The sequence below is a fragment of the Bradyrhizobium sp. CCGUVB14 genome, from assembly GCF_024199935.1.
Lineage (GTDB): Bacteria > Pseudomonadota > Alphaproteobacteria > Rhizobiales > Xanthobacteraceae > Bradyrhizobium.
Map to the genome: position 1 here is coordinate 6,563,371 of NZ_JANADS010000001.1, position 55,083 is coordinate 6,618,453.

56 protein-coding genes, 1 pseudogene and 1 riboswitch (2 of these 58 cut by a window edge) are annotated in these 55,083 nt (G+C 64.5%); of the genes and pseudogenes, 32 read left to right on the plus strand and 25 right to left on the minus strand.

Features of this window, described 5'->3' with window-relative positions:
* Nucleotides 1-424, plus strand: partial view of an adenylosuccinate lyase gene (purB, locus tag NLM32_RS30885; protein WP_254132513.1) — the final stretch only. 1,019 nt of this gene lie to the left of the window's left edge; 424 of the gene's 1,443 nt are visible here — the last part of the coding sequence; its start codon lies beyond the left edge, outside the window; it ends in the stop codon at nucleotides 422-424.
* Nucleotides 425-471: 47 nt separating this feature from the next.
* On the opposite strand, the gene cynS is transcribed toward purB, so the two are convergent.
* Complete coding sequence (cynS, locus tag NLM32_RS30890) at nucleotides 472-960, minus strand: cyanase (protein WP_254132514.1); 489 nt, start codon at nucleotides 958-960, stop codon at nucleotides 472-474.
* 75 nt (nucleotides 961-1,035) lie between these two features.
* Nucleotides 1,036-2,580 (minus strand): alpha/beta fold hydrolase, encoded by a 1,545-nt coding sequence (locus NLM32_RS30895; RefSeq protein ID WP_254132515.1) that lies wholly within the window; start codon nucleotides 2,578-2,580, stop codon nucleotides 1,036-1,038.
* Between the two features lie 144 nt (nucleotides 2,581-2,724).
* Between NLM32_RS30895 and mddA the strand changes: the two genes are divergently transcribed.
* The 4 genes from mddA (at nucleotide 2,725) to NLM32_RS30915 (ending at nucleotide 6,031) form a co-directional block, all read left to right on the plus strand.
* Nucleotides 2,725-3,480, plus strand: a complete 756-nt coding sequence (mddA, locus tag NLM32_RS30900) for a methanethiol S-methyltransferase (protein ID WP_254132516.1) — start codon at nucleotides 2,725-2,727, stop codon at nucleotides 3,478-3,480.
* A complete protein-coding gene (locus NLM32_RS30905; RefSeq protein ID WP_254132517.1) occupies nucleotides 3,477-4,454 on the plus strand; it encodes an NADPH:quinone oxidoreductase family protein in 978 nt (325 codons plus the stop codon). Before mddA ends, NLM32_RS30905 begins: the two co-directional genes overlap by 4 nt.
* Before the next feature lie 54 nt (nucleotides 4,455-4,508).
* Entirely contained in the window at nucleotides 4,509-5,261 is a 753-nt protein-coding gene (locus NLM32_RS30910; protein WP_254132518.1) for a hypothetical protein, read from the plus strand.
* Nucleotides 5,262-5,509: 248 nt separating this feature from the next.
* Nucleotides 5,510-6,031: a hypothetical protein gene (locus tag NLM32_RS30915; RefSeq protein ID WP_254132519.1), complete on the plus strand. Its 522-nt coding sequence runs from the start codon at nucleotides 5,510-5,512 to the stop codon at nucleotides 6,029-6,031.
* A 160-nt stretch (nucleotides 6,032-6,191) separates the two neighbouring features.
* Here the strand turns inward: NLM32_RS30915 and NLM32_RS30920 are convergent, their stop codons facing one another.
* On the minus strand, nucleotides 6,192-7,391 hold the full coding sequence (locus NLM32_RS30920; protein ID WP_254132520.1) for a TrmJ/YjtD family RNA methyltransferase: 1,200 nt from the start codon (nucleotides 7,389-7,391) through the stop codon (nucleotides 6,192-6,194).
* 289 nt (nucleotides 7,392-7,680) lie between these two features.
* Here NLM32_RS30920 and NLM32_RS30925 point away from each other — a divergent pair, with 289 nt between their 5' ends.
* The 3 genes from NLM32_RS30925 to NLM32_RS30935 all read left to right on the plus strand — a co-directional run bounded on the left by NLM32_RS30925 (nucleotide 7,681) and on the right by NLM32_RS30935 (nucleotide 11,431).
* Entirely contained in the window at nucleotides 7,681-9,408 is a 1,728-nt protein-coding gene (locus NLM32_RS30925) for a S9 family peptidase (protein ID WP_254132521.1), read from the plus strand.
* Between the two features lie 200 nt (nucleotides 9,409-9,608).
* Nucleotides 9,609-10,823 carry an NADP-dependent isocitrate dehydrogenase gene (locus NLM32_RS30930; protein WP_254132522.1) on the plus strand — a complete coding sequence of 405 codons (1,215 nt, stop codon included), beginning with the start codon at nucleotides 9,609-9,611 and terminating at the stop codon, nucleotides 10,821-10,823.
* A gap of 104 nt (nucleotides 10,824-10,927) precedes the next feature.
* Nucleotides 10,928-11,431 carry a DUF3455 domain-containing protein gene (locus NLM32_RS30935; protein ID WP_254132523.1) on the plus strand — a complete coding sequence of 168 codons (504 nt, stop codon included), beginning with the start codon at nucleotides 10,928-10,930 and terminating at the stop codon, nucleotides 11,429-11,431.
* A gap of 4 nt (nucleotides 11,432-11,435) precedes the next feature.
* Here the strand turns inward: NLM32_RS30935 and NLM32_RS30940 are convergent, their stop codons facing one another.
* Both NLM32_RS30940 and alaS read right to left on the minus strand, forming a co-directional pair.
* Nucleotides 11,436-12,662 (minus strand): cyclic nucleotide-gated ion channel, encoded by a 1,227-nt coding sequence (locus NLM32_RS30940; RefSeq protein WP_254132524.1) that lies wholly within the window; start codon nucleotides 12,660-12,662, stop codon nucleotides 11,436-11,438.
* A gap of 6 nt (nucleotides 12,663-12,668) precedes the next feature.
* Nucleotides 12,669-15,362, minus strand: coding sequence for an alanine--tRNA ligase (alaS, locus tag NLM32_RS30945; protein WP_254132525.1), 2,694 nt, complete (start codon nucleotides 15,360-15,362; stop codon nucleotides 12,669-12,671).
* Between the two features lie 224 nt (nucleotides 15,363-15,586).
* Nucleotides 15,587-15,675, plus strand: a riboswitch (glycine riboswitch).
* 146 nt (nucleotides 15,676-15,821) lie between these two features.
* Between alaS and gcvT the strand changes: the two genes are divergently transcribed.
* The 3 genes from gcvT to gcvP are packed head-to-tail and all read left to right on the plus strand — an operon-like array spanning nucleotide 15,822 to nucleotide 20,234.
* A complete protein-coding gene (gene gcvT / locus NLM32_RS30950) occupies nucleotides 15,822-16,970 on the plus strand; it encodes a glycine cleavage system aminomethyltransferase GcvT (protein WP_254132526.1) in 1,149 nt (382 codons plus the stop codon).
* Nucleotides 16,971-16,980: 10 nt separating this feature from the next.
* Entirely contained in the window at nucleotides 16,981-17,349 is a 369-nt protein-coding gene (gene gcvH / locus NLM32_RS30955; protein WP_254132527.1) for a glycine cleavage system protein GcvH, read from the plus strand.
* A gap of 17 nt (nucleotides 17,350-17,366) precedes the next feature.
* Nucleotides 17,367-20,234, plus strand: coding sequence for an aminomethyl-transferring glycine dehydrogenase (gene gcvP, locus NLM32_RS30960; RefSeq protein ID WP_254132528.1), 2,868 nt, complete (start codon nucleotides 17,367-17,369; stop codon nucleotides 20,232-20,234).
* Nucleotides 20,235-20,390: 156 nt separating this feature from the next.
* Here gcvP and NLM32_RS30965 read toward each other — a convergent pair whose 3' ends face one another.
* From NLM32_RS30965 to recA, 4 genes are all read right to left on the minus strand, one after another.
* Nucleotides 20,391-21,365 (minus strand): hypothetical protein, encoded by a 975-nt coding sequence (locus tag NLM32_RS30965; RefSeq protein ID WP_254132529.1) that lies wholly within the window; start codon nucleotides 21,363-21,365, stop codon nucleotides 20,391-20,393.
* Nucleotides 21,366-21,407: 42 nt separating this feature from the next.
* Nucleotides 21,408-21,878 (minus strand): hypothetical protein, encoded by a 471-nt coding sequence (locus NLM32_RS30970; RefSeq protein ID WP_254132530.1) that lies wholly within the window; start codon nucleotides 21,876-21,878, stop codon nucleotides 21,408-21,410.
* Between the two features lie 534 nt (nucleotides 21,879-22,412).
* Complete coding sequence (locus NLM32_RS30975; protein ID WP_254132531.1) at nucleotides 22,413-23,393, minus strand: hypothetical protein; 981 nt, start codon at nucleotides 23,391-23,393, stop codon at nucleotides 22,413-22,415.
* A 102-nt stretch (nucleotides 23,394-23,495) separates the two neighbouring features.
* Complete coding sequence (gene recA / locus NLM32_RS30980) at nucleotides 23,496-24,584, minus strand: recombinase RecA (RefSeq protein WP_057747344.1); 1,089 nt, start codon at nucleotides 24,582-24,584, stop codon at nucleotides 23,496-23,498.
* Between the two features lie 262 nt (nucleotides 24,585-24,846).
* Here recA and NLM32_RS30985 point away from each other — a divergent pair, with 262 nt between their 5' ends.
* The 4 genes and pseudogenes from NLM32_RS30985 (at nucleotide 24,847) to NLM32_RS31000 (ending at nucleotide 27,789) form a co-directional block, all read left to right on the plus strand.
* On the plus strand, nucleotides 24,847-25,044 hold the full coding sequence (locus tag NLM32_RS30985; RefSeq protein WP_254132532.1) for a hypothetical protein: 198 nt from the start codon (nucleotides 24,847-24,849) through the stop codon (nucleotides 25,042-25,044).
* 190 nt (nucleotides 25,045-25,234) lie between these two features.
* Nucleotides 25,235-25,411: a hypothetical protein gene (locus NLM32_RS30990; protein WP_254132533.1), complete on the plus strand. Its 177-nt coding sequence runs from the start codon at nucleotides 25,235-25,237 to the stop codon at nucleotides 25,409-25,411.
* A 1,129-nt stretch (nucleotides 25,412-26,540) separates the two neighbouring features.
* The gene (locus tag NLM32_RS30995) at nucleotides 26,541-26,708 is read left to right on the plus strand and encodes a hypothetical protein (RefSeq protein WP_254132534.1); all 168 of its coding nucleotides are present in this window, start codon (nucleotides 26,541-26,543) and stop codon (nucleotides 26,706-26,708) included.
* Between the two features lie 891 nt (nucleotides 26,709-27,599).
* A pseudogene (locus tag NLM32_RS31000) lies at nucleotides 27,600-27,789 on the plus strand (hypothetical protein).
* A 28-nt stretch (nucleotides 27,790-27,817) separates the two neighbouring features.
* Here the strand turns inward: NLM32_RS31000 and NLM32_RS31005 are convergent.
* Together NLM32_RS31005 and NLM32_RS31010 are read right to left on the minus strand one after the other, a co-directional pair.
* On the minus strand, nucleotides 27,818-28,072 hold the full coding sequence (locus NLM32_RS31005) for a hypothetical protein (protein WP_254132536.1): 255 nt from the start codon (nucleotides 28,070-28,072) through the stop codon (nucleotides 27,818-27,820).
* Nucleotides 28,073-28,174: 102 nt separating this feature from the next.
* Complete coding sequence (locus tag NLM32_RS31010; protein ID WP_254135460.1) at nucleotides 28,175-28,471, minus strand: hypothetical protein; 297 nt, start codon at nucleotides 28,469-28,471, stop codon at nucleotides 28,175-28,177.
* 349 nt (nucleotides 28,472-28,820) lie between these two features.
* Between NLM32_RS31010 and NLM32_RS31015 the strand changes: the two genes are divergently transcribed.
* The gene (locus NLM32_RS31015; protein WP_254132537.1) at nucleotides 28,821-29,285 is read left to right on the plus strand and encodes a PaaI family thioesterase; all 465 of its coding nucleotides are present in this window, start codon (nucleotides 28,821-28,823) and stop codon (nucleotides 29,283-29,285) included.
* 109 nt (nucleotides 29,286-29,394) lie between these two features.
* Here the strand turns inward: NLM32_RS31015 and NLM32_RS31020 are convergent, their stop codons facing one another.
* A complete protein-coding gene (locus NLM32_RS31020; protein WP_165425184.1) occupies nucleotides 29,395-29,688 on the minus strand; it encodes an HdeA family protein in 294 nt (97 codons plus the stop codon).
* A 189-nt stretch (nucleotides 29,689-29,877) separates the two neighbouring features.
* On the opposite strand from NLM32_RS31020, the gene NLM32_RS31025 reads away from it, so the two are divergent.
* Nucleotides 29,878-30,120: a PilZ domain-containing protein gene (locus NLM32_RS31025; protein ID WP_254132538.1), complete on the plus strand. Its 243-nt coding sequence runs from the start codon at nucleotides 29,878-29,880 to the stop codon at nucleotides 30,118-30,120.
* 42 nt (nucleotides 30,121-30,162) lie between these two features.
* Here NLM32_RS31025 and NLM32_RS31030 read toward each other — a convergent pair whose 3' ends face one another.
* Both NLM32_RS31030 and NLM32_RS31035 read right to left on the minus strand, forming a co-directional pair.
* Entirely contained in the window at nucleotides 30,163-32,196 is a 2,034-nt protein-coding gene (locus NLM32_RS31030; protein WP_254132539.1) for a pyrroloquinoline quinone-dependent dehydrogenase, read from the minus strand.
* 14 nt (nucleotides 32,197-32,210) lie between these two features.
* The gene (locus NLM32_RS31035; protein WP_254132540.1) at nucleotides 32,211-32,444 is read right to left on the minus strand and encodes a hypothetical protein; all 234 of its coding nucleotides are present in this window, start codon (nucleotides 32,442-32,444) and stop codon (nucleotides 32,211-32,213) included.
* A gap of 152 nt (nucleotides 32,445-32,596) precedes the next feature.
* On the opposite strand from NLM32_RS31035, the gene NLM32_RS31040 reads away from it, so the two are divergent.
* Nucleotides 32,597-33,001 carry a hypothetical protein gene (locus tag NLM32_RS31040; protein ID WP_254132541.1) on the plus strand — a complete coding sequence of 135 codons (405 nt, stop codon included), beginning with the start codon at nucleotides 32,597-32,599 and terminating at the stop codon, nucleotides 32,999-33,001.
* Between the two features lie 112 nt (nucleotides 33,002-33,113).
* Complete coding sequence (locus NLM32_RS31045) at nucleotides 33,114-33,446, plus strand: hypothetical protein (RefSeq protein WP_254132542.1); 333 nt, start codon at nucleotides 33,114-33,116, stop codon at nucleotides 33,444-33,446.
* A 57-nt stretch (nucleotides 33,447-33,503) separates the two neighbouring features.
* Here the strand turns inward: NLM32_RS31045 and NLM32_RS31050 are convergent, their stop codons facing one another.
* Together NLM32_RS31050 and NLM32_RS31055 are read right to left on the minus strand one after the other, a co-directional pair.
* Nucleotides 33,504-33,971, minus strand: coding sequence for a YeeE/YedE family protein (locus NLM32_RS31050; protein ID WP_254132543.1), 468 nt, complete (start codon nucleotides 33,969-33,971; stop codon nucleotides 33,504-33,506).
* A 5-nt stretch (nucleotides 33,972-33,976) separates the two neighbouring features.
* Nucleotides 33,977-34,405 (minus strand): YeeE/YedE family protein, encoded by a 429-nt coding sequence (locus tag NLM32_RS31055; RefSeq protein ID WP_254132544.1) that lies wholly within the window; start codon nucleotides 34,403-34,405, stop codon nucleotides 33,977-33,979.
* Nucleotides 34,406-34,573: 168 nt separating this feature from the next.
* Between NLM32_RS31055 and NLM32_RS31060 the strand changes: the two genes are divergently transcribed.
* Complete coding sequence (locus NLM32_RS31060) at nucleotides 34,574-35,737, plus strand: GNAT family N-acetyltransferase (RefSeq protein WP_254132545.1); 1,164 nt, start codon at nucleotides 34,574-34,576, stop codon at nucleotides 35,735-35,737.
* Nucleotides 35,738-35,744: 7 nt separating this feature from the next.
* Here NLM32_RS31060 and NLM32_RS31065 read toward each other — a convergent pair whose 3' ends face one another.
* Nucleotides 35,745-36,410 carry a DsbA family oxidoreductase gene (locus tag NLM32_RS31065; protein WP_254132546.1) on the minus strand — a complete coding sequence of 222 codons (666 nt, stop codon included), beginning with the start codon at nucleotides 36,408-36,410 and terminating at the stop codon, nucleotides 35,745-35,747.
* Nucleotides 36,411-36,504: 94 nt separating this feature from the next.
* The gene (locus tag NLM32_RS31070) at nucleotides 36,505-37,326 is read right to left on the minus strand and encodes a helix-turn-helix domain-containing protein (RefSeq protein WP_254132547.1); all 822 of its coding nucleotides are present in this window, start codon (nucleotides 37,324-37,326) and stop codon (nucleotides 36,505-36,507) included.
* 100 nt (nucleotides 37,327-37,426) lie between these two features.
* Here NLM32_RS31070 and NLM32_RS31075 point away from each other — a divergent pair, with 100 nt between their 5' ends.
* Together NLM32_RS31075 and NLM32_RS31080 are read left to right on the plus strand one after the other, a co-directional pair.
* Nucleotides 37,427-37,657 carry a hypothetical protein gene (locus NLM32_RS31075; protein WP_254135461.1) on the plus strand — a complete coding sequence of 77 codons (231 nt, stop codon included), beginning with the start codon at nucleotides 37,427-37,429 and terminating at the stop codon, nucleotides 37,655-37,657.
* Nucleotides 37,658-37,705: 48 nt separating this feature from the next.
* Complete coding sequence (locus NLM32_RS31080) at nucleotides 37,706-38,104, plus strand: hypothetical protein (RefSeq protein WP_254132548.1); 399 nt, start codon at nucleotides 37,706-37,708, stop codon at nucleotides 38,102-38,104.
* A 107-nt stretch (nucleotides 38,105-38,211) separates the two neighbouring features.
* On the opposite strand, the gene NLM32_RS31085 is transcribed toward NLM32_RS31080, so the two are convergent.
* Both NLM32_RS31085 and NLM32_RS31090 read right to left on the minus strand, forming a co-directional pair.
* Nucleotides 38,212-38,778 (minus strand): SET domain-containing protein, encoded by a 567-nt coding sequence (locus NLM32_RS31085; protein ID WP_254132549.1) that lies wholly within the window; start codon nucleotides 38,776-38,778, stop codon nucleotides 38,212-38,214.
* 191 nt (nucleotides 38,779-38,969) lie between these two features.
* Complete coding sequence (locus NLM32_RS31090) at nucleotides 38,970-39,695, minus strand: TetR/AcrR family transcriptional regulator (protein ID WP_254132550.1); 726 nt, start codon at nucleotides 39,693-39,695, stop codon at nucleotides 38,970-38,972.
* Nucleotides 39,696-39,801: 106 nt separating this feature from the next.
* Between NLM32_RS31090 and NLM32_RS31095 the strand changes: the two genes are divergently transcribed.
* The 6 genes from NLM32_RS31095 (at nucleotide 39,802) to NLM32_RS31120 (ending at nucleotide 44,301) form a co-directional block, all read left to right on the plus strand.
* Nucleotides 39,802-41,202 (plus strand): carotenoid oxygenase family protein, encoded by a 1,401-nt coding sequence (locus NLM32_RS31095; RefSeq protein WP_254132551.1) that lies wholly within the window; start codon nucleotides 39,802-39,804, stop codon nucleotides 41,200-41,202.
* A gap of 44 nt (nucleotides 41,203-41,246) precedes the next feature.
* Nucleotides 41,247-41,729, plus strand: coding sequence for an MAPEG family protein (locus NLM32_RS31100; protein ID WP_254132552.1), 483 nt, complete (start codon nucleotides 41,247-41,249; stop codon nucleotides 41,727-41,729).
* Between the two features lie 75 nt (nucleotides 41,730-41,804).
* Entirely contained in the window at nucleotides 41,805-42,380 is a 576-nt protein-coding gene (locus NLM32_RS31105) for a hypothetical protein (protein WP_254132553.1), read from the plus strand.
* Between the two features lie 13 nt (nucleotides 42,381-42,393).
* Nucleotides 42,394-42,948: an inner membrane-spanning protein YciB gene (locus NLM32_RS31110; protein ID WP_254132554.1), complete on the plus strand. Its 555-nt coding sequence runs from the start codon at nucleotides 42,394-42,396 to the stop codon at nucleotides 42,946-42,948.
* Between the two features lie 120 nt (nucleotides 42,949-43,068).
* On the plus strand, nucleotides 43,069-43,365 hold the full coding sequence (locus NLM32_RS31115) for a hypothetical protein (protein WP_254132555.1): 297 nt from the start codon (nucleotides 43,069-43,071) through the stop codon (nucleotides 43,363-43,365).
* A 15-nt stretch (nucleotides 43,366-43,380) separates the two neighbouring features.
* The gene (locus NLM32_RS31120; protein WP_254132556.1) at nucleotides 43,381-44,301 is read left to right on the plus strand and encodes an SH3 domain-containing protein; all 921 of its coding nucleotides are present in this window, start codon (nucleotides 43,381-43,383) and stop codon (nucleotides 44,299-44,301) included.
* A 42-nt stretch (nucleotides 44,302-44,343) separates the two neighbouring features.
* Here the strand turns inward: NLM32_RS31120 and NLM32_RS31125 are convergent, their stop codons facing one another.
* Entirely contained in the window at nucleotides 44,344-45,999 is a 1,656-nt protein-coding gene (locus NLM32_RS31125) for a fumarate hydratase (protein ID WP_254132557.1), read from the minus strand.
* A 248-nt stretch (nucleotides 46,000-46,247) separates the two neighbouring features.
* On the opposite strand from NLM32_RS31125, the gene NLM32_RS31130 reads away from it, so the two are divergent.
* From NLM32_RS31130 to NLM32_RS31145, 4 genes are all read left to right on the plus strand, one after another.
* On the plus strand, nucleotides 46,248-46,727 hold the full coding sequence (locus NLM32_RS31130) for a hypothetical protein (RefSeq protein WP_254132558.1): 480 nt from the start codon (nucleotides 46,248-46,250) through the stop codon (nucleotides 46,725-46,727).
* Between the two features lie 205 nt (nucleotides 46,728-46,932).
* Entirely contained in the window at nucleotides 46,933-47,106 is a 174-nt protein-coding gene (locus NLM32_RS31135) for a hypothetical protein (RefSeq protein ID WP_237865641.1), read from the plus strand.
* 249 nt (nucleotides 47,107-47,355) lie between these two features.
* Nucleotides 47,356-48,465, plus strand: coding sequence for a helix-turn-helix transcriptional regulator (locus tag NLM32_RS31140; RefSeq protein ID WP_254132559.1), 1,110 nt, complete (start codon nucleotides 47,356-47,358; stop codon nucleotides 48,463-48,465).
* Between the two features lie 80 nt (nucleotides 48,466-48,545).
* Nucleotides 48,546-49,220 (plus strand): isoprenylcysteine carboxylmethyltransferase family protein, encoded by a 675-nt coding sequence (locus NLM32_RS31145; protein ID WP_254132560.1) that lies wholly within the window; start codon nucleotides 48,546-48,548, stop codon nucleotides 49,218-49,220.
* 383 nt (nucleotides 49,221-49,603) lie between these two features.
* Here the strand turns inward: NLM32_RS31145 and NLM32_RS31150 are convergent, their stop codons facing one another.
* From NLM32_RS31150 to cckA, 4 genes are all read right to left on the minus strand, one after another.
* Nucleotides 49,604-50,311, minus strand: a complete 708-nt coding sequence (locus NLM32_RS31150) for a glutathione S-transferase (RefSeq protein ID WP_254132561.1) — start codon at nucleotides 50,309-50,311, stop codon at nucleotides 49,604-49,606.
* Between the two features lie 217 nt (nucleotides 50,312-50,528).
* Nucleotides 50,529-51,209: a lectin gene (locus tag NLM32_RS31155; protein WP_254132562.1), complete on the minus strand. Its 681-nt coding sequence runs from the start codon at nucleotides 51,207-51,209 to the stop codon at nucleotides 50,529-50,531.
* Nucleotides 51,210-51,355: 146 nt separating this feature from the next.
* Entirely contained in the window at nucleotides 51,356-52,366 is a 1,011-nt protein-coding gene (locus tag NLM32_RS31160; protein WP_254132563.1) for a Tim44 domain-containing protein, read from the minus strand.
* A gap of 213 nt (nucleotides 52,367-52,579) precedes the next feature.
* Nucleotides 52,580-55,083: the 3' portion of a cell cycle histidine kinase CckA gene (gene cckA / locus NLM32_RS31165; RefSeq protein ID WP_254132564.1), read on the minus strand. The gene runs 79 nt beyond the window's last position; the window shows 2,504 of its 2,583 coding nt (coding positions 80-2,583); the start codon falls outside the window, past its right edge; it ends in the stop codon at nucleotides 52,580-52,582.

Below are 55,083 nucleotides of genomic sequence, written 5' to 3' on the forward strand. Positions count from 1 at the left end.
CCTCGCCATGGACGGCCTGCTCGAGACGCTGCTGTCGGTGCTCGACCAGATGGAAATCTTCGACGCCGTCGTTGCGACCGAGCTCAATCGCTACCTGCCGTTCCTGCTCACCACCACGGTGATGATGGAAGCGGTCAAGAAAGGCGCCGGCCGCGAAGGCGCGCATGAGGCGATCAAGGAGCATGCGGTCGCGGCCATCCGCGATCTGCGCACCGGCAAGATCGTGCAGAACGACCTGCTCAAGCGTCTCGCCGCCGACCAGCGTCTCGGCCTCAGCGAAGCCGAGCTGAGCCAGGTGCTCGAGCACGGCCGCGCCAATTCCGGCGATGCCGGCGCTCAGGTTGATTATTTCGCCGAGCAGGTCGATGCGCTGGCGAAGGCGAAGCCCGAGGCGGCCAAGTACACGCCGGGCGCGATCCTGTAAGCGAACAGTTGCGAGCAGCGAATATTCGCTGCTCGCCATTCGCTCCCTCACTCTTCCTTGAAGCCGTACTCCGGCACGTTGCCGCTGGCGCCGTAATATTTGTACGGCAGGAACTTGCCTGACATCGTGATCTTGACGCGGTCGCCCTTCGGGTTGGCGACGCGCTCGATCGCCATGTCGAAATCGATCGCCGACATGATGCCGTCGCCGAACTCTTCCTCGATCAGCGCCTTCCAGGCCGGACCGTTCACCATCACCATCTCGTAGAAGCGATAGATCAGCGGATCGGTCGGCGGCATCGGCGTGCCCTGCCCGCGCATCGGCACCTCGTTGAGCATGGCGGTCTCGGTCTTCGACAGCCCGAACAACTCGCCGGCATTGGCCGCCTGCGGCTTGGTCAGCTTCATCTGGCCCATGATCGCGCCGACGATCAGCACTTCCGAATAGCCGCCGATTTTCTCGCAGATGTGTTTCCAGCTCCAGCCCTTCTCGCGCTTGATGTCGAGCAGCTTCTCGGTGAGGTCTTCGCGTTTCATGTCGGGGTCTCCCTTGGTCAGGCACGTGACGGGCCTGCCGCTTTGGGAGGCACGAAACGTGCCAATAAATGAGGCTTATCGCTTCAGCGTTTCCATGAATCGCCCGATCGCCTCCAGCACCGGCTGCTGATCGCCGGCAAAGAACCAGTGATCGTGGCCGTCGAGCTCGACGAACTGCGCATCCTTGATCCGGCTCGCCACATCGCGGCCGGCCGCGATACGCACGGCCTTGTCGTCCCGCCGATGCAGCACCAGCGTCGGCACGGCGATCTGCGGCAGCAGACCGCGCACGTCGGCGTCGCGAAACGCTTCCAGCACGGCCGAGATGCCGCCCGGACTGGACGCAGCGCGCAACAGCCCCGCCCACCAGGCGCGCGCCTGCGGATCGTCCGCAAGGCTCGGCGCAAACGCTTCGATCCCGACCGGGCCGCCCCATTGCGCGATCAGATGCTTGCTCCAGGCGTCATACTGGCTGGCGCGCAGCGCATGCGGATAGTCCTCCGCCCAGCACCCCTTGGCCAGCGCGCCGAATAGAATGAGCCCCGCGACCCGGCTGTCGTCATCGGCCGCAAATTTGATGCAGGCCGGCCCGCATTCCGATGCGCCGAACAGCACGACGCGACGCGAGCCCGCGGCGCGCAGCACGGTGCCGATATCCTCTGCAGTAACATCGATGCTCGGCGCCGAGCCGACACGGTCGGATAGCCCGATGCCGCGGCGATCGAACACGATGAGGCGCCCGAGCTTCATCAATGACGCCAGGAACGTCCGGCACGCGGGATGCTCCCAGGCGCGCTCCACATGGGAGACGAAGCCGGGCATCACCAGGATATCGAGCGAGCCGCTGCCGTAGGTCTGATACGCCAGGTGCACGCCCGCGCCCTTGACGTAGCGCGTGGTCGGAAGCGCATGCGGTGCAGCGGCGGGGCTCATCAGCGCCTCGGTCTCGGCTTCCGGCGCAACGTCAAGCTCCCCGCGCAGCCGCTGCGTCAGCGCCGCATAGTGCCGTTCCGCGGCGCTGCGATCGCCTGAGAGCAGCAGGCTGCGGATCAGATGCCGGCCATAGACCTCGCTGAGCGGATCGAGCTCGACCAGACGCCCCGCATGCGCGGTCGCTGCGAAATGGTCGCCCGCGGCATTCCTGTCCTGCACCAGCCGCTCCAGCGCATGCACGAGCCGCCCCCGCAGCGCCTCGCGACGAAAGAACGCCCAATCGTCGAATTCGGGCGCGTCCTCCGGAGAGAAGCCCGCGAGGAAGTCACCGCGATAGATCCGGCAGGCCTCTTCAAACGCGCCGCGGTCGCAGGCGCTCTCGAACAGATGCGTATCGACCGTCAGTTCGATATCCGGTGACCATCGCACGCTGGTGCGGTCGGTCTCGAACACCGGCTCGCCCAGCACGAGCTCGATGCGATGAAGCAGGCGCCGCAACCGCGCCAGCCCGGTCTCGCGGTCGGCCTCCGGCCACAACTGCGTCGCGATCAAATCCCGCGCAACGGCGCCCTTGGCCTCCGCGAGATAGACCAGCAGCGCAAGCCCCTTGCGCAAGGCGAGCTTGATCGGGCGGCCGTCGGCGTGGATCTCGGGGAACCCGAACGTCCCGAGCGAGAAAGCCGTCATGGACATCCTTCCTTCGCAGCAATCCCGGGGGACGCGCAGGGGACGGTCGCGCGGTAGCCATCGGGTCAGATCGAGCCGCCTCGCCTGCGAGCGATGCAGGCTCCTGCATGCGTCACCGCTGCAACAGGCACAATAGGAAAAAACATGGTCTCGCGCGTCCTGATCCTGCTCTACGCCCTCGTGAGCTACGCCCTGTTCACGATCTCATTTCTCTATGCGCTCGGTTTCGTCGGCAATTATGTCGTGCCGAAATCCATCGACGTCGGCAGCCCCACAAGTCCAGGCGAGGCCATCGTCGTCAATCTGCTGCTGATGAGCCTGTTTGCCATCCAGCACAGCGTGATGGCGCGTCCCGCGTTCAAACGATGGTCGGCCAAATTCCGTCCCGCGGCCTGCGAGCGCAGCACCTATGTGCTGCTCTCCAGCCTGGTCCTCCTCTTGCTGTTCTGGCAATGGCGGCCGATCCCGATGCCGATCTGGCAGACGCGGGGAGTTACGGCATGGTTGCTGACCTCTGTGCATTGGCTCGGCTGGCTGATCGCGTTCGCCTCGACCCACATGATCGATCATTTCGATCTGTTCGGCGTACGCCAGGCCATCGTCGCGTGGCGCGGAGCCAAGATATCAGGTCAATCGTTCCGGACGCCCCTGCTCTACAAGATCGTACGGCATCCGATCATGCTCGGCTTCCTGCTCGCGTTCTGGGCGACGCCCGAGATGACGATCGGCCGTCTGCTGTTCGCGCTCGCGAACACCGCCTACATCCTGGTCGCGCTGCAGTTCGAGGAACGGGATCTGATCGCCGAGTTTGGCGCGACCTATCAGCAATATCGCCAGCGCGTTCCCATGCTGGTGCCGCGGCTGTTCGTGCGCCGCCAGACCGAAGGAGCGCCGCGATGAGAGCGGTTCTTTGTCGTTCTTTCACAGGACCGGCTGACCTTCGCGTCGGCGAGATCGCCGAGCCGAAGCCGGCCGATGACGAGATTCTCATCGACGTCCATGCGGCCTCGGTGAGCTTCATGGACCAGTTGCTGGTCTCGGGCCTCTACCAGATGCGACCACCGCTGCCCTTCGTGCCCGGCACGGAAGCCTCCGGTGTGGTCGTCGCGATCGGCGAGAGGGTCACACAATTCGCCCCCGGCGATCGCGTGGCCTGCAGCAGCTGGACCGGCGGCTACGCCGAACGGATGATTGCCAAGGAATCGAAGAGCGTTCGTCTGCCCGATGGCGTCTCGTTCGAGGCGGCGGCGACCATCCTGCACAATTACGGCACCGCCTATTATGCGCTGGTCGAGCGCGCACGGGCGCTAGCCGGCGAGACCGTTTTCATCACGGGCGCCGCCGGCGGCGTCGGGCTTGCCGCCGTCGATCTCGGCCGCCATCTGGGCCTCCGCGTCATCGCCGGCGTCGGCTCCGACGACAAGGCCCCGCTGGTGCGCCTCTACGGCGCCAGCGATGTGATCAACTATCGCAGCGAGGATCTGCGCGACCGCATCAAGTCGGTCACCTCAGGTCGAGGCATCGATATCGGCTTCGACAACATCGGCGGCGCGATTCTCGAACAGATGGCGCGATTGATGAATTGGGGCGGGCGGCTGATGCCGATCGGCTTCACCAGCGGCGAAATTCCACAGGTCCCGATGAACCTGCCACTTCTGAAGAACTATGCCATCATCGGCGTCTTCGTCGGCGCCTGGGCGGAGAAATTTTCCGCAGAGGCCGCACACATGAACGACACGTTGATGCAATTGCTGGCCGACGGACACATCCGCCCGCACATCGACCGCGTCCTCCCTTTGGAGGAGGCCCGTGACGCCATGCTCGCCGTCGCCAACCGGACGGTTCAGGGAAGAATTGTCCTCAAGATCCGATAGAGTAACCCGCACAAGCCCGGCCATGACGCCGTGGAAACTTCAGGAATCTAACCGTTGACCGAGATCATCATCGACAAGCGCTATTGCGGCCCGCCGAACTCCGGCAATGGCGGCTATGTCTGCGGCCGGCTGGCCCAGCACATTCCCGGCGGCGCCGAGGTGACGCTGCGCGCGCCGCCTCCCCTGGACACGCCGCTCGATGCGGCAGCGACGAACGACGGTACATGGGAGCTTCGCGATGGCGCCAAAATCGTCGCAACAGGACGCGCGGCGAGTGTCGAGCTTGCGCGCCTCGAGACAGCCAGCTTCGCGGAAGCCAGCGCCGCCGAACTGCTGACACCAATCAAACCGCACGAGCATCCCTTGCCGACCTGCTTCGTCTGCGGTCCCGCGAGAGCCAAAGGCGACGGCTTGCGCATCGTCGCCGGTCCGCTCGGCCGTCATGCGCACAAACCCGTCCTTGCAGCGAGCTGGATTCCGGATCCCAACCTCGCCGCCGAGGACGGCCTGATCGCCCCCGAATTCCTCTGGTCGGCGCTCGATTGTCCCACCGGCTTCGCCAGCAATTGCGATCCGCAGAGCACCGCCGTCGACCGCACGCCGCTGCTGCTCGGCCGAATGTCCGCACGGATTGAAGCCCGCCCGCGCGCCGGCACGCGCTGCATCATCACGGCTTGGCCCACCGGCCGCGACGGCCGCAAGCGCACGGCTGATGCCGCGCTGCATAACGAAGCCGGAAAATTGCTGGCGGTCGCGAAGACCACATGGATTGCGGTGGAGCGCGAGGTACAGCTCGGGCGCGGATAGCAAGGCGGCGGGTTACGCTTCGCTAACCCGCCCTACAAACCACAAGCGCGGTCTCTTAGGGTGGGCAAAGGCGCGCAGCGCCGTGCCCACGATCTCTCTCGGCTCAGAAAAGCATCGTGGGCGCGCTTCCGCCTTCGCTCTTCGAGCTACGGTGGACAAGTCGCTTTGCCTTATCCACGAGGGCCTGTCACCGTAATACCGCAATACTATCCTGACGTGCTGTCGCAATTTGGGTAGGGATGTCGTTGGTGATCAAGTCTCTCGCTAACTTCTTTGTCTGTATGATGCTTGTCAGCGCGGCAACATCCGCAGAGGCGGTCGAAGGACCTATCGCCTACTTTTCGGATGAGGTCCCCGTCGAATTCTCGAAGCCCACGCTGCCGTCGCCGAAGGATCAGGTCACCGTGGCCAAGGTGCGCGTGATGGGACGACCTGCGTTTCTGCTAGGTCCCGACCAGTCCGGACGTTCATCGGGCAAAATGCCGAAAGAACCTTATTCCGCGATGCTCAAGGTGCTCGACGTCATTCGCGGCAAGCCACCTGAGCAGGAGCTCGTAAGCGTCACGTTCGGTACAAGCGGCTTTATTCCCACCTATGCTTTAGGACCCAGTACGCCGCGCCAGTTGGCGCAGGAATATTATGTTTCGATGTACGAGGATGCTTTCGGATTTCATCTTCTCGGATCTCCGATAGACACAGACCGATACCGGGAATGGCAGCGGGAGATCTCGGAGTTTGAACGTGATCGGCTCAGATCGCCTCCGAAATAGTCGTTTGGGCGATTTCTTACGTGGGCAAAAAGCGACTCGTCCGCAGCAGCTCGAAGAGCGAAGGCGGACGCGTGCCCGCCACTGTGCCCGAAGGCAAAAAGTCGTGGGCACGGCGCTCCGCGCCCTTGCCCATCCTACGAGACCCTCCGCGAGGCAAAACCTACGCGCCCTGCTCCACCATCCCGGCAAGCCGCACCAGCTCCGCCTCGAGATCGCGCTCAACATCCGCCGCGCGGATCTCCAGCACGCGATAATCACGCGCCTCCAACCACGACCGCCGCGACGCACGATCCGCCGCAATCGTCTCGCCCTCGCCTGGATTCACCAGCTCGATCGCGATCCGGTGCGGAAAGGAGACGAAATCCGGGATGTGGCGGCCCACGGGGGTCTGGCGCTTGAACTGCCCGGCGAAACGGCGATCGCGCGTGAGCGCCTGCCAGAGCAGGCGCTCGGCATCGGTCGGGTTGCGGCGGAGCAGGCGCGCAAGGCCGCGCACGGTGGAGCCGCTGTCGGGCACGCCGCCGCCCTGGCCGTGCTCGGCCAGCAGCGCGCGCAGGCGCGTGGCCTGCTCGCCATCGAGCACGCCGCCCTTGGCCGGGCCCTTGCGGCCTTCCGCGATGGCCATCACCACGCCGTGGAGCGTGTGCATGTCCTGCTTGGTCGGCTCCATCCTGGAGAAGATGTTGCGCAGGTTCACCAGCATGGTGTCGCGCTTCTCGGCCGGGCGCAAAAATTCGACGCGGTCGAGCTCGCGGATGAGGTTGTCGAAGAAGGACTGCATCTGGTGCTGCGAGGCGCGCTCGGAGCGTTCCGGCATGCCGTGCGGCAGTTCGCCCGAGGTCGCGCGCTTGAACCATTCATAGCCGACCAGCAGCACGGCCTGGGCAAGGTTGAGCGAGGCAAAGCCCGGATTGACCGGGAAGGTGATGATGCGGTTGGAGAGCCCGACCTCCTCATTGGTCAGGCCCCAGCGCTCCCGGCCGAACAAGATGCCGGCCTTGCCGCCGGTGGCAACGTGTCCCGAAATCTCGCTTGCTGCCGCTTCCGGCCCCACCACCGGCTTGGCCTGATCATGAGGGCGCGCGGTGGTGGCGAACAGCAGGTCGAGGTCAGCCACCGCCTGCTCCACGGTGTCGAACAGTTCGACCGTTTCCAGAATGTGGTCGGCGCCGGCGGCGGCCCGCTGGGCCGCGATGTTCGGCCAGCCGTCACGCGGGTTGACGATGCGCAAGCGGCTCAGGGCGAAATTGCCCATGGCGCGCGCGGCCATGCCGATATTTTCCCCGAGCTGCGGCTCGACCAGGATCACGATGGGACCGTCGAGTGCGAGCCCTGCCTTGGTCTTGTCGGTGCCGGACATCTCATTCCACTTTCTGCTTCAGCTTTCGGCTTAAGAAGAGCTTGAACGTCTGTTCGAAGACCCTGATCCAAACCTTCATCCACGCCGCCCCGCCCGCCTTCCGCGCGGCGCAATTTCTCGAGGGAGATAACAGGGTTAGCGGCGTTTGCGAAACCTCAATCGCACCTCAACTGGGGACGATTTCACCGCTCGGCTTGCGCGCGCATTGCTTTCGGATATGGCTATCAACCACAACCAAAGCGAAGCCGAAAGGCCGAAGCTAAAGCAACGATTGAGCGGGGGGACGGTGATGGTGAAGCGGTGGAAATTGGCGCTTCTGGGACTGGTCTTGATCGTGGTGGGCGGCCTCATCGCCCATCTGACGCAGACCGCAGGTGGCATCCGGATCCAGGATGTCAGGTTCAAGGGCGCCAAGGGCAACACCATGAGCGCCCTGCTCTACATCCCCCAAAATGCCACCGCACAGACCCCGGCCCCCGGCATCCTCGCCGTCCACGGCTACATCAATTCGCGCGAGACCCAGGATGGCTTCGCCATCGAATTCGCCCGCCGCGGCTATGTCGTGCTGGCGCTGGACCAGACCGGCCATGGCTATAGCGATCCACCCGCCTTCGCCAACGGCTTTGGCGGCCCTGACGGCCTCGCCTATCTGCGCAGCCTCGACATCGTCGACAAGGCCAATATCGGCCTCGAGGGTCACTCGATGGGTGGCTGGACTGTGCTGGCCGCGGCCACGGCGATGCCGAACGACTACAAGTCGATGGTGCTGGAAGGCTCCTCGACCGGTAAGCCCTTCGCAGCCGACGGCACCACGAGCTGGCCGCGCAATGTGGCGCTGGTGTTCGCCCAGTACGAGGAATTCTCCACCTTGATGTGGGGTGTCGATCTCGCCCGCGATGTCACCAAGAGCCCCAAGCTGTGGGCGATGTTCGGCACGCAGGGGCCGGTCGAGCCGGGCAAGGTCTATGGCGACCCAACGGCCGGGACCGCCCGGGTGCTTTACACGCCCGCGATTACGCATCCGGCCGAACACATCTCGCATGAGGCAATCGGCTACAGCCTCGACTGGTTCGCCAAGACGCTGCAGGGTGGCACGCCGCGCCCGGCCGACGACCAGATCTGGTTCCGCAAGGAGCTCGGCACGCTGATCGCGTTTGTTGGTTTCGTCGCGCTGTTGATCGGCACGTTCGACGGCCTGCTCGAAGCGCAGATGTTCGCCCGCCTCCGCCTGCCCGCGGTCCCCGACGGCACCATGCCGCCGCATCATGCCGCCGCCGGCCGGCGCTGGACCGCAGCTTTCATTCTGTCCGCGTTCATTCCGGCGCTGACCTACTACCCGGCCTTCGCCCTGGGCGGCAGCTTCGTGACGCCGTCGGCGTACCTGCCGCAGGGCATCACGAACCAGATCCTGGTCTGGGCCATCATCAACGGCCTGATCACGCTGGCGCTGATGGGCTTCGCCCCGAAGCGCAAGAGCCGGACCGGGCTGCTCGGCCAGTCGCTCGCGATCGCGGTTATCTCCGTCGCCGTCGGCTATGCCGCGCTGTGGCTGGCCGACCTCGCCTTCAAGATCGACTTCCGATTCTGGATCATCGCCTTGAAGCTGATGAACCAGAAGCAGTGTGTGATCTTCCTGATCTACCTGATTCCGTTCACGGCGTTTTTCGTCGTGGCGCTGCACGTGCTGCACCGGAATTTCTCGACCATGGAGGCGCCGCGGCTCGCGCTTTATCTGACCAATATTCTGGCGCTGACGTTCGGCTTCATCGTGCTGCTGGTCCTGCAATACGGCACGCTCTGGCTGACCGGAAAGCTGTTCAACCCGCTCCCCGATCCCGGCTTCGTGCCGCTCTCGACCATCGTCGCCATCCAGTTCGTGCCGCTGCTCGCGATCGTCGCCGTGATCGCGACCTTCACCTGGCGACGGACCGGATCGAGCCTGCCGGGCGCCCTGATCTCCGGCCTGTTCGTGACCTGGTACATCGTGGCCGGCACGGCCACCCAGGCCGCCTTTTAGAAGCGTTCTCGGAGGGCGCCGGTTCGCTCCGGGGATCGGTGCCCAAACAAGGTGCGAGGGCCGTCATTCCGACCTCAGGGAATGGCGGTTCTCGGCGAAAAGATGGGCTGAAAGTGCATAACCGCTCCGCTTCCGCCCGCCCCCGGGCGGTGCTATAGCGCGGGAGATTTCCTCCAGTTCCCAAGAAGGCTTCTCCGATCATGGCAAAAATCAAGGTATCCAATCCCGTCGTCGAGCTCGATGGCGACGAGATGACCCGGATCATCTGGCAGTACATCAAGGACAAGCTGATCAACCCGTTCCTGGATGTCGAGCTGCAGTATTTCGACCTGGGCATGGAGTACCGCGACCACACCAACGATCAGGTGACCATCGACGCCGCCGAGGCGATCAAGAAGGTCGGCGTCGGCGTCAAGTGCGCCACCATCACCCCGGACGAGGCCCGGGTGAAGGAGTTCAACCTCAAGCAGATGTGGAAGTCGCCGAACGGCACCATCCGCAACATCCTCGGCGGCGTGATCTTCCGCGAGCCGATCATCTGCAAGAACGTGCCGCGCCTGGTTCCCGGCTGGACCAAGCCGATCATCATCGGCCGCCACGCCTATGGCGACCAGTACCGCGCCACCGACATCAAGTTCCCGGGCAAGGGCACCCTCTCGCTGAAGTTCGTCGGCGAGGACGGCACCGTGATCGAGAAGGAAGTGTTCAAGGCTCCGGGCGCCGGCGTCGCCATGGAGATGTACAATCTCGACGATTCCATCATCGACTTCGCCCGCGCCTCCTTCAACTACGGCCTGCTGCGCGGCTACCCGGTGTACCTGTCGACCAAGAACACGATTCTGAAGGTCTATGACGGCCGCTTCAAGGACATCTTCCAGGAGATCTTCGACGCCGAGTTCAAGAAGGAGTTCGACGCCAAGGGCCTGACCTACGAGCACCGCCTGATCGACGACATGGTCGCCTCGGCGCTGAAGTGGTCCGGTGGCTACGTCTGGGCCTGTAAGAACTACGACGGCGACGTGCAGTCCGACACCGTGGCCCAGGGCTACGGCTCGCTCGGCCTGATGACCTCGGTGCTGCTCACCCCGGATGGCAAGACGGTCGAAGCCGAAGCCGCCCACGGCACGGTGACCCGCCACTACCGCGAGCACCAGAAGGGCAAGGAGACCTCGACCAACTCGATCGCGTCGATCTTCGCCTGGACCCGTGGCCTGTCGCACCGCGCCAAGCTCGACAACAATCCGGCGCTCGCGAAGTTCGCGGCCACGCTGGAAAAGGTCTGCGTCGACACCGTCGAGGAAGGCTACATGACCAAGGACCTCGCGCTCCTGGTCGGCGCCGACCAGCGCTGGCTCTCGACCACCGGCTTCCTCGACAAGGTCGCTGACAACCTTGTGAAGGCGCTGGCGGCCTAAGCTGCCATCCGCATTTTCGCCCGACTGGGCCAGACATCATCCCGGGCCGCGTCTCACACGCGGCCCGTTCGTTTTTTGAGAGCCCCTTGCGGAGAGATACGACCATGTCGACCAAGTTTGTTGCCCGCTGCCTGCTGCTGCTCGCCGCCATGGCCGCGCCTGCCTCCGCCGCCGAGACGCTGCCCGAGGCCATCGCCGCCGCCGGCGAGAGCGTCGTGCTCAGCGTCCACGCCGAGGGCGCGCAGGTCTATGAGTGCAAGGCCGGCACCGACGGCAAGCTCGCCTGGGCTTTCCGCGAGCCGATCGCGACGCTGCTCTCGGAGGGCAAGACCATCGGCCGCCACTATGCGGGGCCGAACTGGGAGCACGCCGACGGCAGCGCCGTCGTGGGCAAGGCGATCGGCAATGCTCCGGGCGCAACGGCGGCCGATATTCCCTGGCTGAAGCTCGAGGTCGCCTCCCGCCGCGGCAGCGGCGTGCTGACGCCGGTCACCACGGTCCAGCGCATCAACACCCATGGCGGCAAGCTCGAGGGTCCTTGCGACAAGGCCGGCGAGTTCAAAAGCGCGCCCTACTCGGCCGAGTACGTCTTCCTGAAGAAGGGCTGACCGCCTAGCGGTCGGTGCCCTCGCGCTCGGCCTGCGCGAGTTCGGCCGCGGCGAGATCGCCGGTCTCCTCCAGCCGCGCGCGCGCCGTCTCGTGGACGTGGGCGGCGAGCGTCGGCATGCGCGCGATCAGGGCGTGAAAATCCTGGGCGTCGAGCAGCAAGAGCCGCGTCTTGCGCGTCGCCGTCACCGTGCCGCTGCGCTTGGTCTTGTGCAGCAGCGCGATCTCGCCGAAAAACGTGCCGTCGCCGAGCCGCACCTGCTGGCTCGGCAGCGCGATCTCGACCTCGCCGGCGGTGATGAAATACATCGACGAGGCCGCATCGCCCCGCCGCACCAAAACCTCGCCCTGCTCGATGGTACGCGCGCGGAGCAGCCGCATGATGTCGGCGATTTCGCCGGCCGCGAGATGCGAGAACAGCGGCACGCGGGCGAGCATCCCCCAGGTCACGACGAAATCGCGCCGCTTCACCTCTTCGGCGAAGGCGGTGGAAATGATCGCGACCGGCAGCGCGATCATGGCGAAGCCGCTGATGATGGTGAGGACCGAGATGATCTTGCCGAGCGCCGTCACCGGCACGACGTCGCCATAGCCGACGGTGCCGAGCGTCACGATCGCCCACCACATCGCGTCCGGAATGGTGCCGAGCTTGGTCGGCTGCACGTCGCGCTCGACGGCGTAGAGCAGCGAGGCGAACGTCAACACCGCGCCGGTCAGGATGACGAGGCAGCCGATCAGCGCCCGCCGCTCGGCATGCACGGCGGCGAGCAGCGAGCGCATCGCCGGTGAATATCGGATCAGCTTGAAGAACGGCAGCACGCCGAGCGCGGCCAGGGTTGCGTGCCGCCCCATCACCAGCACGATCGCGGCAGGCAGGAATGCCATGAGGTCGATGATGCCGAGCGCCGAGACGGCATAGCCGAGCCGGTCGGCGAGCGGCGAGCGATTGCGCGGCGTATGGCCCGCCACCGTCCAGAGCCGCGCGGCATATTCCAGCGCGAATACGATGACGCAGAGGATCTTGATCCCGGAGAACAGCGCACCGTATTGCGCATCCAGCTCCGGCACCGAGGCCAGGATCATCGCGAGGACATCGAGCACGATGACGCCGATGATGATCTGGATGAAGCGCGATCCGGCCGAATAGGCCAAGGGATCGTGCTCCAGCAATTCGTAGAGGCGATCCCTCAGATCGGGATCGCGCAGGCCACGCCCTCGCGGAACGAGGCCCATCTGCCTTTAAGCGCCTGCCGCTTTTTGTTCGAGGATGGCTTTTTCGATCGCAGCCAACGCCTCGGTCGCCTTGCCGCCGTCGGGGCCGCCGGCCTGCGCCATGTCGGGACGGCCGCCGCCGCCCTTGCCGCCGAGTGCTTCGGAGGCGATCTTCACCAGATTGACCGCATTGAAGCGCGCGGTGAGATCGGCGGTGACGCCGACCACCACACCGGCCTTGCCGTCCTCGGTGACGCCGACGATGGCGACCACGCCGGAGCCGATCTGCTTCTTGCCGTCGTCGGCGAGGCTCTTGAGATCCTTCATCTCGATGCCTTCGACCGCACGCGCCATCAGCTTGACGCCGCCGACGTCGCGCACGCCCGAGGCTGCGCCATCACCGGCAGACACGCCGCCGCCCATCGCGAGCTTCTTGCGGGCATCCGAGAGCTCGCGCTCGAGCTTCTTGCGCTCCTCCATCAGCGCGGTGATGCGCGCCGGAACGTCGTCGATCGAGGTCCGCAGTTCGCTCGCCGCGGTCTTCGCCAGCGCCATGGTCTCGTTGGCGTGGCGGCGCGCGTAGTTGCCGGTCAAAGCCTCGATGCGGCGCACGCCCGAGGCCACCGCGCTCTCGCCGGTCAGCGTGATCAGGCCGATATCGCCGGTGCGCCGCACATGGGTGCCGCCGCAGAGCTCGACCGACCAGCCGAGCGCGTTGGTGCCGCGCTCGCGCGCGGTCTTGCCCATCGAGACGACGCGAACCTCGTCGCCATACTTCTCGCCGAACAGCGCGCGCGCGCCGGCCTCGCGGGCCTCGTCGACGCCCATGACGCGGGTCGTGACCTCGTCGTTCTCCAGCACCACGTCGTTGGCGATGTCCTCGACACGCGCGAGCTCTTCCGCCGTGATCGGCTTCGGATGCACGAAGTCGAAGCGCAGACGATCCGGCGCGACCATCGAGCCGCGCTGGGCGATGTGATCGCCGAGCACCTGGCGCAGCGCCTCATGGATGAGATGCGTCGCCGAGTGATGCGCGCGGATCGACGAACGCCTGGAATGATCGACCTCGAGCTGCAGCGCGGCGCCGACCTTCAGCTCGCCGCTCTCGAGCGTGCCGACATGAACGAAGAAATCGCCGAGCTTCTTCTGCGTGTCGGTGACGCGGAATTTGATGCCGCCCTCGCCCGTCAGCACGCCGGTGTCGCCGACCTGGCCGCCGGACTCTGCATAGAACGGCGTCTGGTTCAGCAGCAGCGCGCCGGTGTCGCCGGCCTTCAGGCTGGCAACCTCAGCGCCGTCCTTCACCAGCGCGGACACCACGCCTTCAGCGCTCTCGGTCTCGTAACCCAGAAACTCGGTGGCCCCGAGCTTTTCGCGCAGCGGGAACCAGATCGCCTCAGAAGCCGCCTCGCCAGAGCCCTTCCAGGATTCGCGCGCCTTCGCCTTCTGCCGCTCCATCGCGTCGGTGAACGAGGCCTGATCGACGCCGATGCCGCGCGACTTCAGCGCGTCCTGCGTCAAGTCGAGCGGAAAACCATAGGTGTCGTACAGCGTGAAAGCGACGTCGCCGTCGAACATGTCGCCCTTCTTCAGGCCCGCGCTCTTCTCATCCAGGATGGCCAAGCCGCGCGACAGAGTTTTGCGGAAGCGGGTCTCTTCCAGCCGCAGCGTCTCCTCGATCAGGTTTTCCGCGCGCATCAAATCGGGATAGGCCTGGCCCATCTCACGGACCAGCGCCCAGACCAGGCGATGCATCAGCGGCTCCTTGGCGCCGAGCAGCTGCGCATGGCGCATCGCGCGGCGCATGATCCGGCGCAGCACGTAGCCGCGGCCCTCGTTCGAGGGCAGCACGCCGTCCGCGACCAGGAAGGCCGAGGAGCGCAGATGGTCGGCGATGACGCGGAACGAGGCCACGGTCTGCTCGTTCGGTCCGCTGCCCAGCGCCGACGACGTCGCGTCGATCAGATGGCGGAACAGGTCGGTCTCGAACACGCTGTCGACGCCCTGCATGACGCTGGCCATGCGCTCGAGGCCCATGCCGGTGTCGATCGAGGGACGCGGCAGATCAACGCGCTGCTCCTTCGTCACCTGCTCGTATTGCATGAACACGAGATTCCAGAATTCGAGGAAGCGGTCGCCGTCCTCTTCCGGCGAGCCAGGAGGGCCGCCCCAGATGTGATCGCCGCGATCGATGAAGATTTCCGAGCACGGGCCGCACGGGCCGGTGTCGCCCATCGCCCAGAAATTATCCGAGGTCGGGATGCGGATGATGCGGTCGTCGGAGAAGCCGGCGATCTTCTTCCAGAGCCCGGCCGCCTCATCGTCGGTGTGATAGACGGTGACGAGCAGCTTGTCCTTCTTCAGCCCGTATTCTTTCGTGATCAGCTTCCAGGCCAGCTCGATCGCGCGCTCCTTGAAATAGTCGCCGAACGAGAAGTTGCCGAGCATCTCGAAGAAGGTGAGATGGCGCGCGGTGTAGCCGACATTGTCGAGGTCGTTATGCTTGCCGCCGGCGCGCACGCATTTCTGCGACGTGGTGGCGCGCTGATAGGGCCGCTTCTCGACGCCGGTAAAGACGTTCTTGAACTGCACCATGCCGGCATTGGTGAACATCAACGTCGGATCGTTGCGCGGCACCAATGGCGAGGACGACACGATCTCGTGGCCGTTCTCGGCAAAGAAGTTCAGAAAGGTCGACCTGATCTCGTTGACGCCGCTCATGTTCATCCAATCGGGTGTGCTTGGACCCGCTTTTCGTGCCATCCAAACCGGTGATTTGGGCTGATATCTGCGGGCCAAAGCGCTTTTAGACAAGGCCAGCTTCGCTGTCCAGAAACTGTGCAGAAAGATCAGAGGGTTGCCGCAGTCGCGCAATCCCGTTGGAAAGCCGCCAGGTGCGCGTTGACAGGCTTGGCCGGGCTGTGGTCTGTACCCATCTGTATCGTACGGCCACGTCGGGAGAGACCGGCTTCATTGCCGGCGCCGAAGGAGCAACCGCCCCGGAAACTCTCAGGCAAAAGGACCGCGTGGCTTTGACGACATCTGGAAAGAGGCGCCGACGGGCTTGAAGCCCGGACTGCGTCCGCCGACGGGATAATACTCTCAGGCACAGCGACAGATGGGGCTTCGACTGGTTGCTTCCGGGGAATCGTCCCCGGGGAACCGCCGAGGACCCCTGCGATGTCCGTGCGTGACGACAAAGACTCCCTGAAACGTACCCCCCTCTACGACCTTCATGTGACGCTGGGCGGCAAGATGGTGCCGTTCGCGGGCTATGACATGCCCGTGCAGTACCCCGCAGGCGTCCTCAAGGAGCACCTTCAGACCCGCTCCTCCGCCGGCCTGTTCGACGTCTCCCACATGGGCCAGATCGCCCTTCGGCCGAAATCCGGCAAGGTCGAGGACGCCGCCCGCGCGCTGGAGCGGCTGGTGCCGCAGGATATTGTGGCGATTGCACCGGGACGGCAGCGCTACGCCCAGTTCACCAATGAAGATGGCGGGCTTCTGGACGATCTGATGGTCGCCAATTTCGGCGATCACCTGTTCCTGGTCGTCAACGCCGCCTGCAAGGCCGAGGACGAGGCGCATCTGCGCGCGAATCTCTCCGACACCTGCATCATCGATTCGCTTGCCGATCGCGCGCTGATCGCGTTGCAGGGCCCAAAGGCCGAGTCAGCGCTGGCGAAATTATGTGCAGCAGCGCCCGCCATGAAGTTCATGGATGCCGGCCCGCACGAGGTTGCCGGCCTCCCCTGCTTCGTCTCGCGCTCGGGCTACACCGGCGAGGACGGTTTTGAGATCTCGGTGGCAGCTAGCGATGCCGAGCGCCTCGCCAAGACATTGCTGGACAACTCCGATGTGATGCCGATCGGCCTTGGTGCCCGCGACAGCCTGCGGCTGGAAGCCGGGCTCTGTCTCTATGGCCACGACATCGACACCGACACGACGCCGGTCGAGGCCGCGCTGGAATGGTCGGTGCAGAAGAGCCGCCGCACCGGCGGCGCCCGCGCCGGCGGTTTTCCTGGTGCCGACAAGATCCTCGCTCATTTCGATCACGGCGCAGCTCGCCGCCGCGTCGGCCTGCGCACTGAGGGCCGCGCGCCGGTGCGCGAAGGCGCGCTGCTGTTCGCGAACAGCGAGGGCGGTGACGCAATCGGAAAGGTCACCTCGGGCGGCTTCGGCCCGAGCCTGAATGCGCCGGTGGCGATGGGCTACGTGCCCACTGCCTCAAGCGCACTCGATACAAAACTCTTTGCGGAAGTGCGCGGGCAACGTTTGCCGCTCACCGTCGCCGCCATGCCCTTCGTGAAAAACACCTACAAACGCTGAGGACAAGAAAATGACCACGACGCTGTACACCACCGACCACGAATGGCTCGCGATCGACGGCGATGTCGCAACCGTCGGCATCACGGATTACGCGCAGTCGCAGCTCGGCGACGTCGTGTTCGTCGAACTGCCCAAGGTCGGCCGCACCCTGAAGAAGGCGGAAGCCGCCGCCGTCGTCGAATCGGTCAAGGCCGCTTCCGACGTCTACGCGCCTGTTACCGGCGAAGTGCTCGAGACCAACGCCGAACTCGCCGCCGAGCCAGCGCTGGTGAACTCGGATGCACAGAGCAAAGCCTGGTTCTTCAAGATCAAGATTGCCGACAAGAGCGAGCTTGGTGGCCTCATGGATGAAGCCGCCTACAAGGCACACACGGCTTAAGGACGATGGAGCAAGCGATGACCGCGCACCGCAAGTCGAACGGCGATACCGCCGCTAATTTCGCACGCCGCCACATCGGCCCGTCGGCGCGCGATGTCACCGCAATGCTCGAGACCGTCAACGCCAAGAGCGTTGACACCCTGATGGCAGAGACGCTGCCCGCCTCGATCCGGCAGGCCGCCCCGCTCGATCTCGGCAAGCCGCTGAGCGAGACCGAGGCGATCGCGCATATGGCCGAGCTCGCGCGCCAGAACCAGGTCTTCACCTCGCTGATCGGCCAGGGCTATTCCGGCACGATCCTGCCGGCGGTGATCCAGCGCAACATCCTCGAAAACCCCGCCTGGTACACGGCGTATACGCCCTACCAGCCGGAAATCAGCCAGGGCCGCCTGGAGGCGCTGTTCAACTTCCAGACGATGATCTGCGATCTCACCGGGCTCGACGTCGCCAACGCTTCGCTGCTCGATGAAGCCACCGCTGCAGCCGAAGCCATGGCGCTCGCGGAGCGGCATTCGAAGGTCGAGGCCAAGGCCTTCTTCGTCGACAAGGACGTGCATCCGCAGACGCTGGCGGTGATGCGCACCCGCGCCGAACCGCTCGGCTGGTCGCTGGTCGTCGGCGATCCCCTCACCGATCTCGACAAGCAAGACGTGCTGGGCGCGCTGCTGCAATATCCTGGAACCTCGGGCGCGGTGCGCGACCTCAGGCCCGCGATTGCGGCGCTGAAGGCCAAGGGTGCGCTCGCAATCGTTGCCGCCGATCTGCTCGCGCTCACGCTGATCGCCTCGCCCGGCGAACTCGGCGCCGACATCGCAATCGGCTCCGCGCAGCGCTTCGGCGTGCCGATGGGTTATGGCGGACCGCACGCGGCCTATATGGCGGTGCGCGACGCGCTGAAGCGCTCGCTGCCCGGCCGCATCGTCGGCCTCTCCGTCGACTCGCGCGGCGCACCGGCCTATCGCCTGGCGCTGCAGACCCGCGAGCAGCACATCCGCCGCGAGAAGGCGACCTCCAACATCTGCACCGCGCAGGTGCTGCTCGCCGTGATCGCGGCGATGTATGCGGTCTATCACGGCCCCGAGGGTCTCGCGCAGATCGCACGCAACGTGCATCGCCGCGCCGCCGTGCTCGCGGCCGGCCTGCGCAAGCTCGGCTTTGCGCCGCAGTCTGAGGCCTTCTTCGATACGCTCAGCGTCGATGCCGGCGCTGAGCGAGCCGAGATCATCGCGCGCGCGACCGCCGAGACAATCAATCTCGGCGTTGGTGAAACTGCGCTCCGCATCGCACTCGACGAGACTACGACGCCCGCGACTGTGGAAGCGGTGTGGCGCGCGTTCGGCGGTCAGCTGTCCTACGCCGAGATCGACGCCACCACGCGCGAGGCGCTTCCGGAGCCCCTGAAGCGCACCACAGCGTTCCTGACCCATCCCGTGTTCCACGCCCATCGCTCGGAAACCGAGATGCTGCGCTACATGCGCAAGCTCAGCGATCGCGACCTCGCGCTCGACCGCGCGATGATTCCGCTCGGCTCGTGCACCATGAAGCTGAACGCGACCACCGAGATGATGCCGCTGACCTGGCCCGAGTTCGGGTCCTTGCACCCCTTCGCTCCGCGCGAGCAGGCCGCCGGCTATCACGCGCTATTCGCGCGGCTGGAAAAATGGCTGTGCGACATCACCGGCTATGACGCGATCTCGCTGCAGCCGAATTCGGGCGCGCAAGGAGAGTATGCCGGCTTGCTCGCGATCCGTGGCTACCACGCCGCACGCGGCGAGACGCACCGAAAGATCTGCCTGATCCCCTCCTCCGCCCATGGCACCAACCCGGCCTCGGCCGCGATGGTCGGCATGGACGTGGTGGTGGTCGCCTGCGAGGCCAACGGCGACGTCGACGTCAACGATCTCCGCGCCAAGGCGGAGAAGCATTCGAACGACCTCGCCGCGGTCATGATCACCTATCCCTCGACGCATGGCGTGTTCGAGGAGCATATCCGCGAAATCTGCGACATCGTGCACGGCCATGGCGGCCAGGTGTATCTCGACGGTGCCAACCTCAACGCGCAGGTCGGGCTGTCGCGGCCCGGCGATTACGGCGCCGATGTCAGCCATCTCAACCTGCACAAGACCTTCTGCATCCCGCATGGCGGCGGCGGCCCCGGCATGGGCCCAATCGGCGTGAAGGCGCATCTCGCGCCGTTCCTGCCGGGTCACCCCGCCACACAGGCGGATGCGTCGGTCGGCCCGGTCTCGGCCGCGCCGTTCGGCTCGGCTTCGATCCTCACCATCTCCTACATCTACATCCTGATGATGGGCGGCGAAGGCTTGAAGCGCGCGACCGAGATCGCGATCCTCAACGCCAACTATGTCGCGGCAAGGCTCGATGCGCACTTCCCGGTGCTCTACAAGAACGCCAGGGGCCGCGTCGCGCACGAATGCATCGTCGATCCCCGCCCGCTGAAGACGACCTCCGGCGTCACTGTCGACGACATCGCAAAGCGCCTGATCGATTACGGCTTCCACGCGCCGACCATGAGCTTCCCGGTGCCGGGCACGCTGATGATCGAGCCGACCGAGTCGGAATCCAAGGCGGAGCTCGATCGGTTCTGCGATGCCATGATTGCGATCCGAAAAGAAATCGCCGAGCTCGAGGCCGGCCGCTTCAAGATCGAAGCGTCGCCTCTGCGCCACGCCCCGCACACCGTGCACGACATCGCCGACGACGATTGGAAGCGCGCCTACGCCCGCAGCGAAGGCTGCTTCCCCGCCGGCACCTCGCGCACCGACAAGTATTGGTGCCCGGTCGGCCGCGTCGACAACGTCTATGGCGACCGTAACCTCGTGTGCTCCTGCCCGCCGGTGAGCGATTACGCGGAAGCGGCGGAGTAGGACGCGACGGAGCTCTCGTAGGGTGGGCAAAGCGGCTTGTCCGCCGTAGCTCGAAAGAGCGAAGGCGGAAAGCGTGCCCACCACCTTTGCATGACGTGAAAGATCGTGGGCACGGCGCTACGCGCCTTTGCCCACCCTACGGCACCGAACCCGCCTCTAAGGCGCAACCAACGACCGGCTTTCGCGATCCCATCGCCAGAGCTTTTCGCTGGTCAGTTCAGTGCCGCCCCACCAGCGCTTGATGGAGTTGTGGCGCCACATGTCGTCTTCGCGGGCGACAAGCGAACGCCCGAGGTCGGTCAACGTGACCTTCCACTCGCTCCTGCCGAAGTAGCGGTCCTCATCGTCGAACAACGGATCGCCCAACAGGACCGGCGGCGTCGAATATTCCGCCAGTTCGTGCAAGGCATTTCTGGCTTCGTTCTCGTCAAACACATCGCGAATCCATCTTGCCTCGGTGACGCGCCTTGGGTCGGTTTCCCCATTGTTCACATCCTCCAGCATGTCCATTTCGCTGGCACCGAGTCCCGTCACCCTGCCTGGAAGCTCTTCAAGCATCGCAATGAGCGCCGCGCGAAGCCTCGGCAGGATCATGAGGTCCGTCATCAGCAGATCGAAACAGGGCTCTGGCGTTGCAGCCCGATAGGCTCGCCAGGCGCGGCTTGCGGTCACCAAATGGCTGTCGGCCACCTTGCAGGCCGGCAACTTCCATTTTGCAACGGACTCCGGAGCATAGTTGGTAACCTCGACGTCCGTATGCACCAGGCTCAGCTTCGACGTGATCTCCTTGTAGGGGCGAAGCAGGTCGAGGAGCCAGACCAGCACGAGTTGATCACTATGCACCGGGTCGACCCACACTTCGATCGAATCGAACTTCGCGCACAGCTCGAAGAAACCGATATCGCGCGTGCCGAAACCATTCAGCGAGCCACGACAAACGTCATCAAGCCAATGATCCCCTGAATTGCAGTGCTTTGCCGATCGCCGCTCCAGCCCCATCAAGAGCTGCTCCTCGGACGGCAACTTGCCCGAGGCGAAGCGCAGAGAGAACCCGAGCGCGAGGTTCGCCAGGCCTGATTGGCCAAGGACGTTCTCTGCGAGATGGTTCGTCGCCAAGATCAAATGAGACACGATTGCCGCCTAAAGGTTGATACACAAAAACAGGAACACACATCAGGCCGGCGCAACCAACGAATGGGTCTCCCCGTCCCACCGCCAGAGCCGCTCGTTGGTCAGGCGAGTGCCGCCCCACCACCGATCGATCCGGTTGTGTTGGCGAAAATTCTGGTCGCCTCCCAGCACCGCCTTGCCGAACTCGGTCAGCGACAATCGGGATTGCTTGTACCGTTGGAGACGGTCGGAATCGTTATGCATCTCCAGTGAAAACGGGCCTTCATCCAGTCCAGCGACCGCCGGCTTGTCACACCGGGCGAGCCCATCAAGCAATTCGCCAACTTCCCAATATCCGTAGACATGCAGCTCCGCGTGCTTCTGACGACCCGGAAAGACATCGAAAGGCTGCAGGCCGCCTCGGGCGATGAGCTGGAGTATCCGCAACTCCGTGGCTCCAAGGCCCGAAGAGGGGCGCGGCAGCTCTTCGAGGAGAGCCGTTGCATAGGGCGAAAGTTGCGGCAGCCAGGCCAAATTCGTCTTGAAGGATCGCGCCAACTTTCCGGAGTTGGCGCACAATAGGCCCGCCATGCACGGCTGGCTAATTTGAGTTCGTGAGATTCAATCTCGACAATCGGCGGATAGAGCTCTCCCCGCGGCGGCGCGATATCTCTCGCACCCACGGGGAGACAGCGTGCGACAAAGCCGGGATCCACGTTGCGTGTACGGCGCCAATGATCGAGCAGCCAGAGCAGGATCAATTGCGCATTTGGCTCCGGCCCTCGCCAAAACTCGACCGCATCGTATTGCGCAAACAATTCGATCAATCCGAGATCCTTCGCGCCCGATTCTTCAAGGCGCCAAGACGGTGTATCGTCGAGCCAATGAAAACCATGTGGCTGCGTTGTACGCGCCGCAAAGAACGCATCGCGCTCAGCAGCGGAGGGCAACGGTCTCCAAACCAGCCGGTGCTCAATCGCAATCACGAGATCAGCAAGGCCTGCCTGTTGGATGGCGCCGGCGATGGACGAGTCGGTCGTCACGATGAGCTTCGTCATGTCGGTCGTCTCAGGGCTTGGTCAGTACAGCGCCGTAGCGCCACAGTTGCTCGTTGGTCAGATGCGTGCCGCCCCACCAGCGGTCGATGGGATTATGGCGGCTGAAGTCTTCCCGGTGGGCCAGGACGGCCTTCCCAAACTCCGTCAACGACAACCGGCTGCGGAGATAGACTTCGTGCCGAGCTCTTAGATTTTGAAGGTCGATGGTACGAAGTTCGTCGCCTAACCCGGCCACAGCAGGCTTGGGGCCGAGGGCGAGGCCTTCGAGCAAATATCCCAGTTCGACCTCACCCCACACGTAAGTGCCGCGTAACGAGCTTAGATGGAACAACGGATTCGTGTTCACATACCAGTCAAGCATCTCCAAAAATCGCATTTCCGTCGCACCGAGCCCTGTCAAGGGAGACGGGAGCTCTGCCAGAAGCTCGAGCAAGGCTGGCCGCAGCATGAGCAAGCCACTCAAATCGCGGTGAAGAAGTTTGGTGCAGGGCTCAGGGGTCGGCGCGCGGTAGGCCGACCACGCCAACTTGGCTGTCTCGAAGTCCTCAGCACGGACGTCCCCGACAGGAATATGCGGCTCGGACTTGGCGAAATCATAATCGGGACTGAACCTCAGATTGGAGTCCAGCAATCGCAGCGTGAGCTTCTGGGCCAGCGCAGGACAACCACTGAGGTGGTCGAGCAACCAGATGAGTTGCAATTGGTCTCGGGCGGTCGCCGCGAACCAGAGTTCGATCTCGTCATAAGGCTCGCAAAACTCGGCCAGAGATAATTTGCGCCCCTTGGTACCCCGTGGCCAACGAACCCAATCCGACCAGTGTTCAGCCGGGCCAAGATCTGCCGTGTAGGCCGCGAAATAGGCCGAGAGCTTTTCTGGCGATGGGAGAGGCCCCCATGCGAATTGAAAATGGAACGGGATGACGATCTCGGCCAAGCCCGATCGCGCAAGCTCGCTCCCGCCGCCCCAGCCAGTCAAGATCAGACGCTTCATCACACCACCCGATCACGACAACGCAAAAGAAACGGGCACTGATGACGTCGGCAACTCAACGTCCTCAGCGCCCGCTCCTCGCGAAACTCTACTATTTAAGGCTTACTCGTCCGCGGGCTCCTCGCCGTCGGCGTCGCTCTCGGGCGTGCCAGCCAAAATCTGCTCGGAGATCAGGCCGGAGTTCTGGCGGATCGCGGTCTCGATCTTGGCGGTGATGTCGGGGTTGGACTTCAAAAATGCTTTCGAGTTCTCGCGGCCTTGGCCGAGGCGCTGGCTGTCATAGGAGAACCAGGCGCCGGACTTTTCGACGATGCCGGCCTTGACGCCGAGATCGAGAATCTCGCCCATCTTGGAAACGCCCTCGCCGTACATGATGTCGAACTCGACCTGCTTGAAGGGCGGCGCCAGCTTGTTCTTCACCACCTTGACGCGGGTGGTGTTGCCAACCACTTCATCGCGCTCCTTGATCGCGCCGATGCGGCGGATATCGAGGCGGACGGAGGCGTAGAATTTCAGCGCGTTGCCGCCGGTCGTGGTCTCGGGCGAGCCGTACATCACACCGATCTTCATGCGGATCTGGTTGATGAAGATCACCATGGTGTTGGACTTGTTGATGGAGGCCGTCAGCTTGCGCAGCGCCTGGCTCATCAGACGCGCCTGCAGACCCGGCAGCGCATCGCCCATCTCGCCTTCGAGCTCGGCCTTCGGCACCAGCGCCGCGACCGAATCGACCACCAGCACGTCGACCGCACCCGAGCGCACCAGCGTGTCGCAGATTTCCAGCGCCTGCTCGCCGGTGTCGGGCTGGGAGATCAGAAGCTCGTCGATGTTGACACCGAGCTTGCGGGCATAGACCGGGTCGAGCGCGTGCTCGGCGTCGATGAAGGCGCAGATGCCGCCCTTCTTCTGGGCTTCCGCGACCGTGTGCAGCGCCAGCGTGGTCTTGCCCGACGATTCCGGCCCGTAGATCTCGACGATGCGCCCCTTGGGCAAGCCGCCGATGCCGAGCGCGATATCCAGCCCCAGCGAACCCGACGACACCGCCTCGATATCCATCGAACGGTCGTTCTTGCCGAGCTTCATCACCGAGCCCTTGCCGAACTGGCGCTCGATCTGGGAGAGCGCGGCAGCCAGAGCTTTACTCTTGTCCATGGAAGATCCTTCGACGATACGCAGGGCAGTGGTGGACATTGGGTCGTGCTCCTTATGGCGAGGATTCGGGTGCGGGACAAACGATTGGCGCGGCGGGTCGTCGATAAAAACAACGTACACTATTTGTTCTCAGTTCGCAATATGTTCTTTTGCGGAATTCGGCGCTGGCCCGGTTCTAATCGTCACAATGGCCTGTTTTGTTCTGCCAACATCGCGCGTTCCGCCGGGCGAACACCTGATGTAAGGTTCCAGTTTCGAACGTTAATTTCCCTCACGCGTTTTCATTCGGGAGGACGTTCAAATGAAACGCCACCGGTTTAAACAGGATAGAGCGCAGGGCGAGCGCCTTATTGAAGAAGCTCGACGAGCGCGGGAGAGAGCCGAACAGCTGCCGTCCGGCCAGGAGAAGGAAGCCCTCCTGGAGAAGGCTCGACAAGCCGACATGACGGCCCGCATCGATGAATGGTTGAATTCACCGGGCCTCAGAACTCCAACCTGAGCGTCGATAAAAGCGGGCGCCGCGGCTAAGCAAGGTGGCCTGTTTTGCATCTGCGAATGGCCTATTTCGACCAGGCGCCGGGAATTCGGTGCTGGCCGGTTTTAGCCCCGGTATCCCAAGTTGATTTTTGTTGTGTCCCGATTGGCTTGTCCCGGTCTAAGGTCGGGAAAAACAAGCAACTGGCTGTGCCATGCAGGACTATCAAAATCAGCTCGAGAAGCTCCGTAAGGACGCCGCAGAATGCGCCCTCATCCGTGACCTTGCGACTGACAAGGCAAAGCAGGAACTATTTGGTCGCCTGGCCGATCATCTGACCGTTCTCGCCGATCAGGTGGAACACGCGATGAAGGAGAGGAAGGCCGGGTAGTCCCGTCGCTCTCCGACCACGTAGCGGCGCAGGGCGCGCTTGCCATCCCCTGTCATGGCCATGTGATGTCAGATGCCTGTAAGCCTCTGGGAGCAAGCTCGCCCCATGACGCGCGACAAGCTGCTCTTGTCCCTATCGATCGCATGGACTGCCATATTGGCGGGAGCGTTCCTGTACGTCGCCCTCGCGCTTTAAGGCCGCCTCAGATCTAATCGAAGCGGCCCCGGGTCAACCGGGGCCAACGCGCCAGTGTGCTCATCTGCCATCGCGGATGCCAAGCAAAGGGCCGCTGTCGAGACAGCGGCCCCTCATGCTCCGGGTTTCAATCACTCCGCACTGAAATGGCTTTGCCAGCCCCGGATGTTGCCAGCTTTTCCCGGCTAACAATCCGCTGCCACAACAAATGTGAATCGGACGTGTGTTAATTTCAAATTGCGGGTGAACGAAAAAGGCCCCAGCTCACAGGGGCAAGGAGCCGGGGCAATTCGACTTGGGTCTGCCCTTGGGGAAGGGCATCGGGAAAACTTGGCAGACGACCGAACGTTCCTAAACGCCCAGCATCCACAACGCGAACGCGATGCAGAGACAAGCTCCGCCCACCAGTGTCAGCGCAAGAAAGAACCGTTCCGCCCTATCCATGGCGACCTCCCGCTTGGGTCACCCCATGGCTCTCAACGCAACACCGTTGATAAGTGTCCTAAGCAGGACAGCGCCCGGAATCTGGGGGCCCCGGAACGCAACCTGTTGTTCAGCGAGCTGCCCCACCGTGCCGCCCGGCGCAGTCTTGTCATGTGTCCTGATCCGCCTTTTCAGGTGTGGACCATTGAACCTCTGACTAGTCCATCCAGACTAATCATTACCGGGGTTTTGCGCTTCCCCTCGGGGCTGGAAAGCCGCCGCCCGCAAATATATTTCAAGCGGGCGGCGTTGTTGCTTTCCGACCTGGTTGCTTTCCGACTTGGCTCTCTGCGGCCACTCCTGCCCCTGCCCTTCGCAAGATCTGAGGACGCGTTTGCTTCGAAGATGACGCGCATCAAAGACGCGCCGTCATCATTCCGCAATCGTGTGGCACCGAACCTTTTTCGCAGGCCCGACTTGAAACGGGGCTGCCGCAATGGGGAATTGGATCATGACGGAAAACACGCAAGCCGGTGCTGTCAGGCGCAATTCTCTGCTTGAGGCGGCGCTCGAGGAGATGCGCAAGTTCGAGCGCAAGGAAATCGAGTTCAGCAGGAGGGATCGCGCGGAGCGTGCCGCCGATCTCCGTCTGCCGCTGGACGAGATCAAGGTGCACTAGGAAACGCCAGGCAAAACAGGCTGTTGCCTACTGTGCATGGGGTTGTTTTCGCGCTTGGACCGGCGCGTGCCGCCCGGACCGCCGCTACATCAGCGCCAGCAGCACGATCCCGATGACCGCCACCACGAAGCCAGCCGCCGTCGCGGCGGCGAATGACCGCTCTACCTTGTCCATGATGCCACCCCGTTCGCGGCGCGCCACGTTTCCCCCATGGCTTCGCCGCCCGCAAAGTGTCGCCAACGGATGTGTCTGAAGTTGTGCGCGAGGATGTCTGAATTGGGACGTGAGAGCGGCTCTAAGGTTGAACGCAAGCTCCGCACAAGCTTGCGTAAGGCGCCTGTCAGCCGAATGCTCTAGCGTCACGTGGCCCGGTGGACCAACACCGGGCCTCCATACCATACCCAGTCGACCCCGCTCGATCCCGAGCGGGGTTTTCTGTTTCCGGCGGCCAGATGCGTTGCCGATTCATGGAATTCGACTTGTGATCGGATCCGTCCCGATCTGTCAGGCTGTCGTAAGCTGAACGGGCTACGGTTGTCTTGCTATGGTGTTGCAGCCCAGCACCTCAGCCTCCAATAACCTCTTACCCCGCCCGGCTCTCCCCTGGCGGGGTTTTTTCTTGCACGCGCGCATGGATCCATCGCGCGTGCTGCTCGTGCATCTGTCCGTGGTTCTCCCACCATGAACAGAGTTCCTGGCCGAGCGCGGGCCGCGTGAAAACGCGCCTGCGGGTTCCATCTTTCGGAATCCGATTTCGCTTGTTTCGAGCCACGCGCGCTTGCTGAATTCCGATGAACTATCCACGACTTAACGACAAATTTTGCTTGTCGAAGGAATTTTACGACGCCCAACATGTTAGCCGACATGGCAAGGTGAAGCGTGGAGGTGACCATGAATCACAGGGGCGTTGAGTTCACGGTTGCAAAGACGGCGATCCCGGGCGTCTGGCAATGGCAGTTCCGGATCGGCGACGAGACCAAGACAGGCAAGACCGAGACGAAGATCGACCTGCTGGCGATCCGTCGCGTGCAACTGCGAATCGATCGGGAGCTGAAGGCACATCGGGCCCAGGACGGCCTGAGCCGGCAGGTCGAGAGACCGGACCAGGGCTAGTCGGCGCTGGGCAGCCGCCGCATCGTGAATTCGATGTCGCCGCCGGGCAGCTCGCGCCAGTTCTCGACCTCGCTCATGTAGCCGGCCTTGGGATAGCGCGCGAAGAACGCCTGCGCCCTTGCCCGGGCGGCCGCACGAGGCAGAGTGAAGCTCTCGCGCAGATAGCCGTCGCCGGCATTGCCGCCCGATCCACCGGCCGGCTTGCGCCGGCGTGCCATCCGCTCGGCGAGGTCCCGCGGGCGATCCGCCATATCCTGCCTCCTCAACGCAACGCTGTGAGGGAATGTAGGATCAGGGCCGGGTCAACGGGAGTCCCGGAAGGAGGCGTCGTCCGCCTCCTGAGCCGCCTACGGTCAGTTGGCGGCCGTGCCGGCCTTGGTCTTCTTGGGCGCGCTGGTGGCGGCGGCGGCCTTCGGTGCGGGCTGCTTCGGCGGGTCGGCGCGCATGCCGCCCCAGGGATCGCTGGACGCCTTGGCGTCCGGAATCTTCTTCAACGTCTCCTTGTAGGCCTTGTCGCGCGCGGCATCTGCGGCCTTCTCGTCCTCGGTCTTGGCCGGGCCATCGGCCATCAGATTGATATGGGGCGACTCCTGCGCGAAGGCCGGTCCAGCCACCAGCGCCAGCACCGCGGCCACACGGAAAAGCTTCATCATTCACTCCTTGATCATCGATAGAGGGGGCGGATGCCTATCCCTGACCTTCTTCACGGGCTCCGAGCGCCGCTTCGATCCGCTAGAGCCGATCCGATCTGCACGATTTCGGCCCATGGAGCCAATCGTCCCAGATCGGGCCGCACCTGGTGCAACCGTTCAGCGCCAGACCGAGCGCGGCCAGGCAAATCACAAGGACACATCGACGCAACATCGTCCACCCGCTCCAAGCGTGCCATCATATCGGGCGAAGTCGGGCATTTTCAAGCCGACGGACCCCGGTGACTTTGCCGCTCCCAGGCGGGCAGAATGAGCGAAACATCCGGAAACACAGGAGGGAACGACAACCATGCCACCGCAGCCAGACGCCGAGTTCGGCATCACCGAGGCCAGACGCATCCTCGGCGAGGTCTTTGCGCCCTGGATCCAGGATCTTGACCTGTCCGTCGAGCGCATCGAGCACATCCCACCTGCCGATGCGCCGGATTGGCAGCCGGGCGCGCTGCTCCGCATGCCGTTTTCGGAGCGGCTGTGCCGCAATGGCGGGGTGGTCTGCGGTCAGGCGTTGATGGCGCTCGCCGACACCGCGATGGTGATCGCGAACCTCGCGGCCAATCGCGGCTATCGTCCGATGACGACGGTGGACCAGACCACGCATTTCATGCGCGCGGTCTCCTCGTCCGACGTGCTGGCGGATGCGCGCGTGGTGCGGCTCGGACGCACCATGAGCTTTGGCCGCGTCACCCTGTTCTCCGCCACCGACAACAAGCAGGTCGCGATGGTGTCGAGCGCGTTCGCGATGCTGCCGGGTTGAGCATCCCCCAAAAAGAAGAGAGCCGCGTCGCACCGCGGCTCTCCATCACGTTTGCATCGAAGCGAGAGACCGAAATTGCATCCGCACTTCAGTCGACACGCTTCAAGAATTACTTGCCGAGAATTTCGTCGGCCGCGGTGACGACGCTGACGGTTGGATTCTTTCCGCAATAGGCACCGAACTTCTTGGCGTTCTCGATGAACACCTCGGTGTCGATGATCGCGTTGTCCTCGTCGCCCTTGTACCAGCCGTCCATCCAGGTCAGCACGACAGCGATGTTGTCCTCGCCGCTCTCGAGGAACTGCTTGCAGGTCATGGTCGAGAGATCCCACTTGACGGCGTGGGCGGGCATCGAAGTCAGCGAGAGCGCTGCGGCGAACAAAATCGAAAGCGTGGTCTTCATCGGAATCTCCATCGGCGCGTAACGCCATAAAGGAAAGGCTTGCGGGGTAAACTCGGCGGGAAGGAAGTGACTCGCCGCTTCAACGTCGTAAACGAAGTCTGAAGCGCTGTGCAAGTAGCGCCAGTATTGAGTTTAGATCAATGAAATTTCTATGCGCTATTTCACAATCATCGTTATGGATTAACGCGGATGATCGAGAAACGTGCAGCGCAACGTCACCGGGTTTTCAAGGGCGGCACGATCACCTTTGAAAATAGCGGTATCGCGTGCACTGTGCGTAACATGTCCGACGGCGGTGCCGCGATCGATCTCGAAAACCCCGCCATATTGCCGCAATCGTTCACGTTGTCGATTTCACGCGACAATTTCGTGCGGGATTGCCGCACGGTGTGGCGCAACGACAAGCGCATCGGCCTCGCCTTCGTGCAATAGCGCGCGATGTGAATGACTGTTCGCATCGCATGCACGCAAACATCATGTCGACCTGATACGACGACGTCGGCGACGCCAGCGCAGCGCAACGATCACCAGCGCGACAATCGCGAGCGCGATCGCCGACGATGCCGCAAAGAACCGCCCGCCCGGGCGGTCGATCGTGCGCGACCACAATGACGGCGCTTCGCCCGGGCGCGCGAGACGAAACGCGACGACGCTGTCGCCAATCGAGGTGCCGGCTTCGGAATGACCGCCGGCGCCGATCGCGACATATTGCTCGCCCTTCCACGCATAGGTCATGGGATTGGCAACGCCGGGCACCGGCAGCCGCCCCTGCCACAGCTCTCGTCCGCTTCGCGCATCGAAGGCACGCAAGTAGGCGTCCATCGCGCCGGTGAGGACGACACCGCCTGCGGTCACCGCGAGCCCGTTCACCAGCGGCGCGCCGAAGGGCAGCGGCACGCCGAGCGGCGCCACATCCTCGGTGGTGCCGACGGTCGAGCGCCAGAGGATCCTGCCGGCCTTGAGATCGACCGCGACCATCTCGCCCCAGGGCGGCTTGTTGCAGAGCAGCCCGAACGGCGACATCACCACCGAACGCGACATCGCGAACGGCGCGCCCTTCTGCTGGCCGAAATCATGACCGGGCGGCGGATTGAATCCGGCCGCCTCCGCGCGCGGGATCAGCTTGATGAGATGAACGGCGCGACTGGTGTTGGCATAGAGGATCTGGTTGACGGGATCGAATGCCGCACTGCCCCAGTTCACCCCGCCGCCGGTGAAGGGAAACACCAGCGTGCCTTGCGTCGAAGGCGGCGTGAAAAGACCTTCGTTGCGGGCTTCTGCGAACTGACGTTCGCAGGACGAGCGGCGCAGGCCGGGCAATAGCGAGAGTGCATCGTCGGTCGAGATCGTCTGCGACGTCAACGCCGGCACATGCGTCGGGAACGGCTGCGTCGGCGAAAGTCGTTCACCCTCGGCGCCGCCTTGCGGCACCGCGCGCTCCTCGACAGGCCACACCGGCTTGCCGGTGTCGCGGTCGAGCACGAAGACGAAACCTTGCTTGGTCGGCTGGATCACGACATCGCGCGGGCCGTCGCTCGTGTCGATGCGCGCGAGCGTCGGCTGCGCTGGCAGATCGTAGTCCCAGACGTCGTGATGCACAGTCTGGAATGCCCATACGAGTTCGCCGGTCTCGATGCGCAGTGCGACAACGGAATTGGCATGCTCGTTATTGCCGGGCCGCTTGCCGCCCCAGAAATCCGGCGACGGCGAGGACGTCGGCAGGAACACCAGCCCACGCGCCGCATCGACCGACATGGCCGCCCAAACATTGGCATGGCCGGCCTCGATGCCGTCGCGCTTGAGCGGCTCGAAGGTCCAGCGCGGCTCACCACTGCGCGCGTCGAACGCGCGCACCACGCCGCTCGGCGCATCGACCCGGCGGTTATCGCCGATCGAGGAGCCGACCACGACAACGCCGTGGCCGACCGCCGGTGGCGACGTGATCTGGAATTCCCCGGGCCACTCCAGCGGCATGCCGATATCAAGCTTGATCTCGCCGCCCTTGCCGAAATCCGCACAGGGAAGACCTGTCCTGGCATCGAGTGCGATCAGGCGAACATCGTTCGTTCCCATGAAGATGCGCGATCGGCAGGCGGCGCCTTGAGGCGCAGCGTCGTCGACCCAGTGGCTGACGCCACGGCAGACATAGCGATTGGCCGGACGCTGGTTGATGGCGATCTTCGGGTCGTAGCGCCACTTCTGCGCTCCGGTGCCCGGATCGAGTGCGATCACCTCGTTGAAGGGCGAGCAGAAGATCAGGCTGTCCTCGACGAACAGCGGTGTCGCCTCGAACTTGGTTCGCCGCATCACCTCAGGAGGACGCGCCGTAACGTCGCCGGTGTGAAATTCGAAAGCGCGGACGAGTTGGCCGACATTGTCGGAGGTGATCTGGCGCAATGGCGAGAAACGCGAACCGCCGGGATCGCCACCCCAGTTCTCCCAGGCGACACACGGCCGCGCAACAAGCAGAACAACGAGGCCAACCAGATATCGCAGCCGGCCCGCCACGACACCACCTCGCGCTATTTCGGCTTCTTGGCAGGCTCGCTCGGACGCGCCCCACCCCACGGATCGTATTTTTCCTTGGGGTCCGGAATGCGTTCGAGCGCGGCCTTGTAGGCCTTCTCATCGACCTTGGGCTTGTTGTCCGGCTTCTGGCCGCTGTCCTGCGGCTGGCGCCGGCCGCCGCCCATCTGCGCCTGCGCGGAGGTAACCGCCAGTGCCAGCACCGCGGCCGCGATGACCAAAACTCTCATTGGTGCAATCCCCCTCATCCGGGGTACAAATTAGCCCGCAATCGCATAATAGCAAATGTGGCCGGTTCTACCCCTTCAGCAAATGTTGATCGGCCGGGACTTCGTCCCGTCGAATTCGCGCCTATCTGTTGGCCCGCAGGGGACCTTCACGAATGTTGCGGATTGTTGCTCATGTGGCGCTGCTCGCCGGCGTGCTCGCGCTCGGCGCGTGCGGCTTTGCCGACAGCCGCGCGCCTGTGCCCGACTTCATGCGCCTCAAGGAGGCCGACCAGCCGCCGCCCGAACCGCCGCCTGACGTCAAGCGCGTGGTCCGCGAGCAGATCGACGTGGTTTTCCTCAACACATCCTATCCGCGGGAGGTGCAAGTCGCTCTGCCCCATCACGAGGTCCGCGGACAGGGCTGGACGGCCTGCGTCCGTGCGCAACTCACCTCGGCCACCGGCTCGGCGCTGGGCACCCAGACCTACATCGTGACGATCAATGGCGGAAAGGTCATCGACCGGCGGCGCGCGGAAGCCGACGATATCTGCGGGTCGGAAGCCTACGAGCCGATCTAGCGATTGATCGCGCCACACGGCGATTGGTTCCGGGAAAAACCTGTAATTTTGCCGGAACGATCACAGCCTCCCATTCTTGTTACCGCCGAGGGCAGTTTCGGAGGAGAACAGGATGAGGACGTTCACGATTGCACTGCTGGCCGGTGTCGGGGCTCTCGCTGCGGCGAGCGGCGCGAAGGCTGCGGATCTGTACACGACCAGCGAATACACCAGCCCCGATCTCATTCAGGAGGTCCGGCTCGTCTGCGATGACGCCGGCAATTGCTATCGCACCCGCGGCGGCGCGCGCGTGATCGTGCGCGACTCCTATGATGCCATGCCGCGCGAGCGCTATTACGAGCGCCGCATCTATCGCGATCACGACTGGGACGACGGTCCGCGCGCCGGCGTCGGCATTCGCGCGCCCGGCGTCAGCGTGGGCGTCGGTGTCGGCGACCGCTGGTAAGCCACACAGCATGAATGGAAAGGACCGGACGAGATCGCTCGTCCGGTCCTGCCTGCGTCAGGACTCGAGCGGATGAACCGGCGCCGCGACGCGTGTCGGTGATGGCAGTTGCGCGATGAAGCGGGCCAGCATCATGCCGGCGCACATCGCGACGACGAAAACGACGGCCGAGGTCGAGCCGAAGCCGAGCGCGGTCAGCGCCGGTCCCGGACAGAAGCCAGCCAATCCCCAGCCGATGCCGAAGATCGCAGGACCAACGATGATCTTTGGATCGATGTCGCTACGTGTCGGCACGTGGAAGCTTTCGGCGAAGACGGGACGTGCAAGCTTCAAGACGTGCCTGAAGCCGACGAAGGTCACGGCGACCGCGCCGGCCATCACGAAGGCGAGGCTCGCGTCCCATGTGCCCGCCGGGATGCCGCCGAGGTCGAGGAAGTTCAGCACCTTTGCCGGATTCGACATGCCGGAGACGATGAGCCCGAGGCCGAACAGCAAGCCGATCGCGAATTGAACGAGAATGGTCATTGCCGTCAGCTCCAGTGCCGGATGACGAAGACGGTGGCTGCGGCCGTCACCATGAAGGTGATGGTCGCCACCAGCGAGCGCACCGACAAGCGCGACAGGCCGCAGACGCCATGGCCCGAGGTACAGCCGCTGCCCCACACCGCACCGAACCCGGTGAGCAGCCCTGCGACAATCAGCACCGGCGCTCCCGCGGCAATCGTCTGCGCCGGCAGGCTTCCGGTCACAAGCCGCACCAGCACGGGTGAAGCAATGAGGCCGGCCACGAAGGCGAGCCGGCCGGCGAATTCGCGGTCCTCGTAAGGCGGAAACAACCGCGCCGCGATGCCGCTGACGCCGGCGATCCGCCCCGTCGCCCACATCAGGAGCACGGCGGACAGGCCAATCAGCGCACCGCCCAGGAGCGATGCAATCGGCGTGAAGGACGTGGCGACCATTTTTGTTCTCCGGATCGAGACGGCATCCGCCGGCCGGCCGGATGCTCAATGAGACGTTAACAATACCACTCGAATTGAAGCGGCGTCCCAACGGGATTTTCCAATCTTTGCGCTAAGCATGACCTTGTAACGCAGGGCTTCTGCCCGCGCGAACGGGGACGACTGGACGTGGTCGACATCGCGCATCAGGCTGCGATCAATCCGGCATCGGCGAAGGATGCGACGCCCGCGCTCGTCCCGCTCACGGCGATCGAGCCCGGGCAATGGCGCGCGCTGGCGCAGCGCGCGGTCGAGCCGAACGGCTATTACCTGCCCGCCTGGGAGCTCGCCGTCAGCGCAACCGCGCGCGATCGTGTCGGTGCCTCGGCCCTGTCCGTCTGCGGCGGTTCCTCGACGCGGCTGATCGGGTTGATGCCGGTGGTCTCGCTCTGGCATGCCCTGAAGATCCCCCTGCCCGCGCTGGTGAGCGCACATCCCTATGGCACGCTGTGCAGCCCGCTGATCGATCGCGACGCTTCGCTCGAGGCCGCGACGCGCCTGCTGCAACGCGCGCGCGAGGCCGGCGTGCACGCGCTGGTCCTGCGCGATGTCGCGCTCGACGGCGCTGCGATGGCATCGCTCAGGCAAGCGCTCGGGCAGGCCCGCCTGAAGCCGCGCGTGCTCGCCTCCTACATCCGCGCCAGCCTCGATGCGACACAGGATGGCGACAGGCTGCTGCACGAGGCGCTCGGTGCCAAGAAGCTCAAGGAGCTGCGCCGGCAGCGCCATCGCCTGGAAGAACATGGCGCGATCAGCTTTGACGTTGCGCGCAAGGTGGAGGAGATCAAGCCCGCGCTCGAGACCTTCCTGCAGCTCGAATCCAGCGGCTGGAAGGGCGAGCGCGGCACTGCGTTGATTCAGGACGCGGGCGATGCGACCTTCATCCGCCGCGCCGTCCCCGCGCTTGCCGAGACCGCGCAATGCGAGATCGTCACCCTGCGCGCCGGCACCACCCCCGTGGCCGCCGGCATCGTGCTGCGCCATCAGGACCGCGCCTTCTTCTTCAAGCTCGGCGTCGACGAGCGTTTTGCCAAATATTCGCCCGGCGTACAGCTCACACTCGATCTGACGCGCCATCTCTGCGCCGATCCCGCCATTGCCAGCGCAGATTCCACCGCGAATGCCGACCATCCCATGATCAACCCGATCTGGCGCGGCCGCTTTGCGATCGGCGACGTGCTGATCCCGCTGCGGCGCAACGATCCGATGGTCGCACTGATCCATGCAGCGCTAAGCGCGCGCGGCCTGGCGCGCGAAGCGGCGCGCCGCGCGATCCACCTGCTCCGCAAATAAGCGTTCGCTACTCCGCGGCCTGCGCGTTGATCTCCGCCGAGACTTGGCGGATGGCGCGCGCAAGCAGGTTCGGATCCTGCGCGCCGGAGACGGCGTATTTCTGCGCGAACACGTAGGTCGGCACGCCGGAGATGCCCTTCTCGGCAGCCTCCTGCGCGTCGGCCGACACGCGGGCGACATCCTCGTCGGTGGCGAGGCGCTTGCGCACGTCGTCGGCATCGAGGCCGATATCGGCCGCGGCCTGCACCAGCACGTCGACGTCGGTGAGATCGCCGCCGTCGCGGAAATACAGCTCCATCAGCCGCTGCTTCATCTCGGGCGCCTTGCCGATCGCCTCGGCCCAGAGGATCAGGCGGTGGCAATCGGTGGTGTTGGGCTGGCGCGCGACGAGCTCGGGCTTGTAGACGAGACCCTCTTCGCTTGCCGCAGCGACCACGCGGCCGGCGATGCCCTTATAGGCCTCGACCGAACCGAACTTCTGGGTGAGATAGTCCTCGCGGCTGATGCCTTCGCGCGGCACCCAGGGATTGAGGAAGAACGGGCGGAAATTCAGCTTGACCGGAACATCGGGGACGAGCGCGAGCGCGCTCTCGATCCTGTGCTTGCCGATATAGCACCACGGGCACACCACGTCGGAGACGACATCGATCTGGAGCGGTTTCAGCGTGCTCATGAGCGCCTCCTTTGGGCGGCAAGAATTTGGGGCGGTGCGGTTTTGTCGGAAGATAAGCCGAACGCCGCCCGAGGCAAGGGGACTCGATGACCTGCTAGGCCATATTTGCCGCCGTCTGCTTCAGCCACGCCGCGGTCCGCTCGTCGGCCGGAAAGAACGTCTCCAGCGCCAGCTCCGACAGGGTGATATCGACCGGCGTGCCGAACACCATGGTGGTGGAGAAGAAACTTAGTATCCCGCCGTCATGGCGCAGCTTGAAGGGGATCGCGACATTATCGCTCGACAGCGGGCCCGAGCGCGCCGGGATCGGATAGCTCTTGAGGTCGTGGTAGAGCTTGACCAGTTCCGGATCCGCCGTCGCCTCGCATTGCCGGTGCAGGCGCTCGAGCAGATGCGCGCACCATTCCGCGAGATTGACCGTGCGCGGTGCCAGCCCCTCCGGATGAAACGCAAGTCGCAGCACGTTGAAAGGCTGGCCCAGCAACCGCTCCGGAACGCCCTGCAGCAGCGGCGCCACCATGCGATTGGCGGTCACCAGATTCCAGTGCCGGTCATAGGCCAGCGCCGGATTGGGCTCATGCGCTCTGAGCACGAGGTCGATGGCCTGCCGGGCTGATTTCAAGGCGGGATCCTCCAGCGGGCGCTGCGGAAAGGCCGGCGCGAAGCCTGCGGCCACCAGCAGCACGTTGCGTTCGCGCAAGGGCACGTCGAGACGCTCGGCCAGCCGCAGCACCATCTCGCGCGAGGGCGCGGCGCGTCCGGTCTCGACGAAGCTGAGATGGCGCGCGGAGATCTCCGCCTCACCGGCGAGATCGAGCTGGCTCATGCGGCGGCGCTGCCGCCATTCGCGCAAATGGTCGCCGATATGGACCGGCTGGCTGGGCTCAGTGCGTGCCGTGGATGCATGTGCGTTCATGGTCGAAAACCTACCACGCGCATTTCGGCTCATCCATTACCCCCGAGGTAATCGAATTGGGCCCCCGACCGGCGCATCTTCCCGAGCACAGGAGATGACCATGATCGCGCTGCTGCTCTACCGCACCCTTGCAGACCACCTTCTTCCCTGGGCGATGACGCTCGCGACCCGGATGCTGGCGCGCAGCCTCAACATGCCGGAGCCGCTGGTGCATTCGACCGGCGACTATGTCGTCGCCCAGGTCACCGCCTTCGAGCACAGCGTCGGCAGGAGCCTCTGCCCGTTCCGCCTCGCCCGCCTGCTCCGTGCCTGGTGGCGCGGACTGCACTGAGTCCACCCCAAGTTCACCCGAAGCCCACCCCCACCAAGGAGTCCGACGATGATTGACGCATCCACCTTCCTGCGCCGTGCCCTGCTCGCCGACGCCGTCTTCAGCGGCGTCGCCGCGCTCGGCTTCACTTTCGGCGCCGGCGCGTTCGCCACGCTGTTCAACCTGCCCGAGGCGCTGTTGCGGGAAACCGGCCTGTTCCTGATCGCCTACACCGCGCTGGTCGGCTGGCTCGCCTCGCGCACGGCGGTGCCGAAGCCACTTGTGCTGCTGGTCGTGGTCGGCAACGCCGCCTGGACCGTAGGCAGCATCGCGCTGCTGTTCTCCGGCGCGGTGTCGCCGAACCTCGGCGGCGAGCTGATGGTCGTCGCGCAGGCGATTGCGACCGGCGTGTTCGCCGAACTGCAATATGTGGGATTGCGGAAGAGCGGGAGTGTGGTGGCGGCGTGACACTCACGTGTCCCGGACGCACAGCGCGGTTAGCGTTGCTGGGCAGCGCCAAAGTGGCGCGGCGTTGCGTTCGGGACACGAGGCCGGCGGCGGCGGTCGAACCGGACCTAGACTTTGCCGCGGCCGACCTTGCCGGCAAAATGCTTGCCGTTCAGCTTTTTCTTTTTCACCGCGGTGGTTTTCGCGCCGGCCTTCTGCGCCTTGCGCTCGGCACGGGCCTTGACCTTGGCGCGTTCGGCACGGGCCTCGGCGCGCTGCTTCTTGCGCTTGTTTTCGCAGGAGGGGCACTTGCAGCCGATCGGCTTCAGATAGGCTTTGAAATAGTCGGTGCCGTAGTCGTAGTTGATCTCGTCGCCCGGCTCGATGTTCTTGATGGCGCGGATGAAGACCTTGCGCTCGCGCGGACGGACGTCCGATTCGGCGTTGGGCCGGCAGGAATGGTTGATGTAGCGCGCGAGGTTCTTGCGCACCGAGCCGTCGATGGTCCAGCGGTTGTTGAGCTCGAACAGATATTTGTTCTCGATGTCGTCCTGCGCAGGGATTCGGCAGTCCAGGATCGGTCCGAAATAACGGATGATCCTTGTGCCTTTCTTGATCGGCATGGTGGCGAAGAGGCCGAGTCCCGTCTTGGAGCGGCCGACACGATAGGATTTGCTGGAAGCGGTGACTGGCATGATCGATTGTGACGAGGACGCGAACCAGGCTGCATGAGCCCAAGCGAAGCCGCCCTTCTAGAACGATTCCGCGCCGCTGTCAGGTCTATCGAAAGCGCGTTTCGAACCTTGCCCACAATGAAAGATGTGCAGGGCCGCGAGTTCCGCTGCCCGACAACCAAATGTCGCTAACGTTGCGATCTGCCGCCTGATCAAGAAGCGGACAGCCTGCCCGCCACCGTCGACTTCAGGATCGCTTCCAGCAGCTGCTCGGCCGTCGTGCCATCAGGCAGCCGCTCCAGGATATCCTCGAGCCGACCGTCGAGCAGCAGCATGGTGAAGCCGTGCACCATCGACCAGGCCCTTGCGATCGCAGCGCCCTGCTCGATGGTCAGTGCATCGCCGCTGATCGGCTCCTGCCGCATCGCGCCGATGGCATTGGCCAGACCGGCAAAGGAGGATTCCGCGGCCTCCTGCAGCGAGGGCCTGGAATAGTCGAGCCGCTCGGTGCGGAACATTAGGCCGTACATGCCGGGATGGGTCTGGGCATAGGCGACATAGGCTTTGGGCCGCGCCAGCGCCCGCTCCAGCGGCGAGGTGGCCGCGTCGCAGGCCGACGCCATCGCCGCGTTGAACTGGCGGAAGCCGATCGCGGCGAGCTCGCTGACGAGGCCGGTGAGATCGCCGAAATGATGGGTCGGCGCGGCATGCGAGACCCCCGCCTCGCGCGCCACCGCACGCAGCGTCAGGCCGCCGAGCCCGTCGCGTTCCAGCACCCGCTCGGCTGCCTGCAGCAGCGCCTCGCGCAAGGCACCGTGATGATAGGGCGTCTCGGTCTTCGCGCTCGCCGGACGGCGCGCCGGGCGAGATGCCGGCGATGTCTTTTTCGGGGTGCGCAGGCTTCGCGCGGTTTCACCCTTGGTGTCGGTCTTGGCCATTTGCAAGCTATATGACGCAATATTGACAGTGTAAAGATTTCACTTGACGGAAGCCGCGCATGGCCCTATGGCATCTTTACGATGTAAAGATAGGGAGGGATACGCCGTGCAGCAGGACGCCGTCACCGAGCGCCGCAACAATATCGCACCGATTCCGTTCGAGGCGGATGCGCCTTTCCTCAAGGTCGTCGGCGAATTGCCGCGCGAGCTGAACGGCACGCTCTATCGCAACGGCCCCAATCCGCAGTTCGAGGTGCCGGGTGCGCACTGGTTCGTCGGCGACGGCATGCTGCATGCCTTTCATCTGGAGAATGGCCGCGCCAGCTACCGCAACCGCTGGGTCCGCACCCCTAAATGGCAGGCTGAGCACGACGCCGGCCGTGCGTTCTTCGGCAAGGGTTTTGGCAGCAGGTTGCCGGACACGCCCGCTCACGTCACGGACGGCGGCGTCGCCAACACCAACATCGTCTTCCATGCCGGCAAGCTGCTCGCACTGGAAGAGGGACATCTGCCGACCGAGATCGAGCCGGGCACGCTGGCCACGCGCGGCTATCACACTTATCAGAACCGCATCGCCGGCGCCTTCACCGCGCATCCGAAGGTCGATCCGGTCACGGGCGAGCTGGTGTTCTTCGGCTACAATGCGGCGGGACCGCTGACACCCGCCCTCTCCTACGGATCGATCGACGCAAGCGGCAAGGTGACGCGCTTCGAGCGTTTCGACACACCCTATGCCAGCATGGTGCACGACTTCATCGTCACCAAAAATCACGTGCTGTTTCCAGTCCTGCCGATCACCGGCAGCATGGAGCGCGCGATGAGCGGCAAGCCACCCTATGCCTGGGAGCCCGAGAAAGGCGCCTATGTCGGCGTCATGAAGCGCAACGGCACGGCAAAGGACATCGTCTGGTTTCGCGGTGAAGCCTGCTACGTCTTCCACGTCATGAATGCGTGGGAAGAGGGAAATCGCATCGTCGCCGACGTCATGCAATTCGAGGAGGCGCCGCTGTTTCCGCATCCCGACGGCTCGCCCATCGAGCGCAAGACGCCATTCGCGCGCCATTGCCGCTGGACCTTCGATCTCGCCGGCAATACCGACCGTTTCCAGCAGACCTATCTCGACGATCTCACTGGAGAGTTCCCGCGCGTCGACGATCGCCGCGCCGGCCTGAAGAGCCGGCACGGCTGGTACGCCTGCGCGCATCCAAAGCAGCCGATGTTCGGCGCGCTGTCCGGCGTCGTGCATGTCGACGGCACCGGCAAGCGGCTCGGGCACTATCAGCTGCCGGCCGGCGACACCATCTCCGAGCCGGTGTTCGTCGAGCGATCGAAGGATGCGGAGGAAGGCGACGGCTGGCTGCTGGCGGTGGTCTGGCGCGCGCGGGAAAACCGCAGCGACCTCGCCGTGTTCAACGCCACCGACATCGAGGCCGGCCCCGCCGCGCTGGTGCAGCTCGGCCATCGCGTGCCCGACGGCTTTCACGGCAATTGGGTGGGAGCGCAGTAGCTCCCTCCCCTGTCGTTGCGGTTGCACCACCAGCGAGGCCTCGCATGCACATGCCCTCGATCACGGCGAACTATCTCGCGATCCTCGCGCTGATCTACGCCGCGCTTGCGCTGCAAGTCATCCGGCTGCGGCGAAACAGCAACGCCCCGTTCAACGATGGCGGCAATGAAGGCCTGCGCAGCGCGATCCGTGCCCATGGCAATCTCATGGAATACGTTCCGATCATCACGCTGATGGTCGCGTTTCTCGAAATGTCCGGCGCATCGCCCTTGCGCATTCACCTGCTGATGGGTGCGCTGGTGCTGTCGCGGCTGTTGCATCCGCTCGGCATGTACGCGACGCCGGGCTCGCTCAAATTCATGATCTGCCGCGGCGGCAGCATCTTCCTGACCATCGGCCTGCTGATCAGCACCGCGCTGACCATCCTGTCGCGCCTGCCCTGGGCGGCCGTCGCCGACGAAATATCGGATCAAGCCATTGCAACAATTGAATTTTTACAGGTCATCCATATCATTTTGACACTGTAAAGATTTCGCTTGACCCGGCGCCGACCCTGAACTATCAATCTTGACATCGTAAAGATTGGTTCGACCGAGGCGACCATGACGATCTTCCTGATCCTTGCCCCCTACGGCGTCTACACCTTCCTGATGATGGTGACGTCGGCCGCGACCAGCGTGTTCGTGGCCTCCGCCATCTGCCTTGCGACCATCGCGATCGACGTGGCCTGCGGCCGCTCTGTGAAGATCCTGGCCGCGGGCTCGGCGATCCTGTTCGCTGGCATCGGCCTCACCCTCGTGCTGTTCGATCCGAAGCTCGGCAGCCTCGGCGTCAAGCTCTCGGTCGATATCGGCATCTTCGTCATCTCACTCGGCTCGATGCTGGCGCGCCGGCCGTTCACGCTGCAATACGCGATCGAATCCGTGCCGGCCGAGACCGCGGCGATGCCCGGCTTCCTCACCGCCAATTACATCATCACCGGCGCGTGGACCGTCGCGGCGCTGCTGATGATGGCCGCCAACATCGTGCTGCTCTACTTCCCGGGCCTGCCGGTTTGGCTCGGCCTTGCGGTTGCCTTCGCCGCCCGCAACAGCGCGATCTACTTCACCAAATGGTATCCCGAATATCGCCAGATCAAGTATGGTGCGCCCGCCGGCGCGCTGACCGACGCGCAGTGAGACAGGACCGACCATGAAGGACGTATTCGCCCGCCTCGCCTCCGACTTCCTCTCGGCCATCGTCTTCCTGGTGATCTACCTCGTCACCGACAACGTCATCCTCGCGACATCGGTCGCGATTGCCGGCGCGATCGCGCAAGTGGTCCATGCCCGCATCAAGGGGCGCGAGCTCGGCTACATGACCTATGCGAGCGTCGCGCTCGTCATCGTGCTCGGCACCGTCACGCTGCTGACCAACGATCCCCGCTTCATGCTGGCCAAGCCTGCGATCGCGCATTTCGCGATCGGCGCGATCATGCTCAAGCGCGGCTGGATGCTGCGCTACATGCCGCCGATCGTGGTCGAGACCGCGCCGGAATACGTCACCGCCGCGGGCTATGCCTGGGCCGCGCTGATGTTCGTCCTCGGCGCCGGCACGATCGCGGTCGCCGCCACCGGCGATCTGAAGCTGTGGGCGTTCTACATCTCGGCGGTCGCAGGTGGCGCCAAGGCCCTCGCCTTTGCCGTGCAGTACGTGGTGTTCAGGCTCGTCGTCACCAGCCGCCGACGCGCCGCCGCCCGCGCCTGAATGCCGCCCCAAGAAGCGTTGAAGGCACGTTAGGCGCGCGAGCCAAGTTGCGCTATACGCTCGACCCAGGACTGGTTGCGGATCATCGCAGCCCGCCGGGACAATGTTCGGGAGACGCGAATGGCCGTGGACGGCAACTGGAATCTGACCATGACGACGCCGATGGGCGAGCGCCAGGCGACGCTGAGCCTGAAGGAAGCGGGCGGCACGCTCACGGGCACGCAGGGCGCGGAAGGCAATACCGCCGAGATCTTCGACGGCACCGTCAGCGGCGACGCCGTCAACTGGAAGGTCTCCATCACCAATCCCATGCCATTGACGCTCGAGTTCATAGGCAAGGTTTCCGGCGACAGCATGAGCGGCGAGATGGGCATCGGCCCGATGGGCAGCTTCCCGTTCACCGGCGCGCGCGCGTAAGCCCGCGCGGCATTCATGCGTGCCCTCCATCGTATCGCGGCAGTGATCCTGTGTGTCGCGGCACAAGCGGCGCGTGCGGATGACACTCAACCGGCGTGGCGCGCAAGCGCGCTCGCCATGGTGCCGGCAGGCTACGTTGCCGGCACCGCCTACAAGACCGAAGGTTCGACCGGCTATCTCGCCGTCTATCCTGCATCGTCGAACGATCCGAAGACACCGGCAAGCGTGTTCGCCGCGCGCCAGGCCCTCGTCGTCACGCTGACGCCGGATGCAACGCGTGCACTGTCAGCCGAACTGAAGCCGCGTGCCGCGCCGGATCCTGACAACGACGACACCGATTTCGCAAAATTGCACGCCGATCTCGCCGCCAACCGGGCAACGCTGCCCGAAGGTACCGAGCCCTGCGATCTCGGCGCCTGGTCGATCGACAAGGATCCGAACGGCCTCAACGTCCGCGCCGAGCCTTCAGCGAAGGCGCGCGTGCTCGGGACCCTGCCGCCGCCCTACCGGCTCAAGCTTGGCGGCGCCGAGAACACGCCCGATGGCGGCTGGCTCACCGAATTCCGCATCATCGGCTTTAGGGACGGCTGGTTCCTGATCGAAGGCGCGAGGCCGCCCGGCAAGGATTACGAGGACGAGAAGCGGTATCCGCACAGCGCGCCGAAGCCTTACGCCGGCCGCGGCTGGGTCGCTTCCAACAAAGTCGGCGCGTCCTACGCCAATGGCGCGACGCGCATGGGCGGCCTGTTTCAGGCGCCCTTCGTCGATGCCAAATGGATGCCTGCCCAGCGCGAGCTCGGCGGCGCGATCGACACCGACGGCGGGCCGAAGCGCATCTTTGCGTGCAGCGGCCTCTGGGGCCTGGTCGAGAGCGAGGACGGCGTCCGCGGCTGGTGGCGCGCGCTGTGCTCCAACCAGGTCACGAATTGCAGCTAGCTCATTCACCTCTCCCCGCAAGCGGGGAGAGGTGAAAACAGGCTAGCCCAGATTCAATTCCTTGAAGAAGTCGTTCCCCTTGTCATCGATGATGATGAAGGCCGGGAAGTCGACGACTTCGATGCGCCAGATCGCTTCCATGCCGAGCTCGGGATATTCGAGCACCTCGACCTTCTTGATGCAGTGCTCGGCGAGGTTCGCCGCCGCACCGCCGATCGAGCCGAGATAGAAGCCGCCATATTTCTTGCAGGCCTCGCGCACGGCAGGCGCGCGATTGCCCTTGGCCACCATCACCATCGAGCCGCCCGCGGCCTGGAACTGGTCGACGAAGGAGTCCATGCGGCCCGCCGTGGTCGGGCCGAACGCGCCGGAGGCGTAGCCCTCGGGCGTCTTGGCGGGACCGGCGTAATAGACCGGATGGTTCTTGAAGTAATCCGGCAGCGGCTCGCCCTTCTCCAGCCGCTCGCGCAGCTTCGCATGCGCGCTATCGCGCGCGACGATCATGGTGCCGGTCATCGAGACCCGGGTCTTGATCGGGTTCTTGGAGAACGTTGCAAGGATGTCCTTCATCGGCTGGTTGAGATCGATCTTGACGACCTCGCCGCCGAGCGACTCCTCGACCTGCGGCAGATATTGCGCGGGGTTGTGCTCGAGCTCCTCGAGATAGACGCCGTCCTTGGTGATCTTGCCGAGCACCTGGCGGTCGGCCGAGCAGGACACGCCGAGCCCGATCGGCAGCGAGGCGCCGTGGCGCGGCATGCGGATCACGCGCACGTCGTGGCAGAAATATTTTCCGCCGAACTGCGCGCCGACGCCGAGCGACTGCGTCATCTTGTGGATTTCCTTCTCCATCTCGACGTCGCGGAAGGCGTTGCCGTCGGGCGAGCCGTGAGTCGGCAACACATCGAGATAGCGCGCCGACGCCAGCTTCACCGTCTTCATGCAGAGCTCGGCCGAGGTGCCGCCGATCACGATGGCAAGGTGATAAGGCGGGCACGCGGCGGTGCCCAGCGTCAGGATCTTCTCCTTCAGGAAGGCGAGCAGCCGGTCCTTGGTCAGGACGGACGGCGTGGCCTGGAACAGAAAGCTCTTGTTGGCGGAGCCGCCGCCCTTGGCCATGAACATGAACTTGTAGGCGTCGTCGCCCTCGGCGTAGATCTCGCACTGCGCCGGCATGTTGTTGGCGGTGTTCTTCTCCTCGTACATCGAGAGCGGCGCGACCTGCGAGTAGCGCAGATTGCGGCGCAAATAGGCATCGCGCGCGCCTTCCGACAGCGCCGCCTCGTCGTCACCGTCGGTGATGACGTTGCAGCCCTTCTTGCCCATGATGATGGCGGTGCCGGTGTCCTGGCACATCGGCAGCACACCGCCGGCGGCGATGTTGGCATTCTTCAGAAAATCCAGCGCCACGAACTTGTCGTTCGGGCTCGCCTCGCCGTCCTCCAGGATCGCGCGGAGCTGCTTCAGATGGCCCGGGCGCAGATAATGGTTGATGTCGCCGAAAGCCGCCTCCGACAGCGCCCGCAGCGCCTCACGCGACACCACCAGCATGTCCTTGCCCAGGACCTTCTCGACCCGGACGCCCTCGGCCGTGATCTTCTTGTAGGGCGTCTCGTCCTTGCCCAGCGGGAACAGCGGGGTGTGCTTGTAGGGCGGGACGGGTTTTGAGGCGTCGGGGAAGGCGGTGGGAGCGTTCATGGGGGCAATCTCGGGGTTCTGGAGCCCTCGCGGGCCTCTAAGCATAGAAGCGTTCTAAGCTTTTTTGCCGCAAAGGGAAGGCGTTCCGGCGCGGCCGGGGCATCCGGATTCGGGGCCATTGCGGCCATTTTCCTACCCCCTCCTTCGATCAGAGGGGGGTCGTAGTTGTGCCCAATCAAGCCGGGTTGCACCCCTTGCGCTTCGCGCGCGGCGACGGTTGAATGCGCGCGCTCAAGGGGCTTTTCATCATGATTTTCAAACTGCACGTCCGCGGCGCGATTGTGGTCGCCGCCGCAATCATCGGCCTTGTGACCCTCGCCACGCCTGCGCGCGCGGACCAGTGCGACGACATCGCAAAGCAGCTCGCCGGCGGCATCGACGGGCTGAAGGTGAACTTCAAGGCCGCCAATATCATCTACCTCACCCACCCGGCAGCGAAGGAGCTGTCGCTCGGTTGCCGGTCGCAGGGACAGACCTATTCCAACGAGCTCTATGCCAAGGGCGACCGCAAGCCGACGCCGCAATTCTATGATCTGGTGGCGTCCGCGGCCGCGATCATCTTCACAGTGACGAAGGACGACACCACGACCGGCGCGACGCGCTGCCTGAAGCGCATGGGCCTGTTGCGCGGCGACAAGGTGACGATGCGCTACAAGCGCCTCAACATGGAATGCACGCGCACCAAGACGGAAGCCGCGATCACGATCACGCGGCCGAAGGACGAGTAGGCCGAGCTGCTCTCACCGCAGTCGCGACACGCATGTGTCGCTTCGCAAGCGGCCACAGACTCCGTCATTGCGAGCGCAGTGTGATGTCGGGCGCGAAAACGCCTTCCTTTTCGCACCAGATCCCTCGCATTTTAACAATTGGCTTGACGGAGCTTTCGTCCCTCACAGGGCAGGGTCAATTGTTTCAATCTGTGAGGATTTGTGGATGAGCGTTTCCAGCGTTGCGCCGCCGCCTGTGACGATCGTGGTCCCGAGCTACGACACGACCAAGCAGCCGGACGACCAGACCAAGACCAAGGACAACGATCCGACCTATCAACCGACGCCGCCCGCGCCGCTGCCGCCGGGCCAGGGCACGCGGATCGATCAGCTCGCCTGATCCGGCTTGCCTGCGATGGATCGCCCGGTCCGGTTGACCGGGCCTTTCGCGCGTCCGGATTTGCCGGATAGCGCGGCCTCTCCCTGTTTGATCTCACACATCGCGAAGCGAGCCCGCCGGGCCGCGCCGCCGGCCTCGGGCGTGATTGTTCCCAGCCCTGAAGTGTGATCCGGCTCATCAAATTTCCACATCCGGCGTGCTCATGTGCGAGGCCGAACGAGTCCATCCACGCGTTCATGGGACACGCCAATGGAACTGAATGACGAACTGCTCTCGCTGGTGGGGAACATCTACGACGCAGCGCTCGACGATTCCCGGTGGACGACGACGCTTGCCAGTATCGTCGACCTCGCGGGCGGCCAGGGCGGTGGCCTCGTCCGGATCGGGGCTCGCGGCGAGGCCGTGATCTCGCATGCCGTCGGTGTCGATCTCGCCTATGTTCGATCCTATATCGAAACCTACGAGCCGTTCGATCCGTCGCGCGCAGTGCTCCACGCGCCGGTCGGTCAGATCCAGACCATCGGGGACTGGATCGACGTCGACGAATTCCGAAAGACGATGTTCTACAACGAATGGACACGGCCGCAGGGTCTCGAGGACGCTGCCAACATCCTGCTCGACAAGTCCAGCGATGGAATATCCCGCCTCTCGATCATGAAGGCCGGCGGTCCTGTCGATCGCAAGATGTATCGGGTGATCTCTCACCTCACCCCGCACATGCAGCGGGCGATGCACATCCGGCAGAAGCTGCAACAGCAGAACGCATTGGAGGCGACGTCGGCCCGCACGCTCGATGCCTTGCGAGCCGCCATCCTGCTGCTTGATGCCAACGGTCACATCACGCACTCCAACGCGAGCGCGCAGGAGATTCTGGACGAAGCCGACGTGCTTCGTTCGGTCCATGGCCGGCTCGTGACGTCCGACCTGAATGCGGATCGCATGCTGCGGCAGGCTCTGGCGGGCACGGCTCTCGGCGACCGGGCGGGCCTCTCGCTGCATCTGGCGGCCCGCGACGGATCGCATTATGTGGGGCATCTCGTGGCGCTGACCGCCGGGCGCCGCAAAACATTCGGCGCCGGCTACGAGGCCTGTGCCGTCCTGTTCGTCAGCAAAGCGGCGATCGATACGATCGTTGCACCCGACCTCATCCGCAAGCTCTTCAAGCTGACGCCGGCCGAGCTGCGCGTGTTCCTGTCCATCGTCGAGGTCGGCGGTGTCCCAGACGTTGCCAAAAGCATGGGCGTCGCCGAAACGACGATCAAGACCCACCTCGCCAGGATCTTCACGAAGACCGGAACCAAACGGCAGGCCGATCTGGTGCGGCTCGTGGCGGCCTTTACACCGCCGATCAAGATCTGAAGCCAACGCCGTCGCGCCGGCCGCTTGTTGGCCGGAAGCGTGCTATCAATGGCCCGGCGCGTGATGGAGGCAGATCGAACATGATCGCACGCCTGTTGTTACAGAACACCGTCCTCACCGCCGGAATGGGCGCGCTGCTGTTCGCTGCCGCCGGCACGCTGCATTGGCCCGGCGCGTGGGTATTTCTCGTCACCTCCGTCCTGCTCGGCCCGCTCTGCGGCTGGTGGCTCTACCGGATCGATCCGGCGCTTCTGGCCGAACGTCTGCGCCCGGTTCTTCAGAGAGACCAGCCGGCGGCCGACAAGGTCTTCATGGTCGCGTTCGTCGTGGCGATGCTGGGCTGGCTCGTCGTGATGGGGCTCGACCGTCGTCATCTTGCATCCCACATGACCATCGCATGGCAGGTGCTCGGATTCGTGCTGTTCCTCGCCTCGACCCTGTTCACGCTCTGGGTCTTTCGCGAGAATTCGTTCGCCGCCCCCGTGGTGAAGCTTCAGACCGAACGCGCGCAGCGCGTGATCTCGACAGGTCCCTACGCCCATGTCCGCCATCCCATGTACAGCGGCATGATCCTGTTCTTTGCCAGCGTGCCGCTGATCCTCGGCTCGTTGTGGGGATTGGCGATCGCGCCGCTCTTCCTGGCGTTGCTTGCGGTCCGCATCCGCATCGAGGAGCGCACGCTGATCGCGGGCCTCGCCGGCTATGCCGACTATGCGTCACGCGTGCGCTACCGCGTGCTGCCTGGACTGTGGTGAGCGCGCGTCACATCGGCGCCTCCTGAAAAGACGTGCGCGTCCTCCGATCGACTGACGCCGTGGTGAATGGACCTCGCTAGAGAAGGCTCGCACCTGCACGCGATTCCGATCCGGATGCGCAACGCGAGAGGCGATGATGTTCTGCAAGCCCCCCTGCCCCGACGAGCATGATCTCTCTCCCGTTCCCGATCGCTCGGACGGTCGATCCGGTCCGGAGCGCGCACAGCCGGTCGGGAGCCATCCCGTCTTTGGGCGACCGATCGCGCCCGAAGCGGCCGGTCCGGAACGGGAGCTGCCGCCAGCCTCCGTCCGGACCGGCTAAAGCTTCTTGCTTTGACGCGTTGTCTTCACGCGAACCGGTATCCACTTCGCTCGAAAACGCTCTAATGATCCAACTCGCGGTAGCGCCGGAAGATGCCTTGCTCGTTGAAGGGAATCCGGCGCTCGCTTGCGAGATAGGCCTTGATGTTCGGCCGCGCCGCGACCCGGTCGTGCAGGCCGACGAGGCCGGAGATATTCTTCTCGAACGCCTTCATGCGCTTGGGGAAGGCATAGCGCAGGCCGGCGACAATCTGGAACAGTGAGAGATCGACGTAAGTCAGGCGCCGACCGGTGACATAGGCGCCGCCATTGTCGTCGAGAAGCTGTTCGAAATAGCCGAGATATTTCGGTACGCGTTCGTCCCAGAATTCGGCGGTGCGTTTCTTCGCCGGCGGCTTCTGGTCCTCATAGTACAGCGAAGGCCCGAGCGGATGATGGGTGTCGTGGATCTCGACCACGAGGTCGGTAATGGTGAGCTGAAGCTGGTGCACCCAGAGTTGTCCTGCTTCCGTCTTCGGCGCGAGAGCGTGCCGGGCGCCGAGATAGAGCAGGATGTTGGCGGTCTGGCCGATGACGAGCTTGCCCGCTTTCAGAAACGGCGGCGCAAAGGGCGGCGTGCCCTTGTGCGCCTCCATCATCTTCATCATCGCGGCCGAGCCACGCGGGCCGCGTGCGACGTCGTCGTAAGCCGCCCCCGCCTCCTCCAGCGCCAGCCGCACATATTCACCGCGGCCCTGGATCTCGGGCCAGTAGTAGAGCTCGTATTTCATGAGACAGTCCTTTGAGACGCGCGCAGGACAAGCCTAGCACGCGACGCAAGTCCCGTCGTCGTGAGCGTCCCATTGGCCCCACACGTCATTGCGAGCGCAAACGAAGCAATCCAGACTGTCACCGCGGAGGGATTCTGGATTGCTTCGCGGAGCCTGTCATCGGGCCGCGCTTCGCGCGGACCCGGTGGCTCGCAGTGACGGAGGAGAGCTCAGCCGCTCAATTCGCCGCGAAACAATACAGCAGACCGTCGCCGCCGGTCGTCTTCAGATCGGCCTGCGAGCAGCCGCCATCGGGGCCGCGCGAGGGATGAGAGCTGTTCCAGGACTTTGACGGCTCGTCGTCGCGCAGGCCTTGACGGTCGACATGACCGAGCATCGCCGCGCCTTGCGTGCTCGACGTCCAGTTCTTGCAGGTCTTATCCTCACCCGCGGCAAAGGCGGTACCGTCGGCCTGCGATCCCGTCAGGATGTCATGCCGGTTCGGCGTGTCGCCGCGGCCGTTGATGACCTCGCCCTTCTCGCTGAGCGCGGTCTGCTTGGTGAGATTGTTGGCCGCGCTGTGCAGGTCGGCAACGTCCTTGGCGACCACCACGCCCTTGGCGTTCTGCCACGGTCCCTTGCCGATGCGGTCTTTTGCGTTGACGGCGGGCTTGCCGTCGGCCGCTTGCGTCGAAAGATAGGCGTGCCAGGTTTTTGCAGTGGCGCCGCCGGCCTGCGCCAGCTTCTGGCACTGCGCATCGGCGCCATCGAGGCCGCCGAGATCGGCGCCCTTGCCCGGACCGTTGGAAGTCACGAAGAACGTCATGCCGGCCGACTGCGCCTGCGCCGATGGCGTCGCAAGCAAGGCTGCAGCGAGCGCGAGGCCTGACACCGTCACGGATCTTGCGATGCGGATCATCCTGTCCTCCCAGTTGTGTTTGTATTTGGCCACCTGATGTCAACCCGACGCGCGCCCGCTTATTCCGATGCCGCGATGCGAGACGTCCAAAAGAAAAAGGCGCCGTGCTGGAAGCACGACGCCTCGGTTTCTCATGTCAAGCGCGATCAGTTGGTCTGCTGGATCGCCGACAATTCCCAGGCGCTGCCGGGGCGGCGAGCAAACGTCCAGACTTCAGTGACTTCGCCCGGCTGCTCGCTGCCGGCGACGATCGCGCCGGTGTTGCGGTCGACCGTCTTGTCGGTGAGCGCGAAGCGCATCGCCACCGTCGCATAGTCGGTCTCGCCTTCGCGCCAGGCTTCCGCGAGGTCGCCCTGCAACAGCTTGACGTTGGTCACCTTGTTGACGGCATTGCGCGCGCGGTTCTCTGCGAGGTCTCTCTCGAAGTAGGAGACCATCTCCGGGGTCGCGAGCGTGTGCAGCTTTGCAACGTCCTCGTTCGACCAGGCGGCCTGGATATCGCCAAGCAGACGCTCGAATGCTTCGTAATCGTCCGGCTTGATCTCGAGCGGCGCGTTGTTGGCGCCGAAGCCGAAGCCGCCGCCAAGACCACTGCCAAGGCCACCACCGAGGCCGCTGCGATAGTTCGTCTGCGGTCCCTGACCGGCGCTGCCGTCAGCGCCGGCATAGGCCGCCTGCGGCGCGTTGCGGCGCTGCCACCAGGACATCGCCAGCCGCACCACGAACACGACGAGCACGATCTGGATGATCAGACCCAGGATCGACGAGAGCCCGCCGAGGCCGCCGAACAGGCCACCGCCGAACAGCATGCCCAGAAGGCCTGCGCCGAGGAAGCCGGCCGCCAGACCACCCAGGAAGCCGCCGCCGCGGCCGAACAGGCCGCCGCGCGCGGGCGCAGCCGTGTTCATGCCGGCGCCCGGCTGGCTGTAGGTGCGGTTGAATTGCGAGGTTGAGCCCGGCGAGGTCGTGGTCGACGGCGGGGCCGAGAAGGTCCGCGAACCGCGCGAACCCGACGAGACGCCGCCGCCGACGCGGGCGTCAGCGGAGGAGATCGCAAGCGCCGTCGGCAGCGCGAGCGCCAGAACGACGGCAATCGTCTTCACCAGACTGCGGGACCATTGCGAGAAATTCATGTTCGTTTCCCAAATCCCCGGCATGGGGACGCGCTCCTAAGATGGGCAGCCTTCTACAAAAAGGAAGCCGGTTTCGGAACCCCCGGCTGCGGCCCTCAGTCGCGGGGATGTGGCAAAAGCCCATATTTGCCGGGGAGTTGGCCGAATGCGGGAGGGAACTGTGGTCGCGGATTACCGGCGGGTTTAACGCGATATCCGCGCTGTCGTCATGGCAAAAGCCAGGACGACAGCTGAGCCTCACCCCTGCTTCGTCATCGTCTCCTTCACCGCCGCCACGAGCTGGCTGAGCGTGAACGGCTTTGGCAGGAAGTCGAACTGCTGGCCCTCGGGCAGGCTCTTCTCGAAGGCATCTTCGGCGTAGCCGGAGACGAAGATGAACCGGATGTCGGGGTTCTTCTCCCGCATCGCCTTGAGCAACGTCGGCCCGTCCATCTCCGGCATCACCACATCGGAGACGACGAGATCGATGCCGCCGCTCTGCTCCTCCAGCACCTCCATGGCCTCGACGCCGTTCTCGGCTTCGACGACGGTGTAGCCGCGCGAGCGCAGGCCGCGTGCGTTCAGCGCGCGCAGACCCTCTTCGTCTTCGACCAGCAGGATGGTGCCCTGCCCCGTGAGATCGGTGCGCGGCTTCGCCTCCGCAGTTGCAGGTGCAGCTTCCTTCGCAGCACCATTGGTCGCGGCAACCGCCGCGGGCTGCTCGACCTGCACTTCCGGCTCGGCGTGATGGCGCGGCAGGAAGATGTGGAACGAGGTGCCCTGACCCGGCTCGGAATCGACGTAGATGAAGCCGCCGGTCTGCTTGACGATGCCGTAGACGGTGGACAGCCCGAGGCCGGTGCCCTTGCCAACTTCCTTGGTCGAGAAGAACGGCTCGAAAATCTTGTCGCGGATGTCGGCGGGGATGCCAGTGCCGGTGTCGGCGACCTCGATCCGCACATAGTCAGCCGCAGGCATGCCCTTGTAGGCGAGCTTGCCTGCCTCGTCGGTCGCGACATTGGCGGTGCGGATGATCAGCTTGCCGCCGTCGGGCATGGCGTCGCGCGCGTTCACCGCGAGATTGACGATGACCTGCTCGAACTGGGAGACGTCGACCTTGACCGGCCAGAGATCGCGACCATGGATCAGGTCGAGCTTGACCTTCTCGCCGATCAGCCGGCGCAGCAGCATGGTGAGATCGGACAAGGCATCGCCGAGATCGAGCACCTGCGGCCGCAGCGTCTGTCGCCGCGAGAATGCGAGCAGCTGACGCACCAGGGTCGCAGCCCGCGTCGCGTTCTGCTTGATCTGCATGATGTCCTGGAACGACGGGTCGGTCGGCTTGTGCGCGTTCAGCAGGAAGTCGTTCGCCATCATGATGGCGGACAGCACGTTGTTGAAGTCGTGAGCGATGCCGCCGGCGAGCTGGCCGACCGTCTCCATCTTCTGCGACTGGTTGATCTGGTTCTCCAGCGCGCGCCGCTCGGTGGTCTCGAGCATGTGCACGATCGCGGCTTCGGCCTCGTTCTCGGCCGCATCGACCGGCGTGACGAAGAACTGGCCCCAGCGCTCCTTGGTCCCCTCCAGCGCCACCTCGACCGGCGCGATGTCGGCCTGGTTTTCGGCGGCCTGATTGATGGCTGCAATCAAAAGGTGGCGGTCGCGCGCGTTGACGGCGCGGAAGATCGACTTGCTGGCGCTGTCGAGCCCGAGGCCCTGCGCGAGCTTGGCGTAGCGCGCGTTCGCCCGCACGACGTTGCCGCCGCGCTCGACGGTGGCGATCGCCATCGGGGTGTGGTCGAAGAAGCGCATGAAGCGCACTTCGGCTGCACGATCGGGATCACTGCGCTCGTCGCGGGCCCGGCTGATGACGAGCGTGCGCGACGGCCCCGGCGCGCCGTCGGCACCGAAGGCGAGCTTGTGATAGAGCCGGACCGGCATCGTCTTGCCGGTGCGCATGCGCAAATCGATGTCGAAGACTTCGGTCTTCACTTCGCCCGGCACCGCCACGATCGCGCTCAGCAGCGAAGCGCCGTCGCCGGAGACGATGTCGGCGAGCTTCAAGCCGCCCGAGCCGATCTCGGCGAGATCATAGTCGAGCCAGTTCGCCAGTGTCGCATTGACATAAGCGAGCTCGCCGGCGGGATTGACCGAGAAGAAGCCGCACGGCGCGTGATCGAGATACTCGATCGCGTGCTGAAGCTCCTGGAACACGTCCTCCTGGCGTTCGCGGTCGCGGGTGATGTCCGCGATCGACCACACCGCATATTTGGCTTCGCGCTTTCCGGTGCCGAGCGGACGCACGCGCATGCGCAGCCAGCGCCCGTGGCTGCCGTCCTGGCCGGAAATGCGCACTTCTTCCTGCTGCCGTTTTCCTTCGCGCGCAGCTTTGAGCAGGCGGAACACGGCTTCCGAAACGTCGGGATTGCCGATGAAGACGCGCTCGACCGGCCGCACGTCCTGCGGGCCGGAGGCGCCGGTCAGCGTCAGATACGCCGCATTGGAATAGACCACATGGCCGCGCGGATCGGTCACCGCGAGGCCGTCGAAGGCGTGATCGGCGATGCGGCCCATCACGGGATCGTCAAGGCTGCGATCGACGAAGCGGATGATGCCGGCGGCGAAGGCGAACAGATTGAACAGGCCGATCATCGCCAGCACGGCGAGGATGCCGAGGATATAGGGCTGCGCCTGCGCGCGTCCGAGCGTCATCAACCCGATGGCGACCGCGACAAGGCCGGCGGCCACCAGGAGCACCAGCA

Excerpts from the sequence above, each read along its gene's own strand:
- NLM32_RS30995 (WP_254132534.1), top strand. The coding sequence starts at position 26,541 with ATGACGGAAAACACGCAAGCCGGTGCTGTCAGGCGCAATTCTCTGCTT.
- gcvT (WP_254132526.1), top strand. The coding sequence starts at position 15,822 with ATGTCCGTGCGTGACGACAAAGACTCCCTGAAACGTACCCCCCTCTAC.
- NLM32_RS31120 (WP_254132556.1), top strand. The coding sequence starts at position 43,381 with ATGCGTGCCCTCCATCGTATCGCGGCAGTGATCCTGTGTGTCGCGGCA.
- NLM32_RS30905 (WP_254132517.1), top strand. The coding sequence starts at position 3,477 with ATGAGAGCGGTTCTTTGTCGTTCTTTCACAGGACCGGCTGACCTTCGC.
- gcvP (WP_254132528.1), top strand. The coding sequence starts at position 17,367 with ATGACCGCGCACCGCAAGTCGAACGGCGATACCGCCGCTAATTTCGCA.
- NLM32_RS30920 (WP_254132520.1), bottom strand. The coding sequence starts at position 7,391 with ATGTCCGGCACCGACAAGACCAAGGCAGGGCTCGCACTCGACGGTCCC.
- NLM32_RS31065 (WP_254132546.1), bottom strand. The coding sequence starts at position 36,410 with ATGAGCACGCTGAAACCGCTCCAGATCGATGTCGTCTCCGACGTGGTG.
- NLM32_RS31135 (WP_237865641.1), top strand. The coding sequence starts at position 46,933 with ATGAGCGTTTCCAGCGTTGCGCCGCCGCCTGTGACGATCGTGGTCCCG.
- NLM32_RS31040 (WP_254132541.1), top strand. The coding sequence starts at position 32,597 with ATGTTGCGGATTGTTGCTCATGTGGCGCTGCTCGCCGGCGTGCTCGCG.
- NLM32_RS31080 (WP_254132548.1), top strand. The coding sequence starts at position 37,706 with ATGATTGACGCATCCACCTTCCTGCGCCGTGCCCTGCTCGCCGACGCC.
- recA (WP_057747344.1), bottom strand. The coding sequence starts at position 24,584 with ATGTCCACCACTGCCCTGCGTATCGTCGAAGGATCTTCCATGGACAAG.
- NLM32_RS31085 (WP_254132549.1), bottom strand. The coding sequence starts at position 38,778 with ATGCCAGTCACCGCTTCCAGCAAATCCTATCGTGTCGGCCGCTCCAAG.
- NLM32_RS31035 (WP_254132540.1), bottom strand. The coding sequence starts at position 32,444 with ATGAGAGTTTTGGTCATCGCGGCCGCGGTGCTGGCACTGGCGGTTACC.
- NLM32_RS31055 (WP_254132544.1), bottom strand. The coding sequence starts at position 34,405 with ATGGTCGCCACGTCCTTCACGCCGATTGCATCGCTCCTGGGCGGTGCG.
- cynS (WP_254132514.1), bottom strand. The coding sequence starts at position 960 with ATGAAACGCGAAGACCTCACCGAGAAGCTGCTCGACATCAAGCGCGAG.
- NLM32_RS30930 (WP_254132522.1), top strand. The coding sequence starts at position 9,609 with ATGGCAAAAATCAAGGTATCCAATCCCGTCGTCGAGCTCGATGGCGAC.
- NLM32_RS31150 (WP_254132561.1), bottom strand. The coding sequence starts at position 50,311 with ATGAAATACGAGCTCTACTACTGGCCCGAGATCCAGGGCCGCGGTGAA.
- mddA (WP_254132516.1), top strand. The coding sequence starts at position 2,725 with ATGGTCTCGCGCGTCCTGATCCTGCTCTACGCCCTCGTGAGCTACGCC.
- NLM32_RS31110 (WP_254132554.1), top strand. The coding sequence starts at position 42,394 with ATGAAGGACGTATTCGCCCGCCTCGCCTCCGACTTCCTCTCGGCCATC.
- NLM32_RS30985 (WP_254132532.1), top strand. The coding sequence starts at position 24,847 with ATGAAACGCCACCGGTTTAAACAGGATAGAGCGCAGGGCGAGCGCCTT.
- NLM32_RS30925 (WP_254132521.1), top strand. The coding sequence starts at position 7,681 with ATGGTGAAGCGGTGGAAATTGGCGCTTCTGGGACTGGTCTTGATCGTG.
- NLM32_RS31020 (WP_165425184.1), bottom strand. The coding sequence starts at position 29,688 with ATGAAGACCACGCTTTCGATTTTGTTCGCCGCAGCGCTCTCGCTGACT.
- NLM32_RS31005 (WP_254132536.1), bottom strand. The coding sequence starts at position 28,072 with ATGGCGGATCGCCCGCGGGACCTCGCCGAGCGGATGGCACGCCGGCGC.
- NLM32_RS31160 (WP_254132563.1), bottom strand. The coding sequence starts at position 52,366 with ATGCCGGGGATTTGGGAAACGAACATGAATTTCTCGCAATGGTCCCGC.
- NLM32_RS31130 (WP_254132558.1), top strand. The coding sequence starts at position 46,248 with ATGATTTTCAAACTGCACGTCCGCGGCGCGATTGTGGTCGCCGCCGCA.
- NLM32_RS31105 (WP_254132553.1), top strand. The coding sequence starts at position 41,805 with ATGACGATCTTCCTGATCCTTGCCCCCTACGGCGTCTACACCTTCCTG.
- gcvH (WP_254132527.1), top strand. The coding sequence starts at position 16,981 with ATGACCACGACGCTGTACACCACCGACCACGAATGGCTCGCGATCGAC.
- NLM32_RS30895 (WP_254132515.1), bottom strand. The coding sequence starts at position 2,580 with ATGACGGCTTTCTCGCTCGGGACGTTCGGGTTCCCCGAGATCCACGCC.
- NLM32_RS31140 (WP_254132559.1), top strand. The coding sequence starts at position 47,356 with ATGGAACTGAATGACGAACTGCTCTCGCTGGTGGGGAACATCTACGAC.
- NLM32_RS30975 (WP_254132531.1), bottom strand. The coding sequence starts at position 23,393 with ATGAAGCGTCTGATCTTGACTGGCTGGGGCGGCGGGAGCGAGCTTGCG.
- NLM32_RS31145 (WP_254132560.1), top strand. The coding sequence starts at position 48,546 with ATGATCGCACGCCTGTTGTTACAGAACACCGTCCTCACCGCCGGAATG.
- NLM32_RS31070 (WP_254132547.1), bottom strand. The coding sequence starts at position 37,326 with ATGAACGCACATGCATCCACGGCACGCACTGAGCCCAGCCAGCCGGTC.
- NLM32_RS31015 (WP_254132537.1), top strand. The coding sequence starts at position 28,821 with ATGCCACCGCAGCCAGACGCCGAGTTCGGCATCACCGAGGCCAGACGC.
- NLM32_RS30935 (WP_254132523.1), top strand. The coding sequence starts at position 10,928 with ATGTCGACCAAGTTTGTTGCCCGCTGCCTGCTGCTGCTCGCCGCCATG.
- NLM32_RS30990 (WP_254132533.1), top strand. The coding sequence starts at position 25,235 with ATGCAGGACTATCAAAATCAGCTCGAGAAGCTCCGTAAGGACGCCGCA.
- NLM32_RS30940 (WP_254132524.1), bottom strand. The coding sequence starts at position 12,662 with ATGGGCCTCGTTCCGCGAGGGCGTGGCCTGCGCGATCCCGATCTGAGG.
- NLM32_RS31075 (WP_254135461.1), top strand. The coding sequence starts at position 37,427 with ATGATCGCGCTGCTGCTCTACCGCACCCTTGCAGACCACCTTCTTCCC.
- alaS (WP_254132525.1), bottom strand. The coding sequence starts at position 15,362 with ATGAGCGGCGTCAACGAGATCAGGTCGACCTTTCTGAACTTCTTTGCC.
- NLM32_RS31050 (WP_254132543.1), bottom strand. The coding sequence starts at position 33,971 with ATGACCATTCTCGTTCAATTCGCGATCGGCTTGCTGTTCGGCCTCGGG.
- NLM32_RS31155 (WP_254132562.1), bottom strand. The coding sequence starts at position 51,209 with ATGATCCGCATCGCAAGATCCGTGACGGTGTCAGGCCTCGCGCTCGCT.
- NLM32_RS31100 (WP_254132552.1), top strand. The coding sequence starts at position 41,247 with ATGCACATGCCCTCGATCACGGCGAACTATCTCGCGATCCTCGCGCTG.
- NLM32_RS31125 (WP_254132557.1), bottom strand. The coding sequence starts at position 45,999 with ATGAACGCTCCCACCGCCTTCCCCGACGCCTCAAAACCCGTCCCGCCC.
- NLM32_RS31115 (WP_254132555.1), top strand. The coding sequence starts at position 43,069 with ATGGCCGTGGACGGCAACTGGAATCTGACCATGACGACGCCGATGGGC.
- NLM32_RS31045 (WP_254132542.1), top strand. The coding sequence starts at position 33,114 with ATGAGGACGTTCACGATTGCACTGCTGGCCGGTGTCGGGGCTCTCGCT.
- NLM32_RS31025 (WP_254132538.1), top strand. The coding sequence starts at position 29,878 with ATGATCGAGAAACGTGCAGCGCAACGTCACCGGGTTTTCAAGGGCGGC.
- NLM32_RS31010 (WP_254135460.1), bottom strand. The coding sequence starts at position 28,471 with ATGAAGCTTTTCCGTGTGGCCGCGGTGCTGGCGCTGGTGGCTGGACCG.
- NLM32_RS31090 (WP_254132550.1), bottom strand. The coding sequence starts at position 39,695 with ATGGCCAAGACCGACACCAAGGGTGAAACCGCGCGAAGCCTGCGCACC.